This is a genomic window from Duodenibacillus massiliensis (assembly GCF_900128485.1).
Taxonomy (GTDB): Bacteria; Pseudomonadota; Gammaproteobacteria; order Burkholderiales; family Burkholderiaceae_F; genus Duodenibacillus; species Duodenibacillus massiliensis.
On sequence record NZ_LT635861.1, the window covers coordinates 130,935 to 187,173 of the forward strand.

At 58.1% G+C, this 56,239-nt stretch carries 53 protein-coding genes and 3 tRNA genes (1 of these 56 running past the window's edge); 20 read left to right on the forward strand and 36 right to left on the reverse strand.

Going from position 1 to position 56,239, the window contains the following annotated elements; translation table 11 throughout:
• Positions 1–174 precede the first annotated feature (174 nt).
• Both ychF and BQ7486_RS08040 read right to left on the reverse strand, forming a co-directional pair.
• Positions 175–1,269: a redox-regulated ATPase YchF gene (gene ychF / locus BQ7486_RS08035; RefSeq protein WP_022373505.1), complete on the reverse strand. Its 1,095-nt coding sequence runs from the start codon at positions 1,267–1,269 to the stop codon at positions 175–177.
• 131 nt (positions 1,270–1,400) lie between these two features.
• Positions 1,401–1,943 carry a GNAT family N-acetyltransferase gene (locus BQ7486_RS08040; protein WP_074009654.1) on the reverse strand — a complete coding sequence of 181 codons (543 nt, stop codon included), beginning with the start codon at positions 1,941–1,943 and terminating at the stop codon, positions 1,401–1,403.
• On the opposite strand from BQ7486_RS08040, the gene BQ7486_RS08045 reads away from it, so the two are divergent.
• The 3 genes from BQ7486_RS08045 to BQ7486_RS08055 are packed head-to-tail and all read left to right on the forward strand — an operon-like array spanning position 1,942 to position 5,401.
• Positions 1,942–2,190 (forward strand): hypothetical protein, encoded by a 249-nt coding sequence (locus BQ7486_RS08045; RefSeq protein ID WP_074009655.1) that lies wholly within the window; start codon positions 1,942–1,944, stop codon positions 2,188–2,190. The genes BQ7486_RS08040 and BQ7486_RS08045 overlap by 2 nt on opposite strands.
• Positions 2,191–2,238: 48 nt before the next feature.
• Complete coding sequence (locus BQ7486_RS08050; RefSeq protein ID WP_074009656.1) at positions 2,239–2,820, forward strand: hypothetical protein; 582 nt, start codon at positions 2,239–2,241, stop codon at positions 2,818–2,820.
• A 28-nt stretch (positions 2,821–2,848) separates the two neighbouring features.
• Positions 2,849–5,401 (forward strand): molybdopterin guanine dinucleotide-containing S/N-oxide reductase, encoded by a 2,553-nt coding sequence (locus BQ7486_RS08055; protein WP_074009657.1) that lies wholly within the window; start codon positions 2,849–2,851, stop codon positions 5,399–5,401.
• A gap of 104 nt (positions 5,402–5,505) precedes the next feature.
• Here the strand turns inward: BQ7486_RS08055 and BQ7486_RS08060 are convergent, their stop codons facing one another.
• From BQ7486_RS08060 to BQ7486_RS08115, 11 genes are all read right to left on the reverse strand, one after another.
• Positions 5,506–6,807, reverse strand: coding sequence for an RNA-binding domain-containing protein (locus BQ7486_RS08060; RefSeq protein ID WP_074009658.1), 1,302 nt, complete (start codon positions 6,805–6,807; stop codon positions 5,506–5,508).
• 225 nt (positions 6,808–7,032) lie between these two features.
• A complete protein-coding gene (locus BQ7486_RS08065) occupies positions 7,033–7,623 on the reverse strand; it encodes a TorD/DmsD family molecular chaperone (RefSeq protein ID WP_162272253.1) in 591 nt (196 codons plus the stop codon).
• Positions 7,624–7,645: 22 nt separating this feature from the next.
• Positions 7,646–8,830, reverse strand: coding sequence for a GNAT family N-acetyltransferase (locus tag BQ7486_RS12130; RefSeq protein WP_084765833.1), 1,185 nt, complete (start codon positions 8,828–8,830; stop codon positions 7,646–7,648).
• On the reverse strand, positions 8,811–9,473 hold the full coding sequence (gene pth, locus BQ7486_RS08080) for an aminoacyl-tRNA hydrolase (protein WP_074009660.1): 663 nt from the start codon (positions 9,471–9,473) through the stop codon (positions 8,811–8,813). The genes BQ7486_RS12130 and pth overlap by 20 nt, the downstream gene beginning before the upstream one ends.
• A gap of 5 nt (positions 9,474–9,478) precedes the next feature.
• A complete protein-coding gene (locus BQ7486_RS08085) occupies positions 9,479–11,239 on the reverse strand; it encodes a DEAD/DEAH box helicase (protein WP_074009661.1) in 1,761 nt (586 codons plus the stop codon).
• Positions 11,240–11,388: 149 nt separating this feature from the next.
• Complete coding sequence (locus BQ7486_RS08090; RefSeq protein WP_074009662.1) at positions 11,389–12,045, reverse strand: 50S ribosomal protein L25/general stress protein Ctc; 657 nt, start codon at positions 12,043–12,045, stop codon at positions 11,389–11,391.
• 93 nt (positions 12,046–12,138) lie between these two features.
• Entirely contained in the window at positions 12,139–13,098 is a 960-nt protein-coding gene (locus tag BQ7486_RS08095) for a ribose-phosphate pyrophosphokinase (protein ID WP_022372371.1), read from the reverse strand.
• A gap of 397 nt (positions 13,099–13,495) precedes the next feature.
• A tRNA-Gln gene (locus BQ7486_RS08100) sits at positions 13,496–13,570 on the reverse strand.
• Between the two features lie 39 nt (positions 13,571–13,609).
• Entirely contained in the window at positions 13,610–14,524 is a 915-nt protein-coding gene (gene ispE, locus BQ7486_RS08105) for a 4-(cytidine 5'-diphospho)-2-C-methyl-D-erythritol kinase (protein WP_084765836.1), read from the reverse strand.
• Positions 14,525–14,527: 3 nt separating this feature from the next.
• Positions 14,528–15,082 (reverse strand): outer membrane lipoprotein LolB, encoded by a 555-nt coding sequence (locus BQ7486_RS08110; RefSeq protein ID WP_074009663.1) that lies wholly within the window; start codon positions 15,080–15,082, stop codon positions 14,528–14,530.
• Positions 15,079–16,788: a tetratricopeptide repeat protein gene (locus BQ7486_RS08115; protein ID WP_162272254.1), complete on the reverse strand. Its 1,710-nt coding sequence runs from the start codon at positions 16,786–16,788 to the stop codon at positions 15,079–15,081. Before BQ7486_RS08115 ends, BQ7486_RS08110 begins: the two co-directional genes overlap by 4 nt.
• A gap of 265 nt (positions 16,789–17,053) precedes the next feature.
• On the opposite strand from BQ7486_RS08115, the gene BQ7486_RS08120 reads away from it, so the two are divergent.
• The 14 genes from BQ7486_RS08120 (at position 17,054) to BQ7486_RS08185 (ending at position 31,854) form a co-directional block, all read left to right on the forward strand.
• Complete coding sequence (locus BQ7486_RS08120; RefSeq protein WP_235836773.1) at positions 17,054–17,944, forward strand: lysophospholipid acyltransferase family protein; 891 nt, start codon at positions 17,054–17,056, stop codon at positions 17,942–17,944.
• A gap of 20 nt (positions 17,945–17,964) precedes the next feature.
• Complete coding sequence (gene dapF / locus BQ7486_RS08125; protein ID WP_074009666.1) at positions 17,965–18,840, forward strand: diaminopimelate epimerase; 876 nt, start codon at positions 17,965–17,967, stop codon at positions 18,838–18,840.
• A gap of 23 nt (positions 18,841–18,863) precedes the next feature.
• Positions 18,864–20,072 carry a class I SAM-dependent rRNA methyltransferase gene (locus BQ7486_RS08130; RefSeq protein ID WP_074009667.1) on the forward strand — a complete coding sequence of 403 codons (1,209 nt, stop codon included), beginning with the start codon at positions 18,864–18,866 and terminating at the stop codon, positions 20,070–20,072.
• Positions 20,073–20,218: 146 nt separating this feature from the next.
• A complete protein-coding gene (locus BQ7486_RS08135; RefSeq protein WP_074010097.1) occupies positions 20,219–21,223 on the forward strand; it encodes a CobW family GTP-binding protein in 1,005 nt (334 codons plus the stop codon).
• A 222-nt stretch (positions 21,224–21,445) separates the two neighbouring features.
• Entirely contained in the window at positions 21,446–21,865 is a 420-nt protein-coding gene (gene dksA, locus BQ7486_RS08140) for an RNA polymerase-binding protein DksA (RefSeq protein WP_022372379.1), read from the forward strand.
• Positions 21,866–22,031: 166 nt separating this feature from the next.
• Entirely contained in the window at positions 22,032–22,592 is a 561-nt protein-coding gene (gene hslV / locus BQ7486_RS08145; protein WP_022372380.1) for an ATP-dependent protease subunit HslV, read from the forward strand.
• Between the two features lie 43 nt (positions 22,593–22,635).
• Positions 22,636–23,982 carry an ATP-dependent protease ATPase subunit HslU gene (hslU, locus tag BQ7486_RS08150; RefSeq protein ID WP_074009668.1) on the forward strand — a complete coding sequence of 449 codons (1,347 nt, stop codon included), beginning with the start codon at positions 22,636–22,638 and terminating at the stop codon, positions 23,980–23,982.
• Between the two features lie 165 nt (positions 23,983–24,147).
• Positions 24,148–24,387, forward strand: coding sequence for an ATP-binding protein (locus BQ7486_RS08155; RefSeq protein WP_074009669.1), 240 nt, complete (start codon positions 24,148–24,150; stop codon positions 24,385–24,387).
• Positions 24,388–25,591: 1,204 nt separating this feature from the next.
• Positions 25,592–25,828: a zinc ribbon domain-containing protein gene (locus BQ7486_RS12575; RefSeq protein ID WP_477174922.1), complete on the forward strand. Its 237-nt coding sequence runs from the start codon at positions 25,592–25,594 to the stop codon at positions 25,826–25,828.
• Between the two features lie 325 nt (positions 25,829–26,153).
• Positions 26,154–27,068: an acetylglutamate kinase gene (gene argB, locus BQ7486_RS08165; RefSeq protein WP_022372383.1), complete on the forward strand. Its 915-nt coding sequence runs from the start codon at positions 26,154–26,156 to the stop codon at positions 27,066–27,068.
• Positions 27,068–27,829 (forward strand): pyrimidine 5'-nucleotidase, encoded by a 762-nt coding sequence (locus BQ7486_RS08170; RefSeq protein WP_074009671.1) that lies wholly within the window; start codon positions 27,068–27,070, stop codon positions 27,827–27,829. The genes argB and BQ7486_RS08170 overlap by 1 nt, the downstream gene beginning before the upstream one ends.
• Positions 27,830–28,148: 319 nt before the next feature.
• Positions 28,149–29,426 (forward strand): RNA-guided endonuclease IscB, encoded by a 1,278-nt coding sequence (iscB, locus tag BQ7486_RS08175; RefSeq protein ID WP_074009672.1) that lies wholly within the window; start codon positions 28,149–28,151, stop codon positions 29,424–29,426.
• Between the two features lie 27 nt (positions 29,427–29,453).
• Positions 29,454–31,289: a signal peptide peptidase SppA gene (sppA, locus tag BQ7486_RS08180; protein ID WP_074009673.1), complete on the forward strand. Its 1,836-nt coding sequence runs from the start codon at positions 29,454–29,456 to the stop codon at positions 31,287–31,289.
• A gap of 16 nt (positions 31,290–31,305) precedes the next feature.
• Positions 31,306–31,854: an NADPH-dependent FMN reductase gene (locus BQ7486_RS08185; protein ID WP_074009674.1), complete on the forward strand. Its 549-nt coding sequence runs from the start codon at positions 31,306–31,308 to the stop codon at positions 31,852–31,854.
• 122 nt (positions 31,855–31,976) lie between these two features.
• Here BQ7486_RS08185 and BQ7486_RS08190 read toward each other — a convergent pair whose 3' ends face one another.
• From BQ7486_RS08190 to hemA, 19 genes are all read right to left on the reverse strand, one after another.
• Positions 31,977–32,189 (reverse strand): type II toxin-antitoxin system RelB/DinJ family antitoxin, encoded by a 213-nt coding sequence (locus BQ7486_RS08190; protein ID WP_074009675.1) that lies wholly within the window; start codon positions 32,187–32,189, stop codon positions 31,977–31,979.
• 160 nt (positions 32,190–32,349) lie between these two features.
• Positions 32,350–33,363 carry a porphobilinogen synthase gene (gene hemB / locus BQ7486_RS08195; RefSeq protein WP_022372925.1) on the reverse strand — a complete coding sequence of 338 codons (1,014 nt, stop codon included), beginning with the start codon at positions 33,361–33,363 and terminating at the stop codon, positions 32,350–32,352.
• Positions 33,364–33,384: 21 nt separating this feature from the next.
• Complete coding sequence (gene yihA / locus BQ7486_RS08200; protein ID WP_022372924.1) at positions 33,385–34,032, reverse strand: ribosome biogenesis GTP-binding protein YihA/YsxC; 648 nt, start codon at positions 34,030–34,032, stop codon at positions 33,385–33,387.
• 145 nt (positions 34,033–34,177) lie between these two features.
• Positions 34,178–35,275: a tRNA 2-thiouridine(34) synthase MnmA gene (mnmA, locus tag BQ7486_RS08205; protein WP_074009676.1), complete on the reverse strand. Its 1,098-nt coding sequence runs from the start codon at positions 35,273–35,275 to the stop codon at positions 34,178–34,180.
• A gap of 150 nt (positions 35,276–35,425) precedes the next feature.
• Positions 35,426–35,857 carry a nitrate reductase cytochrome c-type subunit gene (locus BQ7486_RS08210; protein WP_022372922.1) on the reverse strand — a complete coding sequence of 144 codons (432 nt, stop codon included), beginning with the start codon at positions 35,855–35,857 and terminating at the stop codon, positions 35,426–35,428.
• A complete protein-coding gene (gene napH, locus BQ7486_RS08215; protein WP_074009678.1) occupies positions 35,857–36,780 on the reverse strand; it encodes a quinol dehydrogenase ferredoxin subunit NapH in 924 nt (307 codons plus the stop codon). The genes BQ7486_RS08210 and napH overlap by 1 nt, the downstream gene beginning before the upstream one ends.
• Positions 36,780–37,532, reverse strand: coding sequence for a ferredoxin-type protein NapG (gene napG, locus BQ7486_RS08220; RefSeq protein WP_074009679.1), 753 nt, complete (start codon positions 37,530–37,532; stop codon positions 36,780–36,782). The genes napH and napG overlap by 1 nt, the downstream gene beginning before the upstream one ends.
• 118 nt (positions 37,533–37,650) lie before the next feature.
• On the reverse strand, positions 37,651–40,377 hold the full coding sequence (gene napA, locus BQ7486_RS08225) for a nitrate reductase catalytic subunit NapA (RefSeq protein WP_022372919.1): 2,727 nt from the start codon (positions 40,375–40,377) through the stop codon (positions 37,651–37,653).
• Positions 40,378–40,437: 60 nt separating this feature from the next.
• Positions 40,438–40,725 carry a chaperone NapD gene (locus BQ7486_RS08230; RefSeq protein WP_074009680.1) on the reverse strand — a complete coding sequence of 96 codons (288 nt, stop codon included), beginning with the start codon at positions 40,723–40,725 and terminating at the stop codon, positions 40,438–40,440.
• 262 nt (positions 40,726–40,987) lie between these two features.
• Positions 40,988–42,334: an anaerobic C4-dicarboxylate transporter gene (locus BQ7486_RS08235; protein WP_074009681.1), complete on the reverse strand. Its 1,347-nt coding sequence runs from the start codon at positions 42,332–42,334 to the stop codon at positions 40,988–40,990.
• Between the two features lie 324 nt (positions 42,335–42,658).
• On the reverse strand, positions 42,659–43,066 hold the full coding sequence (locus BQ7486_RS08240) for a rhodanese-like domain-containing protein (RefSeq protein WP_074009682.1): 408 nt from the start codon (positions 43,064–43,066) through the stop codon (positions 42,659–42,661).
• A 267-nt stretch (positions 43,067–43,333) separates the two neighbouring features.
• Positions 43,334–43,409: transfer RNA gene (locus tag BQ7486_RS08245), tRNA-Thr, on the reverse strand.
• 25 nt (positions 43,410–43,434) lie between these two features.
• Positions 43,435–43,854 (reverse strand): stringent starvation protein B, encoded by a 420-nt coding sequence (locus BQ7486_RS08250; RefSeq protein ID WP_022372915.1) that lies wholly within the window; start codon positions 43,852–43,854, stop codon positions 43,435–43,437.
• Positions 43,855–43,883: 29 nt separating this feature from the next.
• A complete protein-coding gene (locus BQ7486_RS08255) occupies positions 43,884–44,489 on the reverse strand; it encodes a glutathione S-transferase N-terminal domain-containing protein (RefSeq protein ID WP_022372914.1) in 606 nt (201 codons plus the stop codon).
• 164 nt (positions 44,490–44,653) lie between these two features.
• On the reverse strand, positions 44,654–45,397 hold the full coding sequence (locus tag BQ7486_RS08260) for a Nif3-like dinuclear metal center hexameric protein (protein WP_074009683.1): 744 nt from the start codon (positions 45,395–45,397) through the stop codon (positions 44,654–44,656).
• Between the two features lie 35 nt (positions 45,398–45,432).
• Positions 45,433–46,077, reverse strand: a complete 645-nt coding sequence (locus tag BQ7486_RS08265) for a nitroreductase family protein (protein WP_074009684.1) — start codon at positions 46,075–46,077, stop codon at positions 45,433–45,435.
• Between the two features lie 85 nt (positions 46,078–46,162).
• Positions 46,163–47,008: a peptide chain release factor N(5)-glutamine methyltransferase gene (gene prmC / locus BQ7486_RS08270; protein WP_235836774.1), complete on the reverse strand. Its 846-nt coding sequence runs from the start codon at positions 47,006–47,008 to the stop codon at positions 46,163–46,165.
• Positions 46,998–48,080: a peptide chain release factor 1 gene (prfA, locus tag BQ7486_RS08275; RefSeq protein ID WP_074010099.1), complete on the reverse strand. Its 1,083-nt coding sequence runs from the start codon at positions 48,078–48,080 to the stop codon at positions 46,998–47,000. Before prfA ends, prmC begins: the two co-directional genes overlap by 11 nt.
• A gap of 84 nt (positions 48,081–48,164) precedes the next feature.
• Positions 48,165–49,454: a glutamyl-tRNA reductase gene (gene hemA, locus BQ7486_RS08280; protein WP_074009685.1), complete on the reverse strand. Its 1,290-nt coding sequence runs from the start codon at positions 49,452–49,454 to the stop codon at positions 48,165–48,167.
• Positions 49,455–49,720: 266 nt separating this feature from the next.
• Here hemA and BQ7486_RS08285 point away from each other — a divergent pair.
• The 3 genes from BQ7486_RS08285 to BQ7486_RS08295 all read left to right on the forward strand — a co-directional run bounded on the left by BQ7486_RS08285 (position 49,721) and on the right by BQ7486_RS08295 (position 52,314).
• Positions 49,721–49,796, forward strand: a tRNA-Phe gene (locus BQ7486_RS08285).
• A 100-nt stretch (positions 49,797–49,896) separates the two neighbouring features.
• Positions 49,897–51,072 (forward strand): MFS transporter, encoded by a 1,176-nt coding sequence (locus BQ7486_RS08290; RefSeq protein WP_162272255.1) that lies wholly within the window; start codon positions 49,897–49,899, stop codon positions 51,070–51,072.
• Between the two features lie 99 nt (positions 51,073–51,171).
• Complete coding sequence (locus tag BQ7486_RS08295) at positions 51,172–52,314, forward strand: 5-methyltetrahydropteroyltriglutamate--homocysteine S-methyltransferase (protein WP_235836775.1); 1,143 nt, start codon at positions 51,172–51,174, stop codon at positions 52,312–52,314.
• Between the two features lie 77 nt (positions 52,315–52,391).
• Here BQ7486_RS08295 and BQ7486_RS08300 read toward each other — a convergent pair whose 3' ends face one another.
• The 4 genes in view from BQ7486_RS08300 to BQ7486_RS08315 are tightly spaced (at most 37 nt apart) and all read right to left on the reverse strand, a layout consistent with a single transcriptional unit that may run on beyond the window.
• Entirely contained in the window at positions 52,392–53,390 is a 999-nt protein-coding gene (locus tag BQ7486_RS08300) for an asparaginase (RefSeq protein WP_074009687.1), read from the reverse strand.
• A 37-nt stretch (positions 53,391–53,427) separates the two neighbouring features.
• Positions 53,428–54,258 (reverse strand): 16S rRNA (adenine(1518)-N(6)/adenine(1519)-N(6))-dimethyltransferase RsmA, encoded by an 831-nt coding sequence (rsmA, locus tag BQ7486_RS08305; protein ID WP_074009688.1) that lies wholly within the window; start codon positions 54,256–54,258, stop codon positions 53,428–53,430.
• 22 nt (positions 54,259–54,280) lie between these two features.
• The gene (gene pdxA, locus BQ7486_RS08310) at positions 54,281–55,249 is read right to left on the reverse strand and encodes a 4-hydroxythreonine-4-phosphate dehydrogenase PdxA (RefSeq protein WP_074009689.1); all 969 of its coding nucleotides are present in this window, start codon (positions 55,247–55,249) and stop codon (positions 54,281–54,283) included.
• Between the two features lie 20 nt (positions 55,250–55,269).
• On the reverse strand, positions 55,270–56,239 hold the 3' portion of the coding sequence (locus BQ7486_RS08315; RefSeq protein WP_074009690.1) for a peptidylprolyl isomerase. 413 nt of this gene lie beyond the right edge of the window; the window shows 970 of its 1,383 coding nt (coding positions 414–1,383); the start codon falls outside the window, past its right edge — the gene reads right to left on this strand; its stop codon occupies positions 55,270–55,272.

Sequence of the window (56,239 nt, forward strand, 5' to 3'; positions counted from 1 at the left end):
AAAACCGCCGTAAAACACTGCGTGAGCAGTGCCTACCAGATCGGTACGGGCGGTGGTGTGGAAGGACGGCGGGGCCTAGCCCCGCCTCCTATCCGATAGGCTGCAGACGAACAGCAAAAAGGCCCCGTTTCTCAGCGGAAACAGAGCCTTTCGCAACAGCAGAGACGTCAGGAATTAAACGTTAAAGAGGAATTCCATTACGTCGCCGTCCTTGACGACGTAGTCCTTGCCTTCAGCGCGCATCTTGCCCGCTTCCTGAGCACCCTTTTCACCCTTAAAGGCGATGTAGTCCTCGTAGGCAATGGTCTGCGCACGGATAAAGCCGCGTTCAAAGTCGGTGTGAATGACGCCTGCGGCCTTCGGAGCCGTATCGCCCTTGTGAATTGTCCAGGCGCGCACTTCCTTGACGCCGGCGGTGAAGTAGGTCTGAAGCCCCAACAGGTCGTAGCCCGCGCGGATCACGCGGTCAAGGCCGGGTTCTTTCATCCCCATGTCTTCAAGGAACATTTCCTTGTCGGCGTCGTCCAAATCCGCAATATCGGCTTCGGTCTTGGCGCACACCGCGACAACGGGGGCGTTTTCCGTGGCAGCACGGGCCTTGACGGCTTCCAGAAGCGGATTATTTTCAAAACCGTGATCGTCAACGTTGGCGACGTACATCACCGGCTTCATCGTGAGAAGGAAAAGGGGCTTGATGACTTCTTTTTCTTCGTCGGTGAGCTTGACGGAACGGGCGGGCTTGCCTTCGTTTAAGACGGGCTGAAGCTTTTCGAGCACCATCGTGATCTTTAAGGCTTCCTTGTCGCCGCCCTGACGGCCCTGCTTGGCGTAGCGGGCGATGCCTTTTTCAACGGACGCAAGGTCCGCAAGCGCGAGTTCCGTATTGATGACGTCAATGTCTTCCACGGGGTTGATGTGGCCGGCAACGTGCACGATGTTGTCGTCCTTGAAGCAGCGCACGATATGCGCAATGGCGTCGCACTCACGGATGTTGGCAAGGAACTGGTTGCCGAGGCCTTCGCCTTTACTGGCGCCGGCAACAAGCCCTGCGATATCCACGAACTCCACCACCGCGGGCACGATGCGCTCGGGCTTAACAATGTCGGCCAGAGCCTTTAAGCGCGGGTCGGGCACTTCCACGATGCCGACGTTGGGTTCAATCGTGCAGAAGGGATAGTTTTCCGCCGCAATGCCGGCTTTGGTAAGAGCGTTGAAGATGGTCGACTTGCCGACGTTGGGAAGGCCGACGATGCCGCATTTAAGACCCATTGCTTGGTTTCCTTATGAGTTCGGGGGAGCTGTGTGATGTGTCTGAAAAACAGGAGACACCGCAGCTCGAAAAGACAATCCTTTAATTATAGAAAGGTCATGTGGCCGAAGAGCTCTGAAGCAAGCTTTTTCTATGCTCCCGGGACATCCGGAAGCGCCATAACGACGGCGCGCAGTTCGCGGTAAAACCGAAGGTAAGATTCTTCGGTCATCGTGCCTTCGGTGGTGAGTACCACCAATGGATGCGCTTTGAATTCAGGGCGGTAAGGCGGATGGCGGTGTTCGTACGGGTTTTCGGTAAGCCCACAGTGCTTATAAAACCTCAGGCGCGCCGCGGAGACATAGTCCGTGACCGGATCGATTTCAAGCAGCACGCGCTTGGCGCTTGCCGCAATGAAGTCTCTGAGAAGCCGGCTTCCGTAACCTTTGCCGCGAAGCGTCTTGTTCAGCGCCAGGTGCTCTACATAGACGCAGTCCGAAAGAGTCCATGCTGCAATAAAGCCGATCAACGTGCCGTTTTCAGCGTAAACGGTGAGGCGGTAGCGCTCATCGGCAAACGCCGCTTGCTGCTGCGGGGCTGTCCGCTGCTCAAATGCCGGAAAGCTTTCCGCATACAGCGCGGCAAAGGGCGCAAAGTACGGGTGGTCAGAGGTTCGGATGCGGAGGGTTTCCATGGCGGACGAAAAGCAGAGCAAAAGAAGTGCCTCAATTCTGCCTAACCCGGCGTGCGGCAATGTCGCCTTTTTGCGCTCGGTGTTTACCCGCAGAAAAAACGGGTTTTTGCCGCATGATGGAACGGTCCGGACTTCGAAAAAACGAAAACCGCCTGAAAACAACTCAAACGTTTTACCTGAAAAGAATAATGAAAGTCCTGCGCAATCAAAGGACTTTTTGCTGTCTCGATACAATGAAAAGCTATAAGGGCCTGGCAAAACGGCCCGGTTGTCTTCTCTTGCTGGAATTGTGAATATGAAGATCCGACATCTTTTCGCGGCGGCCCTTTCCGCCGCTCTGCTTCAGCCCGCAATGGCCGCACCCATGTGGCTTAATCTGACGGTCCCGGTCAACGGCACGACCGCAGGTGACTACCTGGGCAAGGTCACGGTGGCAACGCCCGTCGAGGTTTTGCAGAAGAAAGGCTCTCAGGCCTTGATCCGCGTTTCGGGTTGGTCGCTCAAAGAATATCCGGCGCAGATCTTTAAGGAACCGGGTGTTCGCATTGAAAACGCCTCGTTTGATGAAGAAAAGGCCGTAAAACTTAATCCCAAGGCCGGCGAAAAGACGGTGCAGGGGAACGTTTGGGTCAAGTCTTCCGCTCAGGGTTGGGTGCCCGCCAAAGCGCTTACCGGTAACCTGCAGGGGCTTTGGGCCAAAGCCAAGGCCCGTAACGCGGAAGCCTGCGCCACCTGCCACGCCGCACAGCCCGCCAACCACTTTACGGCGAACCAGTGGGCAACGCTTCTGCCGGTACGAGGCGGCCGCGCCGGGCACACCCGTAAGGGCGCCAACGAACTGATGTTTAAGTGGCTTCAGGAACACGCCAAACACTAATGTCTGAGACACTGAGGAGAAATGTGAAATGACGAATCGCCGCGATTTATTTAAGGCCGCGGGCCTTGCCGGTGCCGCAGCCCTGGTGTCCGGACAGACGCTTGCCGCGCCCAAAAAAGGCGCAGCCCGTGTGTTAAAGGGTGGGGTGGAATACGGAGAACCTTTGTCGGGCGTTCCCGAAATGGGGCTTTCCAAAACCTTTGCCACGGGTAAGTCCGTTTTAAACGACGGCGTTGTGATGAACGCCTCACACTGGGGTGTTTACAAGGTGCATGTCAAAGGCGGCAAGATCGAGCGGCTTGAGCCCTTTGCTAAAGACAAGGCTCCTTCCATGCAGCTTCAGGGGATTGCCCAGCAGCCCTACAACAACGCGCGTATCCGCTATCCGATGGTGCGCGAGTCCTATCTCAAAAAGGGCTGGAAAGCGGGCGGCAGAGGCCGCGGCTCCGAACCCTTCGTACGCGTGACCTGGGACGAAGTTTTTGACATTATCGCGAAGGAACTCAACCGCGTCCGCGACACTTACGGGCCTGCAGCCATTTACGGCGGCTCCTACGGCTGGATGAGCCCGGGGGCGCTGGGTTCAGCGCGCAACCTCATGCAGCGCGCCTTAAATCTCAACGGCGGTTTCACCGGCCACTACGGCGACTATTCGACCGGGTGCGCGCAGGTGATCCTGCCGTACGTGATTGGTTCAAACGGCGTCTATGAACAGGTCACCGGCTGGGACCTCATCTGCGACAAGACCGAACTTATCGTGCTTTGGGGCGCTGATCCCGCGGTTACAAACGATATCGACTGGTCCGCGACCTTCCACGAAAACGCCGAAGGTCTGCGGCGGGTGAAGGCCGCAGGGATTCCGGTGATTGCCGTGAACCCCTTAAAGCCTGATACCGCAGAATACTTTGGCGATAAGTGCGAATGGATTGCACCGAAACCCAACACCGACGTCGCGGTGATGCTTGCGATGATGTATGAACTCGAGACCACCAACCGTGTGGACCGTGAGTTCATCCGCAAGTACACAAAGGGCTACGACAAGTTTCTGCCGTATCTCTTGGGCAAAACGGACGGAACACCCAAGACCGCAGAATGGGCCGAGAAAATTTCGGGCGTTCCCGCGGCAACGATCCGGCGCCTGGCGCGCCTGATGCGCGAAAAGCGCTCGATGCTGATGGGCGGCTGGGGTATTCAGCGCGCGCAGTACGGCGAACAGGTGCACTGGGCGATGGTGGTGCTTGCCGCCATGTGCGGGCACATCGGTCTGCCCGGCGGAGGTTTCGGCTTTACGTACCATTATTCGAACGGCGGCGCCGCCACTTCGGAAGCACCGGCTCTGCCCGGCATTTCCGCCAACCCCAAGGGCAAAAATACCGGAATGGCCTGGGAAGGTCATTCGGTGGCAACCATTCCGCTCGCGCGCTTTACGGACTGCTTCTTAAATCCCGGCAAGACGATCGACTACAACGGCAAGAAAATCACCTATCCGGACATTCGTTTGGTCTTCTGGTCGGGCGGCAACCCCTTTGCCCAGCAGGAAGACACAAACCGCATCGTGAAGGCCTGGAAAAAGCCCGAAACGACGATCGTGTGCGACACGGTGTGGACGGCTTCGGCGCGGATGGCCGATATTGTTCTTCCGGCCTGCACGTCGCTGGAGCGCAACGACATCACTTCGATCGGCTCCTACTCCAACCTCGGGTACGTTGCCATGCAGCAGGCAATTGAACCGCAGTACGAGTCGCATTCGGATTACTGGATCTACTCGCACCTTGCGGAAAAACTCGGCCACGGCGCAGAGTTTACTGAGGGGCTCGATGAGATGGGGTGGATCAAGCGCTTCTACGAGCAGGCTGCGGGTGAAGCCAAGGCCGCGGGCTTGGCGATGCCCACGTTTGATGAGTTCTGGAAAGGCGGTTACGTTTTGTTCCCCGTGACCGGTGAAAGCCGCCGCTACAACTATATGGGCGACTTCCGCAAGAACCCGGTGGTGAATCCTCTGGGCACTGAGTCCGGTCTTATTGAGATCTACTCTGAAAAGATCGCCTCCTACCACTACGACGACTGCCCGGCGCATCCGACGTGGCTTGAGCCTACGGAATGGCTTGGCGCCGAAATGGCGAAGGACTATCCGTTTGCGCTTCTGACCTCTAAGAGCCGCTACCGTCTGCATTCGCAGCTTGACAGCACGGCTTCGAACCTCTTTGCTAACGTCGAAGAGCGTGAACCCTTGTGGATTCACCCGCAGGCCGCGGAAAAGCTGGGGCTTAAAAACGGCGACATCGCTCTTGTGGAAAGCCGCCGCGGTAAGGTCCTGGCGGGCGTGACGGTCACCGACCGCGTGCGTCCGGATACGGTCGTGGTGCACCACGGAGCCTGGTACTGCCCGGAAGAACCCGGGGAGGAAGGAAGCCTTGATGTGCACGGCTGCGACAACGTGCTGACAATTGATATTCCTTCGTCGAAACTTGCCTGCGGCAACGTGGCCAACACATCACTTGTGCGCATTGAAAAGTACGATGAGGAGGAACTGCCGCCCGTCTACGTGCATCATCAGCCCAAGACCGCTAAGCGCGATTAATCCCGCTTAACAGGGCCTGACAAACCGCCGGTACTTTTGTGTGAGTGCCGGCGGTTTATTTTTGCAGGCACTTCGTCTTGAGCCGCAGCAGCCGTTAACGGAGATCAGCGAATTAATGACCGATACTTGGTCAGTCGTCCTGTACCAATCTTCTCGACCTTGCCGTCCCTGAGCAAAGCGTTGACGGCAGAGTTGGCCGATGTTCTTGAAATGTTCAATTTCTTCGCGACGTCAGCCATTGAAAGTACGTCGTGGCTTACGAATAAAGCAAAGCAACGCTCCTGAAGCGTCAGGGGCTCTTCGTCACGGATTCTGGGTAAAACAATGCGAAATATTCTGCGAGTTGCCTCCAGCTTGGGTTCCACGCCGGAGTTGGCGTATTCTTGCCAAATCATCGGAAAACCAGAACCATAGTTTTCCATCCATCCCAAGCGCCTGAGAATGTCGGCTAAATGTTCATTGCGACATTTGCTGACGCCCCGGATCGCAATATCGTCAACGCTGAGTCGGCCGGGGATGCATCCGTAGGACAAAAATTCGAATCGATTCGGAAAGATTGAAACTTTCGTGGGTTCGGGCTGAGAGTAATCGCGATGAACCGTGCAGTTTACAAGTGCCTCGCGCAGCGCTTTGGGAGGCCAGGCGAACTGCCGTTTGTTTGAGAGTTTCTCGGTTTTTTGTATCAGTTCAGGATTCATTGCGGCAAAGAGGTCGAAACCTTGATCAATTTGCCGCAGAAGCGATCCTGAGAATTCCCGGACGGAAAGCGATGCCTCGTCTTGGGAAAAAGTTCCGATTACGAGCTTTCTCTGGTTTTGGTCCGAAAGCAATTCTCCCAGTTGAGTGTAGTATCCGGCATCGTCAACCAGGCCCAGCCGAAGGTAGTGTGCAGGCGAAAAAGCGACGTGATATTTTCTGAAAATATCGGATGTTTCTCCGAATGTCAGATCTGCCTCACGGCTTAATCTGGATTCCCACGGCTCGGGGGCACTGTCGCGGATCATGTCGCGTATTTCTTCTTCGTTCGCGGTGACTGACATAGAGCCGTCGCGGACATAAGCGCCGCCCGTATAACGTTTTCCTTTGAGTGCATAAGGGCGGTCTTCACCAGGTTCTACGGATACCCGCAACAGGTAGCTGCCGGTACCTGTGGTGATGACTTCTGTTGACACCAGGTCTGTCATGACCGGTTCTGTACCGGTTCGGCAAAATTGAAGGACCGAGCGGGAAATCATATCGACTTCTTTTTTGCTGAGTCCCTTTGCCGTTGCATCATCGGTCACACCGAAATACAGGTTTCCGCCAAGCGTGTTTGCAAACGCTATCAGCGTCTTTTTGGCTGTTTCGCTCCAGGTTTCCTTAAATTCGACCCGGACATCTTCTTGTTCCGGCAGCCTTTCTATCATTTTCTCTCCAAAAAACGATAAGTTTCTATCATACTATCAACTTTGGTGAGAGTATGACAGAAAGATGGACAGGCAGAAAGACGGACAGCGCGCGATATCGAAAGCAAACGGGCAAGACCGCCAAGAAGCGGATTTGCGTTGCAGGGCAACTGATGCGCTCTTCTGCGATGTCACCGGATTTCAGGACAGGCGTTTTTCCCCGGAAAAGCCGGTTCTTCCGTTGTGTCAGTGCTTGGCGACCATAAGGTCCGCAAGCGCTTCAAGAAGCACCATGACGTCAAGGTACGGGTCGTCCTTGCGGGCTTCGGCGCGCACGGCCTTTACGACCGCCGGGATAAAGGCGGCCGGGTGCTTGGCAAAGAAGTCCCGCACTTTCTCGGTTTTATCTTTCAAAAGAAGGACAATCGAGAAACCGAGCATCGCGCCGAGGTGGTCTTCCGGGATGTTGTTGTCACCGGTGATCGAAAGCCCTTCGGCTTCGTAGAGCGTGCGGCATTCGTCCTGCGGCTTTTGACACAGAAGCGGCGTGTCGCCCGAAGTCCAGGCGCTCTCGCACAATGGAATCGTCACTTCGCCTGTTCCCAGAAACAGCCGCGCATAGGCTTTCTGCAGTTCAACGGGTTCAACGGTCGGTTTTTCCGCAATGGATGTGAGCGCTTCCTGCGAATCTTGCGGCAGCGTGTCTTTTCCGAGGATGAGAAGAGCTTCGGCGGCAAAGGGAATAGCCTGCACGGCGTTTTCAGCCTCGGGCTGCAGAAGAAGCATCGCGAGGCAGTCAAGCGCCCCCTGAAGTTCCGGCGTGTTGAGGTTTGTCATCGAAAAAAATCCTTCTTTGTGGTCAGTGTTCCGGACGGCTTTTCTCGTCCGGGACATACGGTCTTTGGCGTTTGAGAAACGCTTCAACGCGCTTTTGTCCGGGGGTGCCGGTTACGCGCTTCTTGGGCGGAAAATCTTGGTCGTAGGCCAGCGCCTCAGCCTCTGTCACGGCATACACGCTGTCCTCGACGTAGCATCCGGTGAGGCCCTTTAACGCATCGGGGAAAAGGGGAAAGACCTGCAGCGGTTCAAACCAGGTGTTTTCAGCTGTGCGGATTCCGAAGGTTTCGGCCGGCAAAAACCCAAGCCGGCGGTAAAAGAGAGGATCGCCGCATAGAAAAACCGCGCGAAAGCCGAGATTTCCGGCGTGCGTAAGCGCCTCACGGATAAGGCGGCTTGCGATGCCCCTTTTCTGATAAGCGGGCAAAACGCCCACGGGGCCGAGGGAGAGAACTTCTACTTTATGGCCGTCATCGCAAACGATGCTGCCTTTTTGAAACGCGACGGACGCCACAATCAGTCCCCCTGTCTCCGCAACGAGGTCAAGTTTCGGCACAAAGCCCACAGACGCGCGCATGCGGTGGAGGATGAGGTGCTCGGAGGCGCCCGGCGCATAGCAGTTCCAAAACGCCTCCCGCAGAACATTTTCGGCTGCGGCGTAATCGGCCGGGGCTGTACGGCGGATGGTGACGTTGGCGGAAAAGAGTCTTTCTGAGAGCGTGTGAAGAGCGTTTTCGCTGTAAACCGCGACGCCGTTGCGGGTGAGAAGTTCGGCGGTGACGCCTTTGCCGGGTTTAAGTCGCCGGGTAAAGGTCCCGTCATAGACTTCAGCGCTTCCGCAGGAAGGACTTTTGGCTTTCAGAAGTGCCGTCTCAGCGCGGGTTTCAAGGGCCGCTTTGAGTGTGGCGTGAGCGCCCGTCACGTAAGCCGCTGTGACATCATCTACGGCTGCCGTGCGCACGCGCCCCATGCCGTCAAGAACGTCTGCCGCACTTTTTCCCGGCTCAATTTCAGCCGGAGGGCGGGGCGTGGGAAGCCCCCCGGCGCACTCCGGACACACGGGGATCAGTGCAATGTCCGCCTGCCTGCAGCGCGCAAAAAAGGTTTTCAGCGCTTCGGGTGCTGCCGGGCATTTTGCGTCGTAGCGGCAGCACTCACCCAAAAGGCAGGCGCTTACCAAAAGCGCATTACGCGGAGGCTTTGGCATCCGTTTTCGCGTCCGTTTCGGCAGCAGGCTTTTTCGGGTGATTGGCGTACTTTCTGAGCATCCGCTCCACGCGTGCTTCATCGCCCGCGGCCCAGAGTTCCACGGTTTTGAGAGCCGCTTCAAGGCACTCATGGATGGCTGCCTTGTGCTCCAGCGACGGCGTCCCCAAAACCCAGTCGTAGACCTGCTGCTGCGGGCAGAAAACACGGGGGTGCCCGATGCCGATCCTCAGGCGCCAGAAGTTGGGGGTGCCGAGTTTGGCGGTAATGTCCTTGAGACCGTTGTGGCCGGCGTTGCCGCCCCCGATCTTTTCCTTCATGCAGCCCGGCGGGATGTCGAGTTCATCGTGCACGACGAGGATCTCTTCGGGCTTAATCTTGAAGTAGGCCGCCAGGGGCTGCACCGCGGAGCCGGAACTGTTCATGTAGGTTGTGGGCTTTAAAAGCCACAGGTCACCGGCGTCGGTTGTGATGCGGGCCGTGTCGCCGTTAAAACGCGCTTCGGCGCTGAAACGCGCGCCGTACTTGGAGGCAAGTGCATCCAAAAACATAAAGCCCATGTTGTGACGCGTCGTTTTGTATTCGTCACCGGGGTTACCCAGACCGACGATGAGCCGGATGGGATTATTTGCTGTCTGAGCCATAAAAACTACCCAATGTCATCGAAACGGGACTTTAAGGGTTCACGCTTTTCGCGCTTGTGCCGGGGATTGGGCTCTCTGTAGCCCGAAGCCCGTTTGGGTTGGTCCTTGCGCACCGTCACCGTGCGGCCTTTGATGGTGGTGCCTTTGAGTGCCGCAATCACGGCCTGCGCCACGGGGGCGTCGACTTCCACCAGGCAGAAGCGGTCGGAGATGTCGATCGCACCGATGCGGCGGCTTGCAATGCCCGCTTCATTGGCAATCGCGCCCACGATGTCAGAGGGCCTCAGGCCCGCTTCGCGTCCTGCACCGATAAATAGCCGCGTCATGCCCTCTTCGGGCTTACGGTCGGAAAGCCGCTCGCGGCGGGAAGCGCCCTCAAACCCGCGTTCACTTCTGTCGCCGCGCTCACGCCGTCCCTTCTTTTCAAAGGGCGTGACCTCCGGAATTTCATCTTCGTCGTCGGGGCCGCCCGCGAGTTTATCGGCGTAGGCAATGGCGGCAGCCGCCACCTCAAAGGGATCGGCTTCTTCGCAGAGCTGCTCGGCAATCACGCGGTACTTTTCAAAGGCGCCCGAAAGGAGTTCTTCCTTCACTGCGCCGCGCGTGAGTTCCATGCGTTTGGCGCGCACGTCCGTGACCGAGGGCACGGAAAGGAGTTCAATCTTGGCCTTGGTGATGCCTTCAAGCGCGCGTAAGCGGCGGTGTTCACGGGGCTCAAGCACCGTGATCGCAAGGCCTGTGCGGCCGGCTCTGCCCGTGCGGCCGATGCGGTGCACGTAGGTTTCAAGCGAGGCAGGAATCCCGTAGTTAATGACGTGCGTGACGTTTTCGAGGTCAATGCCGCGTGCGGCAACGTCCGTGGCGACGATCACTTCAATCGCTCCCGCCTTGGCGCGCTTCATCACGCGGTCGCGGGAGTCCTGATCGAGCCCCCCGTGGAGCGCCTCAACGGCAAAGCCGCGGTTTCGCAAAGATTCCGTCACCTCATCGACTTCGTTGCGGGTGCGGGCAAAGACGATCGCCAATTCCGGGCTTTCAACGTCCAAAATGCGCCCGAGAGCCGCAAGTCTGTGGGCGCGTCCCACCATATAGGCTTTCTGCGGCACGCGCGGCGTCTCGCCCTCGGCCGTTTTTTCGCGGGCAATGACGATGTGTTCGGGGTCGTTTAAGTGCGACTCGGCAATGCGGCGGATTCTCTCCGGGAGCGTTGCTGAAAAAAGCGCTGTCTGATGCTCCGGGGGCAATTCCTCAAGAATGGCTTCAAGCTCATCGGCAAAGCCCATGTCAAGCATCTCATCGGCTTCGTCAAGCACGAGGGCCTTGATCCCCGAGAGGTCAAGCGTGCCTTTGCGGATGTGATCCAACGCTCGGCCCGGCGTCGCAACAACCGCATGTACACCGCGGTTTAAAAGCCGGATCTGCCGCCCGTATTCCTGACCGCCGTAAATGGGGGCGACGGCAATACCGGCGTTTTTCCCGAACGCAAGAAAGCTCTCCGCAACCTGCAGGCACAGTTCCCGCGTGGGTGTCAGCACAAGAATTGCGGGGAGCCCGGTCTTTTTGTTAAGAACAAAGCGCTCGATTAACGGCAGCCCGAAGGCAGCGGTCTTACCCGTGCCGGTTGCGGCCTGGCCGAGCACGTCGCGCCCGGAAATGAGCACCGGGATCGCGGCGGTCTGAATGGGGGTGGGTTCTTCAAACCCCATTTCACTTAAAGCGCTCACAAGGGCGTCGGAAAGGCCGAGTGCACTGAAGGCGTTGTCCATAAGAAAAAGTCCGGAAAATAATCAGTCATAAAAAAACGCCGCGGGCCGTACAGAATGGCAAAGCACTCTGTCTGACGGCTGTCGCGGCGTATTTTGCCCGGGCACGTACCGCAGGGGTGTCGTGCCGCGGGCACGCGGCAGGTAAAGAATTACTTCTTTTCTGCTTCGCCGGCGGCGGGAGCAGCAACCGGGGCGGCAGCCGCAGCGGGCGCAGCACCGTCGGTAGCCGGAGCAGCAGCCGCAGCAGCCGTGTCTTCGGTAATAACCGTAACCGTGGCGATCGGCAGATCCGGGGTGATGGCACGCACGCCTTCGGGGAGCTTGACGTCGGAAATACGAAGCGTCGTCTGGCTCGTCATGCCGGAGAGATCCACATCGATGAATTCCGGCAGGTTCTGCGGCATGGAGGCAACTTCCACAGCGCCCGCGAGGTGGCTGATGAAGCCCTTGTCGATCTTGACGGCCGGGCTGTTTTCGCCGCCGAAGAAGTGCAGCGGCACGCGCATCGTCACTTCGCTGTTCGGGTCAATGCGCTGGAAGTCGCAGTGCAGAACCTGGGGCTTGTAGGGGTGCATCTGGAAAGCACGCAGAACAACGAGCTCATCCTTACCGTCGAGCTGCATCGTGAGGATGGAAGCGTGGAACTTTTCCTTCTGCAGGTCGTAATAGATTTCGTTGTGATCGAGCGCGATAAGCGTAGCGTCAACGTTGTTGCCGTAGACAATGCCCGGCACTTTGTTTTCGCGACGCAGGCGGCGGCTCGCACTCGTTCCCTGCTCTTTACGCAAGACAGCGGTGAAATTCATTTGAGTTAACTCCGTTTGTAGGGGTTGAATAAAAGTGAAAAAAACAGTCTGCCGCCGCGACCAGCGGCAGACACTCGGTCATTCCGAAACGTCTTACTCGTTAAAAAGTGCGCTTACGGAATCTTCCCGTGCAATACGGGAAATGGTTTCGCCCACCAGAGGCGCGCAGCTTAACTGGCGGATCTTGGGGCACTGTTCGGCTTCGGGGCGCAGCGGAATGGTGTCGGTGACGACCACTTCGTCAAGCGCGGAATTGGTGATGCGTTCAACGGCATTGCCGGAGAAGACGGGGTGAGCGGCGTAGGCAAGAACGCGCTTGGCACCGCGCTCCTTCAGGGCCCCCGCGGCGTTGCACAGCGTCCCCGCTGTATCAACGATGTCGTCGGTGATGACGCAGGTGCGGCCCTTGACTTCGCCGATGATGTTCATGATTTCGGCGACGTTGGCGCGCGGACGGCGCTTGTCGATGATCGCGAGATCAACGCCCAGTTCCTTAGCCATTGCGCGGGCACGCACGACGCCCCCGACGTCAGGCGAGACAACCATCAGATCCGGGTACTGGTGCGAGAGGATGTCGTTCAAAAGCACCGGGGTGGAGTAGATGTTGTCCACGGGCACGTCAAAAAAGCCCTGAATCTGGTCGGCGTGCAGGTCCATCGTGAGGACGCGGTCAACGCCCACGCTCTGAAGCATGTTCGCGACAACCTTCGCGGAAATTGCAACGCGCGCGGAACGCGGACGTCTGTCCTGGCGGGCGTAGCCGTAGTAGGGCATCACGGCCGTGATGCGGCGCGCGGAGGCGCGGCGCAGCGCGTCCACCATGATCATGAGTTCCATGAGGTTGTCGTTGGTGGGGGCGCAGGTACTCTGCAGCACGAAAACGTCGCTACCGCGGACGTTTTCATTGATTTCCACCATCACTTCCCCGTCGGAGAAGCGGTTGACGGTCGCACGGCCGAGCGGAATGTTGAGGTACTGGGTTACCGCATGTGCCAGCTTGGGGTTGGCATTGCCTGAGAAAACCTTCAGGCTGTCAGGAACGACAGGAACCATGATCGTGAGCTCTTTTGGTTGATTTACCCGTCCGACGGATATGACGCGTCAGGCTTGCAAAGCGTTGTTATGGAAAAAATCGGCCGGAAAGCAGCGGTGCCGTTCTCCGGAAAACGCAAGATTTTAACACCGAAGGCGTTTTGAATCAACGCTCAACACGCCGCAAAAAAACGGGAAAAGCCGGTTTCGGAGGCGCAAAAAATCAAAAAACCCGCCAGGCGTCAATCGGCCTGCGGGTTTCACTCGCTTGCGCCCGCGTTAACGAATCGGGGCATCACCGCCTGCGTATGGGTTGTTATCCCGTCTGCGCAGGAACTCTCTTTCGATGACTTCAGCGACGACGCGAATGGTACGGAAATTTTCCGGCTTGTCAAGTCTTTTTGGAAAATTTCGAATTTGGCAGGGGGGATAGGATTCGAACCTACGATACACGGAATCAAAATCCGTTGCCTTACCACTTGGCTACCCCCCTGTCAGGAGTCGGCATTTTACAGGTTTTTTGCGGGAAACCTCAAAGCCAGTCATAAAGCGGGTGGCGCGCGAGAACCGAGGCGGTCCATCCGGCGTCGCCCGCTGCGAGGTTTTTGAGGTGCTTGAGAGCGGATTCTTCCGACATTTCCGCGGCAAAAACAGCCGACCCCGATCCCGTCATGCGGGCTCCCGCACCCATGGCAGCGATGAGACGCCTGACGTCGGGGTTGCGCTTTAAGACAACCGCTTCAAGGTCATTGTGCCCGAAAAGGCGGGGCCAGTGGGCTTGGATGTCGGAAGTGAGCGCCTCAACGGACGCAGAGGGCGTATCGCGCTTGAGTTCCGGGTCACCGAAAATCCCGGCCGTGGCCGTGGGAACCGAAGGCATCGCAAGCGCAACGCGCGCCGCGGGCGTCGTAACGGGCGTGAGAATTTCACCGATACCCCGGGCAAAGGCGGTTTGTCCGAACACAAAGAAGGGGACGTCAGCGCCGAGCGTTACGGCAATGGTTATGAGTTCATCGCGCGTGAGCCCCAGGGCAAAGAGGCGGTTAAGCGTGATAAGCGTTGAGGCCGCATCACTTGACCCCCCGCCCATTCCGGCGCCTGAGGGAATACGCTTTGTGACGTGTATTTCAACGTCAAGGTTTTTTCCGGTCTTTTTTTCGAGGGCCCGGGCCGCACGCACACAGAGGTCGGCTTCCCCGGCTTCGGCCATGTCGCCGGTGCGCACCACACCGGAGGCGGCAGCAAGCCGCGTGAAACGCAGGGTGTCCGCAAGCGTTACAAGGCAGAAAAGGGATTCAAGCAGGTGATAGCCGTCAGCGCGCCTGCCGGTGACATGTAAAAAAAGATTGAGTTTGGCAGGCGCCGGAACCGTCACGGTTTCAACGTTGCCGGCCGGAAGAGGTACGGCCGCGAGGGTTTCCGGGCAGACGACAGGGGTGACGGCCATGACTTAATTCTCTTTTTCAACGGTAAGCGCAATGAGAATCGCGCGGCCCGGATCGCTGCGGCGCATTCTTAAAACAGAGACCGCACTGCTTTCGCCCGCCGCAACGTACTGCAGGGTCCAGCCTGCCTGCGTAAAGCGCCCGAGCGTTTCTTTTTCGTGGGGCATACGGGGGCTCGCTTTCCCTTCAAGCCAGTCGGCAAGCACCGCAACCGGGAGCGAAAACCCGAAGGCTTCGCGCATGAGGATCTCTTCATTCGGGGCGGTGAGATCCTCCTGACCGTTACGTTCCACGCGGGCAGAAGTGGGCGTCACGTAAACGCGGCCCAAAACACCGGACAGAGGCGTCATGAGGTCAAGCTCATACGCATCGCCGGACTTCACGAGGCGGTATTTGCCCGCGGCCGTTTCGGTTTTTTTCTGTGTCGTGAGCTTTAAGGAAAAGCGCCCGGAATAAACGCGCGAACCCGGCATCACAAGGCCCGCGCAGCCGGAAATCAAAAGCGGTGCCGCCGCGGCAGCGGCAATCACGGTGCGGCGGGAGTAAGTAACGGCGCTCATTGACGTTCTCCCTTTGCTTTGAGGGTCTGCATCAGGCGCTGCGCCGTGACGTTTTGAGGCGAGGCTTTTAAAACCGCCTCAAGATACTTTACGGCCTCCGTGTGGTTTCCGAGGCGCGCTAAGACTTCCGCAAGGTGCAACGCCACGTCCACGTCCGGATTCATCGAGAGGGCCTGCCTCAAGTACTGTTCGGCTTCCTTGAGTTTGCCCTGGCGGTACCTCAACCACCCCATGGAGTCGACGATGTAGCTGTCTTTGCCTTTGGATAATTCCATGGCTTTTTCAATAAGGGGCGCGGCATCCTTGGTTTTCACGCCGCGCTCAAGCCACATGTAGCCGAGGGCGTTGTAGCCGTTGGCGTCGCCCGGGGCGATTTCGATGTAGTGGGTTAAAAGCGCTTCGGCGCGGGCGCCCTCACCCGCGGCTTCCGCAAGCATCGCGGTGCGGTAGATGACATTGGGTTCGTGCGGCGCCGTTTTAAGGGCCTCATCCGCCGCCTGATAGGCGTCCTTGGTGCGGCCCGCCTTCATGTAAAGGTCGGAGCAGGCGAGGCGAAACTGTGCTTTCTTTCCGTTATCGGCCCGGATTTCCCGCAGCACCCGGCAGGCCTCGTCGGTGCGGTTCATGTCGGCAAGAATTTCGGCCTGCTTCATTTTAGAGGGCAGATATTTGTCGCCTTTTTCGACCTTGGCAAACCACTCGACGGCCTTCATTTTGTCGCCCTGCTGGAGTTTCACCATCGCCAGGCGCGTGTACGCGGCGTCCGGCAGATACCGCTCACCGTTTTCGGCCTTGGCAACCGCCCGCTCACCGTTTTCGGCCTTGGCAACCGCCACCAGGTACTTGTTGTAATAGAGCTCGGCGTCGGTGAAAAGCCCCGCTTCCTCGGCAATCGTGCCCAGCGCAAACATGGTCTGCGGGCTCGTGCCGTCCTTACGGTTGATGATGTCTAATTCGCGCTTGACGTCCTCAACCGTTCCCGTGCGGATGAGGGACTTCGCAAGCGCCGTTCTTACCGTAATGTCGTCGGGGTGGCGCTTTAAGAACTCCGTGAGGCGCCGCGTCGTGGCCGACGGATTGACGCGGTACTCAAAGTCCGCGCCGCTCATCAGAATCTGACTGTCGTCGGGAGCGTAGTCACTCGCCTTGACGGCGTGCTGCGCGGCCCTGCGCTTGTAGCCTGCGGCGTCCGCAGCAGCGGCGAGAAGCAGCTCAATGCGGGCGTTTTTCTTTACGTTGGCGGCAAGCCGCTCAAGGGTGGTGTAAAGCGTTTGGCGGTCAGCCTCGGGCCCCGCGGCATCGTAGATGCGCGCAAGCATCATCGTGGGCTGCTTTGTCTTTTTGAGTTCTGCCGTAAGGCGCTTTTCGGCCGCAGCACGCACGTCCGGCTCTGTGCTTGTAAGGTCCTTGGAGGCAGTGAGAACCACCACGCGGCTGTTTTTGGGATCAAGCGTGTGCCAGAGTTCGAGCGCAATCTGCGCGTTTTCGGTGTTCCCGGTAGCACTCGCGGCGTCATAGGCGCGCCCGGCAAGTTCCGCGTTTTTGAGGCTTTGCGCCGCATTCATAAACTGCCGCCAGGCCTGGGGATAAAGCCCCCGCTGCAACGCGATTTCAGCAGTGAGAACCGAGCGCAGGGCATCAGCCTCAATGTCGCCCGGTTTGTCCGCGGCCCAGGCGGCCGATGCCGCGGCAAGGGCGGTGCTCATTAGGACGGCGGCCACCCTTTTGCGCAGCCTGCGGGCTGCACGGCCGGAAAAGTAAGTAAGAGAAGAAGACATTGTGGACTCGGCGCTTTCCGGTATCGGTTGTCGGACTCGTGTCTTTTGAGTCCGGGCGCATGAGCGCCTCAGACTGTGTGAGGCGCTAACTATACCGCGCAGAGCCTGCGCGCCACAGCGTCTGTTGCAAAACCAAACGATCTCAGCGGCTAAAATGACGGGATTCCTAAGCCACTTTTGCGGAGTCTTCGTTTTGTCGATCACCGATCTGGCGGCCCGGTTCTGGATCGGTGCCGTCAAAAGCCTTGCTCATGTGCCGCTCGGGGCCCGAAAGGTCCTGGCGCGCGTCGTGGCGGCCGTGCTTTGGGTCGGTATTCCCAAACGGCGTCACGTGGCGATGACCAATCTCAGGGTCTGCTTTCCGGATAAGACGGAAGGGGAGCTTCGCGCCATTGCCAAAGCCAATTATGTGCATCTGGCGCGCGCAGCGCTTGACCACGGGGTGCTCTGGAACGGGTCGGCGCAAGCGGTCGGTAAGCTCGTCACCTTTGAAGGGCTTGAGCGGGTGACGGACAAAACCAACCTGCCGCTTATTATCGTGGCACCGCATTTTGTGGGGCTTGATGCCGTGGGCATTGCCTTTAACCTGCATGTGAGAGGCGTGTCGCTTTACCAAAAGCAGCGTAATGCCGCCTGGGATGAGGCGGCTCTCGCAGGCCGCCGGCGCTTTTCCGATCCGGTTTTAATTGCCAAGGGTGAGCACCGCAGGGGGGATCTTTTGGCCGTTGTGCGCGCCATGCGCCAGGGGCTTCCCTTTTACTATCTTCCGGACATGGATTTCGGCGCCCGCGATGCGGTCTTTGTGCCCTTTTTCGGGGAGCCGGCGGCAACGCTTGCGATGTGCGGAAGGCTCGCGCACGCCACAAAAGCCAAAGTCCTTTTCTGCGTGGCGGAGATGACGGAAACGGGCTACACGGCACACATCAGTGAGCCCTGGGAAAACTACCCCACCGGGGACGACGTGACCGACACGCGCCGCATCAACGCCGAACTCGAGCGCTGGATTCTCAAGCTCCCGGATCAGTACCTCTGGACGCACCGGCGCTTTAAAACGCGGCCCGAGGGCGCTAAGCCCCTCTATTAAATATTTTTCGAGACACACGCATGCGTCTTTCCTTTACCAAAATGCAGGGTGCGGGCAACGATTTCATCATGATCAATGCCTGGGATAAGCCCTTTCACGCTACGCCCGCACTCGTGCGCGCGCTCTGTGACCGCCACTTCGGCATCGGCTGCGACCAGATGCTGGTGGTTGAAAAGCCCGAGACAGCTCAGGCGGACTTTAAGTACCGGATCTTTAACTGTGACGGCGGCGAAGTCGAGATGTGCGGTAACGGCGCGCGTTGCTTTGCCGTGTACGTCCGGCATCTGGGTTTGACGGATAAAACCGAAATTGCCTGTGAAACCATGAAGGGCATCATCCGGCCGCGCGTTGAGGCCGACGGCCGCGTGACGGTTGATATGGGTGAGCCCGCGTTTGGGCCCGAGGCCGTGCACTTTAAGTCTGAGGGGTACTCGCACCTCACGCGCGATAAAGACACGCTCTGGCAGGTGAAAACCCCTGAAGGCGACGTCTGGCTTTCGCTCGTTTCGATGGGTAACCCCCACGCCGTGATGGTCTGCGGGGACACTGAAACCGCCTGCGTGGAAACGATCGGAGAAGCGCTTCAGAAGGACGAGGACTTCACGCAGAAAGTCAACGTCGGTTTTTTACAGGCCCTGTCGCGCTCTGAGGCGCGGTTGAGGGTCTACGAGCGCGGCGCCGGAGAAACCCTTGCCTGCGGCACCGGGGCGTGTGCGGCGGCTGTGACGGGGATGCGCCGCGGCATGTTTGATGAGGCCGTGGAAATCACGATGCACGGAGGAAAACTCCGGATTTCCTGGGCCGGTCCCGGGCATCACGTGTATCTCACGGGCCCGGCGGAAGTCGTTTTTGAAGGTACCGTGGAAACGGATAACCTGCCGGTGATGCCGGCCTGATTTTGCGTTGCGGAAAAAAGAAAATGCTGGAAGTCTTTCTGAAAAAAGGGAAGGAAAAAAGCCTTCTGAGACGTCACCCCTGGGTCTACGACACAGCGGTGGGACGCGTGGCCGGCAAACCCGGCGTCGGTGAAACGGTGCGGGTGTTGGCCTCTGATGGCCGATTTCTGGGTTTTGGCGCCTATTCGCCGAGTTCAACCCTGCGCGTGCGCATGTGGGCGTTTGACGAAAAGGCACCGGTTGAGTCGCCCGCCTTTTTTAAGGACAAACTCGCGGCGGCCGTCAGGGCCCGTGAGCCGCTTCTTGCGCGTACCACCGCGCGGCGCCTTGTTTTCGGTGAGGCCGACGGCATTCCGGGTCTTATCGTCGATCAGTACGGCGACTGGGTGGTGACGCAGTTTCAGAGCGCCGGGGCTGAGCTGCACTTAAGGGAAATCGCTGACGACCTGATGGACATCACGGGCGCCAAGGGGGTCTTTGACCGCTCGGACGCCGCCACCCGCAGGCGCGAGGGGCTCACGGTGAGAACCGGGGTTTTGGCAGGAGACGAACCCCCCGAAGTCATTGAAGTCGTTGAAGACGGCGTGAAGTACGGCGTGGACGTGAGAGTCGGGCACAAGACCGGGTTTTACGTCGATCAGCGCGAAAGCCGGCTTGCAGCACAAAAGCTTGCGGCCGCGTTTTTAAAGGAAACCGGCCGCCCGATGCGGGCCCTTAACTGCTTTTGCTACACCGGGGGTTTTTCGCTGGCGCTTGTCAAAGGCGGGGCCGCGCACGTTGTCAGTGTTGACAGCTCCGCCGAGGCCCTGGCCCAGGCCAAACGCAACGCCGAAATGAACGGGTTTAGCGACGACAGGTTAAGCTGGGTCGAAGACGACGTCTTTGAGGCGCTCCGGAAAATGCGCGACGCCGGTGAAACGTTTGATCTTGTGATTCTTGATCCCCCGAAATTTGCCTCAAGCCACTTTCACGTGGAGCGGGCGGCCCGCGCCTATAAGGACATCAACCTTAACGGCCTGAAGCTTTTAAACGCCGGGGGCCACCTCTTTACCTTCTCCTGCTCGGGCGCGATTGACCCGGATCTCTTTCAGATGATTATTGCCGGAGCCGTCATTGATTCCGGCAAGGACGTCTGGGCGCTGGAGCGCTTTGCGGCCGGAGCCGATCACCCGCTTCTGATGACCTATCCCGAAGGGGAGTACTTAAAGGGGCTGCATCTTCTCATGAGATAGCGGTTACAAAAAGGGCGTGCCGCGGCGCTTTACCCGCGGCATAATCCCAGACAACTTTTTTTGGGGGAGAAGTTTTTCCCCCGACGATTTTGACGAAGGACGCCAGCGGGTCATCGCGGCGTCTTTCGCGTCATGAGGACACAGTCATGCAGGAAGATAACCTCGGGCTCGCACCTGAACCTGAAATTCCGGTCACCATTCTGACGGGCTTTCTCGGGGCCGGTAAAACCACGCTTTTAAACCGGATTCTGAGTGAGGATCACAAGTACAAGATCGCCGTCATCGAAAATGAATTCGGTGAAGAGGGGATCGATAACGAGCTTCTCGTGCATAACGGCAAGGAGCAGATCGTTCAGATGAATAACGGCTGCATCTGTTGCACGATCCGCGGAGACCTCTCCCGGATTCTCACGGATCTGAGAATCCGCCGCGACAAGGGCGAAATTGACTTTAATTACGTTGTGATTGAAACAACGGGGGTCGCTAATCCCGGCCCTGTGTGCCAGACATTCTTTATGGACGATGCGGTCGCGTGCTTTTACCGCCTCGACGGCGTCGTGACGATCGTTGATGCCAAGCACGGCATGCAGACCTTGGACGAGCAGCCCGAAGCCAAGGATCAGGTGGGTTTTGCCGACCGCATCTTCATCAGCAAAACCGATCTGGTAAAGCCCGAAGACGTGGAAAAACTCAAGGAGCGCCTGATTGCGATCAATCCGCGCTGCCCCATTGAGCCGGTCAATATGGGAAACCTCCCGGTGGAGAAGGTTCTCAACATCTGCGGCTTTAACATGAATGACGTTTTGGATATTGATCCGACGTTTTTAACGGGCGTGCATCACCATCACCACGATGACGTCTCCGCCTTTGTGTTTGAGTCCGACCGCCCCTTTGATGCACCGCGCTTTGATCAGTACATCCAGAGTCTGGTGGCCGTTTACGGGCAGAATATGCTCCGCTACAAGGGCGTGCTCTACTTCAAGCAGACAGACCGCCGCTGCGTGCTGCAGGGCGTTCATATGGTGTGCTCGGCGGACGTTTTGGGCACTTGGGGCGATAAAAAGCCCGCCAACAAGATCGTCATCATCGGCAAAAACCTGCCGCAGAAGGCGATTTTGGAGGGCTTTGCAACGTGTTTATCAGAGGAATAGATTAGTTTCTCTTTGATTTTTCGCTGAAAACGGCTGAAGTGTGCTATTGTCTGCACCCTTAAAGAAACGGGGAGTTTGGGTCGATTCACGAAAAGCCCTTGCGGGTACCGCGTTTCGAACCTGAAAAGGCTGTCTTCCGGCAGCCTGCAGTTCCCTTGTTTTTACTGAATGCGTCCCGCAGCCGCCGGCTGCGGGTTCCATTGTTTTTTCAAAGATACCGTCATGGCAACGAAGAAACTTTTGACCGAGCAGGAAGTCCTGGCAATGTCCGATAAGGACTACATGAACGACAAGATGCTGGAATTTTTCAAGCATCGGTTAAGCGTCATGGAAAAGGAACTTCAGCACAATGCCGACAAGACGACGGAAAATCTGCGTGCGACGACCGTTGTGCCCGATCCTGCCGACCGTGCCACGATCGAAGAGGAGCACGCGCTGGAACTCAGAACGCGTGACCGTGAACGGAAGCTGCTGAAAAAGGTACAGGCTGCCCTTAAGCGCATCGAAGACGGCGAATACGGCTGGTGCGAAGAAACCGGCGAACCCATCGGTGCGGCGCGGCTTTTGGCGCGTCCGACGGCCACTCTCTCGCTTGAAGCGCAGCAGCGGCGCGAAATCAAGCAGAAGATGTTCGGGGATTAATTGCCTGTTCGAACCGAATTCTGAGGCGCCCGTGCGGGTGCTAAGTTGCAAGGGAAGGTTGCGAGACCTTCCCTTTTTCTTTGAAGTTTCTTAATCTGCGGTGTTTAAAGCGGGCCGCACACTTTTTGACGGTGTCCGCTTCTGATTCACTGCGAACGAAAAAATAATGGAACAGTTTCACGGAACCACAATTCTGTGCGTGCGCCGCAACGGCGTCGCCGCGATGGCGGGCGACGGCCAGGTCACGCTCGGCAACATCGTCTTTAAGGGAACGGCCCGCAAGGTGCGCCGCGTCTATCATGACCGCATCATGGTGGGGTTTGCGGGCGCCACGGCCGACGCCTTTACGCTGGTGGAGCGCTTTGAGGGAAAACTTGAGAAGCACTCCGGGATTCTGATGCGCGCCGCGGTGGAACTGGCCAAGGAATGGCGCACCGACCGGGCCTTAAGGCACCTTGAAGCCATGATGATTGTCGCGGACAAGGACACGACCCTGATTTTGTCGGGTAACGGCGACGTGATTGAACCCGAGCACGGCATTGCCGCGATCGGCTCGGGCGGCGCCTACGCGCAGTCTGCGGCGCGGGCCCTTATGGAACACACCGAGATGAGCGCGGAAGCCATTGCGCGCGCGTCGCTTACGATTGCGGGCGACCTCTGTATCTACACCAATCACAACCTCACGGTGGAAACCGTAGGTGAGGCGCCTGAGGCCAAAAAGGCCTGAGTAAGACCATCCTCTGACGAACGAACAAAAAAACGAAAGATCTATGACCAATGCAATGATGACGCCGCGCGAAATCGTGAGCGAACTCGATAAGTACATCGTCGGACAAAATGATGCCAAGCGCGCTGTGGCGGTGGCCCTGAGAAACCGCTGGCGGCGTTCGCGTGTGGCCGAACCCCTGCACTCGGAAATCACGCCCAAAAACATTCTTATGATCGGGCCCACCGGTGTGGGTAAAACCGAAATTGCCCGGCGCCTTGCCAAACTCACCGATGCCCCGTTTGTAAAGACCGAAGCCACGAAATTTACGGAAGTGGGCTACGTCGGCCGCAACGTCGAATCCATCATCAAGGATCTGATGGAAGCGGGCATGAAACTCATGCGTGAGACGCAGAAGAAAAAAGTGCAGGTGCAGGCAAGAGAAGCGGCGGTTGAGCGGGTGCTTGATCTTCTCGTGCCGCCCGCAACGGCCGTGACCGATGAAAACGGCGCACCTGTGAAGCCCGCCGAGAGCGTGGCCCGCCGGCGTTTCCGCGAGCAGATCCGAAACGGTGAATTGGACGACAAGACCGTGGAAGCCGAGGTGCCTGCCGAGGGTCCCGTCTTTAACGTGCTTGCACCCGACGGAATGGACGACATGGAAAATCAGCTGCAGGGCTTTTTTGAAAAGATGCAGCAGCAAAACCGTGAAAAGCGCCGCATGAGCGTAAAGGAAGTGCTCGACATCTACACCGATGAAGAGTCGGCAAAACTGATTGACAAGGGCGAGACCACCCGCGACGCGATTGCCAATGTGGAAAATAACGGCATTGTCTTTATCGACGAAATCGACAAGATCGCCAAGGGCGCGGAAAACGTATCAGGCGCCGACGTCTCGCGCGAAGGCGTGCAGCGCGACCTCCTGCCTTTGATTGAAGGCACGACCGTGCGCACGAAGTACGGCTGGGTAAAGACTGACCATATTCTCTTTATTGCTTCGGGGGCCTTTCACCTCTCCAAGCCTTCGGATCTCGTGCCGGAACTTCAGGGGCGTCTTCCCGTCCGCGTGGAATTAAAGAGCCTGACGGCCGAAGACTTTGAAAAGATTCTCACGTCGACGGACTGCTCGCTTGTGAAGCAGTACCAGGCGCTTTTAAAGGCCGACGGCGCCGAAGTCACCTTTACCCCGGAAGCGATCCGCTCCATTGCGCGTTACGCCTATGAAGTGAACGAGCGCACCGAAAACATCGGTGCCCGCCGGCTTCACACGGTGATGGAAAAGCTTTTGGAAGACGTAAGCTACGAGGCAGGCAACACCGCCACGGTGACGCTAGAAGTCACCGAAGCCTACGTGGTGGAAAAACTCGGGGAACTCGCGGGCAACGAAGATTTGTCGCGCTACGTGCTTTAAGTTTTATTCGAAGCAGAAAAAGCGGCCGGTTGAGAAGACTCAGGTTTTCCCGGCCGCTTTTTTGTTGTCCGGACAAATCGGCAGACAATGGTCCAAAGCGGCAAAAGCTGAAATCCTTGTTTAAGGTGATTTTGCAGAATTTCTGCAAAATCAGGGGAATTTGTCATGTTGCTTTATTTTTCTGCCGCAAACGACAAGTCTTTCCGGGAGCCGTTTGTGTTTTCCATGGAACCCGCACCCAAACAGAAAGGACTTGACTACAGTGTGTTTTCGGAAAAAGCGGGAAAGGAAACGGTCCGCGGCCTGTGCTCGTCCGTGATTTACGGACCCAACGCCTCAGGTAAGACCAATATCATCGGGGCGCTTGACATTCACAGAATTTCCCGCAGGAAGCCCGGGGCTTGAGCCCCGGGAGGAATGCGGGCTTTCGAAATTTTTTAATCTTGGCCCAAACGCAGCCAAACCATGCACATAGTTTTCGCTTAAGGTATATTCAGCCGCTATGAAATCGCGCACACCGTCCTTTGTCATCGAGCTGGGCCTGAAAATCGGAGAGGATCAAGAAAGTGCACTGGAGACCTACTTCTCCGATGCACGCCAGCTTTTCAATGCTGTTCTTGGAACGGCAAAGAAACGCGTGCGTGCCATGAAAAGCACTGAAGCATGGAAGCTGACGGCCGCGATGCCCAAGGGCAAAGACCGTAACAAGCGGTTTAAGGAAATACAGAAGTCCGCTCGCCTTTCCGAGTATGCCCTGCATGATGTCGTGAAAGAGTACCGTGCCAAGGGCGGCTTTACAAAGCGCATCGGCATCAACGAAGCGCAGAAAATTGCCACACGTGTCTGGCAGGGCATTGAGCGCTGGCTGCTTCATCAGGGCGGTCAGCCGCGGTTTAAGAGTGCTAAACGGGGCTTGCACAGCGTTGAGGGAAAATCAAACAAAACAGGGTTGCGTTGGAAGGCTAAGACGTGGACGCTCGAGGTTCTGGATCTGGTGATAAAGGCTGAAGCCCCGGATGCCTGGCAGAAAGAAGCTCTTCTTTCAGCAACAGATCCGTCCGGCTTTAAGCGTGTCAAATACTGCCGTCTTGTCCGGCGGATGATCCGCGGCCGTATGCGCTACTTTGTTCAGCTCATTGTCGAAGGCGTACCGCCCGTCAAGCACGTTTATGCTCCCAAGGATCTCAAGGTGGCTGTTGACCCGGGCCCGAGGACCATGACGTTTTACAGCCCCGAGTGGCAGCAAAAGATTTTGGTGAGCGCGGGTACTGTCTCTCAGGAAAAGGAGATTGCGCGTCTTTTACGTGCCATGGACCGCTCCCGCAGAGACACGAATCGGGAGTGCTACAACGCGGACGGCACCGTTAAAGCCGCCGGAAAAAAGATTGTCTGGAAGGAATCCAAGACCTATAAGGCAACAAAGGCAAAACTTGCGGATCTGTACCGCCGCCAGGCGCAAACCCGCCGTTGCCTGCACGGCGAAGTGATTAACCAGGTGTTCGGCAGGGCCGGCACCGTCATTGTGGAGAAGAACTCATACAAAGCATTTCAGAGAGCCGGATACGGCAAGAGTTTGGGCAAAAGCGGTATTGCAGGATTGATAACCCGGATGACAAGTAAGGCTGAAAGCGCCGGCTGTTGTGTGGTGAAAGTCAGTCCCCGGAAACTGCGCCCGAGTCAGCACGATCCCGAAACGGGAACGTACCGGAAGAAAGCTCTTTGGGAGAGAAGTCATCAGTTGGGAGATACGGGCTGGTACATGGACCGCGATGTCGCGGCCGCCATGAACCTGTATTTTGCGGATCCCGCCACTGACAGCTACGNGCAAGAAACTTTCGCTTCTTGAGAAGCGAAAGATGTTTTTAACTGAACTGAGAAAGGAGGGCCGCGATTCCTCCCGCGTCTGAAGACGCGGGTTTCCTTGCGGAATTTCTATGAAAGGGCGTTACGACGCTCTGCCCGGAGCTGACTTGAGCCAGGTGCTTCAGAAAGCAGTCGCAGAAGAACCGTAATACGGTGTGATGCCGGCATTTTTGTACGCAATGTTTGCACGGGCGCGGCGGCGCTCTGCTATACAATGCGGGCAATGCAGAAGACAGAGGATTTCGAATCTCGCGCGACCTGCAGTGTCAGTTTTTCCGATCCACCTGTTTTGTGGACACATCTGCGACATGATCCCGGTTGACGCATCTGCTCCGAATACTCAGCTTGTGCCTGCCTTTTTAAAGGCTGAGGTGCTTTCCGAAGCGCTTCCTTATATTCAGCGCTTTCACGGTAAAACCATCGTCATCAAGTACGGCGGCAACGCCATGACGGATCCCAAACTGCAGAAGGCTTTTGCCCGTGACGTGGTTCTTTTGAAGCTTGTCGGCATGAATCCCGTGATCGTGCACGGCGGCGGGCCCCAGATCAACAACGCCTTAAACCGCGTGGGTAAGGTGAGTCAGTTCGTGCAGGGTATGCGCGTTACCGACCCCGAAACGATGGAAGTCGTTGAGTGGGTGCTCTGCGGTCAGGTGCAGGGCGACCTCGTTCAGATGATCAACAGTTACGGCGGTCACGCCGTGGGCTTAAACGGCAAGGACGGGGGCATGATCACCGCGCGGCGTCTGAAGCTTCAGGACACCAACGACCCCAACGTCTACCACGACATCGGTCAGGTCGGGGAAATTCAGTCTGTGAACCCGTCCGTGGTGCAGGCGCTTGAACAGGATCACTTCATTCCCGTGATCAGCCCGATCGGCATGGGTGAGGACGGTCTTGCCTACAACATCAACGCCGACGTGGTGGCAGGGCGCATTGCCGAGACTCTTAAAGCCGAAAAGCTTGTGATGCTCACCAATACCCCGGGTGTCCTAGATCGCGACGGCAATCTTCTTTCCGGCCTTACCGCCTCCGGCATTGATGCGCTCTTTAAGGACGGCACGATCTCGGGCGGGATGCTTCCGAAACTTGCCTCAGCCCTTCAGGCCGCCAAAAACGGCGTGAGAAGCGTGCACATCATCGACGGGCGGGTGAATCACTGTCTGCTTCTTGAAATTCTCACGCCGCAGGGGGTGGGTACCATGATTAACGCGGACAAGTGATGACACCGGATCTGCTGCATTTTGAGGCCCGGCCCCTGCCGCGCACGCCCAAGGTTTGGCTTTTTGACATGGACGACACGCTTTACTGCGCATCAGCCGGCATGTTTGACGCCATTCACTATGAGATGCGGCACTGGATTGCCAAAGCCCTCAGTATCCCGGTACCCGAAGCGCAGGCAAAGCAGGAAGCCTATTGGGCACAGTATGGTGCGACCTTTATCGGGCTGGCCCGTCACGAAGGCATTGATGCTGAAGCCTTTTTAAACGCCGTGCATCACTTTGACGTGGAGGCGCTTGCGAGAACCCGGGTGCCGGCGGCTTATCTGCGGCGCGTTCTTGTGCGCTTGCCCGGCAAAAAGTTTCTGCTCACCAACGGCCCGCGCGACTACGCGCACCGGGTGCTGCGGCACCTTGCGGTTGAGGATGTGTTTTCGGGCGAAATGACTTCAAGCGATATGCATGTGCTCGGACGCTGGCGCTGTAAGCCTGATAAGACATTGCTGGTGAGAGCGGCAGCCATGGCCGGGGTCAAGCCCCGCGACTGTGTGCTTGTTGAAGACAGCCTGAGAAACCTCAGGGCTGCCAAAAGCCTCGGGATGCTCACGGTATGGTGCACGGGTAACGCCGGACGCGGCAGGGCGGTTCAAAAGCCGGTGTGGGTTGACAGCGTGATTTCGACTGCCAAGGACCTGCTGCGCCTGTGTCTGCATAAGCCTGTTGCTGAAGCGCATTTTCCCGTCATCGACGGGCGGTATCATTAATTATTCCGCAACAGCCTGCGTTTTCCGGAGTTTCTGGTCAACTACCCCTGACTGAAGTCAGAGGCTTGGCAACAAGTCTTGGTTGACTAGCCTCAGTCCGTTTTCGGACGGACTCCGTTGGTTGGGAATCCGTTCCGTCGCAAGACGGGACGCAAACAGGCATCGCGGGATGTCGATCCTAGTCCCGCGCTCTGCGGTCTGCGGTTAAAAGCTCTGAGAGGTAGGAGCGGTGCTTCAGACAACAAACCCCTTCCAACATTGGCGAAGGATCACCACCGACCGCAAGGTCGAGCAGACGGAGCCCGTGAGGTATCCGTCAATGGAGAACACTTTGAAAGTTTTTGTGTTGAATATGCGCGGGCAACCGCTCATGCCGTGCTCCCCGCCCAAGGCGCGTAAGCTCCTTCGGGCCGGGAAGGCCGTGCCTGTGCGCCGAACGCCCTTTGTGATTCAACTGACGGTGCCGACGGGCGAAACCAAGCAGCCGATCACCTTGGGTGTGGATGCGGGCTACAAGCGTGTCGGCCTGAGCGCAACGACCGCCAAGGAAGAGTTGTTGGCTTCCGAGGTCGAACTGCGGCAGGACGTGACGGGCTTGCTCTCGGATCGCTTGGCACTTCGCCGCGCCCGACGCAACCGCAAGATGCGCTGCCGTGCGCCGCGTTTTGACAATCGCGTTCGATCAAAGCACAAGGGTTGGCTTGCGCCGTCCGTTGAAAACCGCATCCATGCCCATCTTTCGCGCATCGAGGCTGTTTTGCGTCTTCTGCCCGTCACCTCCGTTACCGTAGAAACGGCGGCGTTCGATATGCAGAAGATCAAAAACCCGGAGATTGAAGGCGAAGGCTATCAGCAGGGCGAGCAGCTTGGCTTTTGGAACGTGCGCGAGTACGTTCTTTTCCGCGACGGTCACGTTTGCCAAGCCTGCAAAGGCAGATCGAAAGATCTGATTCTCAACGTGCATCACATTGAGAGTCGGAAAACGGGAGGCGACGCGCCGGGCAACCTCATCACGCTCTGTGAGGCGTGCCACAAGGCGTATCACGCAGGCAAGTTGAAGCAGTTCAGTCCCCGGCGCGGCGCTTCTTTCAGGGCAGAGACTTTCATGGGCCTCATGCGTTGGACGGTGATCAACCGCCTGCGCGAGCGCCATCCCGAATTGCCTGTCACGAATACCTACGGGTATCTGACCAAACACAAGCGCAACGTCGCGGGCTTGCCGAAGACGCATTGCGCGGACGCTTTCTGCATTGCTGGCGTCCTCGACGCAAAACGTCGGGGCGAATACCTGTTTCAGAAACAGACGCGCCGCCACAATCGCCAGATCCACAAGCTGACGATTCTCAAAGGCGGTGTGCGCAAGCGCCATCAGGCTCCGTACCTAGTGCACGGCTTCGGACTCTTTGACAAGGTGCTGTGCAAAGGGGAAGTCGGCTTTATTTTTGGCAGACGCTCCTCGGGTGCATTCGATGTGCGCCGTCTGGACGGTACAAAGATTTCTGCCGGTATTTCCTACAAGAAACTTTCGCTTCTTGAGAAGCGAAAGATGTTTTTAACTGAACTGAGAAAGGAGGGCCGCGATTCCTCCCGCGTCTGAAGACGCGGGTTTCCTCGCGGAATTTCTATGATCAGTATTCTCAAAGGCATCCTTCACGGGTGCTGGACGCTTCTGGACTTTACACGCCGGGCGTTCATGAACCTTATTTTCCTCATTGTTCTGGGCGTCGTGCTCGGCTGGATTGTGCTTGCGCTGCAGACGGAAAAAGCCGCACCCGGCACGGTACTGGTGATTCCGGTTGAGGGGGCGGTAGTGGATTCGCGTCAGTCGGCTTCGCGCGAGAGCCTTCTTGCGCGCCTGACTTCCGAGAGCCCCCGCGAGACGCTGCTGCGTGACGTGGTGGAGGCGCTCGATCTCGCGGCCGCGGACCCCGCAATTTCCGGCGTTTTGATGCGGCTCGATGATCTTGCCCGCATCGGCATGGCGTCGATTCACGAAATCGGCAACGCCATGGACCGCTTTAAGGGAACCGGCAAGCGCATCACCGTCTGGTCCGGCGGCTTTTCCCAGCGCCAGTACGCCATTGCCGCGCACGCAAGCGACGTCTATCTGCACCCGATGGGGCAGGTGATGCTCACCGGCGTGGCAAGCTCGCGCCTTTACTGGGGCGAGCTTCTTAAAAAAGCGGGCGTCACGGTACATGTCTTTAAGGCCGGGGCTTATAAGACGTTTCCGGAACCCTATGTGCTCTCGGCGCCTTCCAAAGAGTCTCTGGAAGCCGACCGCTACTGGATGACGGACGCATGGGCGCAGCTCGCTGACTCCATGCAGCGGGCAAGGGGTCTTATGCCCGGAACCATTTCCGAAATGATTGATACGCTTCCTGCGACGCTTAAGGAACTTGCGGGCGACATGAGCGCCGTGGCGCTTAAGGCCAATCTCGTTGACGGTCTGAAGACCCGCGATGAGGTGAACGACCTGCTGGTCGAGCGCCAGGGCGGCAAAAAGGGAAAAGACAGCTTAAGAACCATCGACTACCGCGATTATCTGGCAGGCAGCCCCGCCTCTGCCGCCAAGGGTAAATTCATCGCGGTTGTGACGCTTGAAGGTGAGATCCGCGACGGAAATTCCGGCTTCGGGGGCGTGGGCGACAGAACGGTTGCCGATCAGATCCGCGCCGTGCGCCTTGAACCGGATGCCGCAGCACTGGTGCTGCGGGTTGACAGCCCCGGGGGGAGTGCCGTGGCAAGCGAAATGATCCGCCGCGAGCTGGAGCTTGTCCGCAAAGACGGCAAACCCGTCGTTGTGAGCATGGGGGATACGGCCGCAAGCGGCGGCTACTGGGTGTCCCTGGCCTCTGACGTGATTGTTGCCGATCCCATGACGATTACCGGCAGCATCGGCGTTTTCGGCATGATGCCCACGTTTGAAAAGACCCTGGAAAAACTATTCGTCGGTACGGGCGGCGTCTCCACGACGTGGCTTGCGGACGCGCGGGATCCCTCGCAGGCGATGGATCCGCGGTTTGAAGCGGTGATGGGCCTGACGGTTGAAAGAACCTACCGGGACTTCATTTCTTTGGTTGCCAAGGCAAGAAAATTGCCGGTTGCCAAGGTCTCGGACCTTGCACAGGGCCGTGTCTACACGGGGCGCCAGGCCGCTCAGCTCGGGCTTGTGGATAAGCTCGGGGGGCTTGAGACTGCCTTTGATGAAGCTAGACGCCTTGCTAAGCTTGATGCCGCTGTAAAGCCCCTGTGGGTGGAGCCGGAGACGTCCTTTATTGACTTCTGGATTGACAGGCTCACCGCGCAGGCCGCAGGTGTCTTTGATATCCGCGGCGCCGTGCGTGAGGCGGTCGGTATCGATCCCTCGGTCATCAAGCCCGTTGTGACGGATTTTTCAGGCCTCGTGCGCCTGCCACAGGAGCCTCTGGCGCACTGCATGTGCCAACCGAATCTGTAAGTTTTGGGAGAAAAAAGTGAAGAAGGTTCTTTTCGTTGTCGGCTCTCTGAGAAAAGATTCCTTTAACCGACAGCTCGCTCAGGAAGCCGCGGCGCATCTGGCAGGAAAAGCCCAAACCGCTTTTCTTGATATTGCGTCCGTGCCGTTTATGAATCAGGACTGTGAAAACCCGGTACTGCCGGCAGTGGCTGAGCTGCGCCGCAAAGTGACCGAGGCCGATGCGCTCTGGATCATGACGCCCGAATACAACCACAGTTATCCCGGGTTGCTCAAAAACGCAGTTGACTGGCTCTCGCGCCCGAGCGATCCCTCCGACCCCGAACGCAAAACGGCGCTTGCCGGCAAGATTGTGGCAGTAAGCGGCGCCGCAGGCGGCAGCGCGGCCTCTTTTGTGCTTGCCAAACTGAAGGAGCTTCTCATGTTTGTGCGCGCTGACGTCGTTGAACCGCAGTGCGGTGTAACGCTTGACCGTGAGGCCTTTACGACCAATAAGCTCACGCTCAAAGACAGCGAAAAGGCGACGCTTCAAGCCGAAGCCGACGCGTTGCTTGCAAAACTCGCCTGATACTCAAACGGCGGCCGTTTGCTGGCTGAGGTTGAGGCTAAGCCCGGATGTCTTCTGATGCCCGGGCTTTTTGTTGCCTTCCGTGAGCTGTGTGCTTCTGCATCGCTGTGCGGGCCTGACTGTCATTCCATCCGTTCTTTGGCTTTCAAAAGACAGGCCGGGTTTTCAGCGGAAAAGAAAGGATCGGCTTTGAGCGGAAACGGCATACCGTTAGAGCGGACGGCCTGTTTAAGAAAAATCGTGACGGCGGTTGAAAGCGGCATGCCGATTTCGGCAAAGAGCATCTCGGCCTGCACCTTGAGGTTGTCGTCAATGCGGACGGTCATCTGAGCCATGGCGGTTTTCTCCTTTGGTTATCCCGCGCATTGTGTCTGATGTGCCGGTCGTCTGCATGGTTTTGCACCAAAACCACCCGGAAAATAAAGCCCGGAAACCGTGAGGCCTCTAGGCTTTGTTGTCACAGCGGAAAGCGACAGGCTTTCCGCTTGTCAGGCATTAATAATTCCAGCCTTCCTTGAGCCAGCGGGCAACATCCAGAGCACAGTACGTGAGGATGCCGTCGGCACCGGCGCGCTTGCAGCAGATCATCGTTTCCATCGTGATGCGCTTTTCATCGATGGCACCGGCCTGAGCGGCAAACTTGATCATGGCGTATTCGCCGGAGACGTGGTAGACGAAGGTCGGGGCCATGAATTCGTCCTTGACGCGGCGAACCACATCAAGGTAGGGCATCCCGGGCTTGACCATCACCATGTCGGCGCCTTCTTCAAGGTCAAGGCCCACTTCCCAGAGGGCTTCGTTACTGTTGGCCGGATCCTGCTGGTAGACGGACTTATTGGACTTGCCGAGGTTGGAGCTTGAACCCACGGCGTCGCGGAACGGGCCGTAGAAGGCGGAGGCGTACTTGGCGGAATAGGCCATGATGCGCGTGTGAATGAGGCCTTCACGGTCAAAGGCGGCGCGGATTTTGCCGATGCGGCCGTCCATCATGTCTGAGGGCGCCACAACGTCGGTGCCGGCGCGGGCCTGCGCAAGCGACTGCTCGATGAGCATCTCAATTGTTTCGTCGTTGAGAATATAGCCCGTCTCATCGATGAGACCGTCCTGGCCGTGTGTGGTGTAGGGGTCAAGCGCAACGTCGCACATGACGCCTAAGTTCGGGCAGGCCGCCTTAATCGCGCGCACCGTGCGGGGAATCAAACCGTCGGGGTTGGCGGCTTCGCGGCCGTCAGGGGTTTTGAGGTTATCTTCAATGTGCGGGAAAAGGGCCACCATCGGAATGCCGAGGCTTTCCATTTCCTGGCACAGCGCCACCATCTCGTCGATCGTGTAGCGGTAGACGCCCGGCATCGTGGGGATGGGTTCACGGTCGTGCTCGCCTTCCTTCACAAAGACAGGAAGAATCAGGTCGTTGGGGGTGACCACGTTTTCACGCATCAGACGGCGCGAAAAATCATCGTGACGCATGCGGCGCATGCGCTTCATCGGATACTGACCCAAAGTCTGCATTTTGTTTGTCCTTCTAAAGTATCAGGCGAGGCGCCCTTCGGGATCAATCCACGAAAGAAGCGTCTCCTGAAGGGGTTCCACCCCTTCTTTTTTCAAACCGGAAAAAAGCTGTACGAAAATATGCGGTCCCGTTTCGCGGGCGCGCTTTTGCGCGGCGGCAAGAACCTTTGCGCGCTCGGCGCGGCTGATCTGGTCGCACTTGTTGATGAGCCAGAGCTGCCGCACGTGCGTCTTGTCGGAAAAAAAGTGAATGAGCCATTCATCGGCCGGCATAAAGGGGCGGCGGGCATCCATGACGATCACCACACCCACCAGACTCGGGCGTTCGGCAATGTAGCCGCCAACGAGCGACGTCCAGCTTGCCCGCATCTGGGGGCTCGCCTTGGCGTAACCGTAACCGGGCAGGTCCACGAGAAACGCGATGTCTTCGCGCCCGGCTTTTTTCCCTTCCCCGGTTTTGCGGGAGAGGTTAAAAAAGTTCACCAGCTGCGTGCGGCCCGGCGTTTTGGAGGCAAACGCAAGCCGCCCCTGCCGGGTGAGCACATTAATGGTGGTGGATTTGCCGGCGTTGCTGCGTCCGGCAAAGGCAATCTCGGGCAGTCCGGCCGGGGGCAGTTGATTGACCTGCGCGGCGGACGTCAGAAAACGGGCGGATTCAAACAGCGACACGATGAAACTATCCTAAAACACGTCAGGCACAGACAATATCCTGTGCCATTAACCCTGTATGGTATCAGGACTTTCTAACACGAAAGTTAAGTTTTTTTGCTCAAAAACCTTGTTAAAGCTGAGAAAAAGCCTGCCTTTCGGGCAATCATGCTTCAAAGGGCGCAACAGTATCGATAAAGCCCCCGCCGAGACACACATCTCCCGCGTAAAGCACGGCGCTTTGCCCCGGGGTTGCCGACCACTGCGGATCAGGAAACGTGAGGCTCATGGTGCCTTCAGCCGTATCTGCGGCGGCAATGACGCAACTGCCGTCAGGCGCCCTGTAGCGGGTTTTCACCGTTACGGGGTCTCCGGGCAAAGGCGCTTTTCCCGACACCCAGCTGCAGTGCACGGCGGTCAGCGCCCTTGTGAGAAGCCTCGGATCATCGTGCCCCTGCACGACGATGAGCGTATTGGTCTTGAGATCCTTGCCGGCAACAAACCAGGGTTCGCCGTTACCGTCGCGGCTGCCGCCGATACCGAGGCCCTTGCGCTGCCCGAGCGTGTAAAAAGCGAGGCCCATGTGCCTGCCGACGGTGCGTCCGTCAGGCGTCTTGATCGGGCCGGGTTCGGTCGGCAGGTAGCGGTTTAAAAATTCCCGGAAAGGGCGCTCGCCGATAAAGCAGATCCCGGTGGAATCCTTTTTCGCTGCTACCGGGAGCCCGATCTCGCGGGCAATGCGGCGTACGTCCTTTTTGTACATGGCGCCCACGGGGAAAACGGCCTTGGAGAGCTGCGACTGGTTGAGCCGGTGCAGAAAGTAGCTCTGATCCTTCCCCGGATCGGTGCCTCTCAGTAGTTCAAAGCCGTTTTCCGTTTCACGCACCTGAGCGTAGTGGCCGGTCGCGATATGATCCGCCCCCATGCGCATGGCTTCGTCCAAAAACGCCTTGAATTTAATCTCGGCGTTACAGAGCACATCGGGGTTGGGGGTGCGGCCCGCGGAATATTCCCGCAAAAAGTCGGAAAAGACGCGCTCCTTGTACTCCTTGGCGAAATTGACCGCCTCGAGGTCAATGCCGATCACGTCAGCAGCGCTTGCGGCATCGATAAAGTCCTGGCGGCTTGAGCAGTATTCGCTGTCGTCATCGTCTTCCCAGTTTTTCATGAAAAGCCCGGTGACGTTGTAGCCCGCTTTTTTCAGAAGGTAGGCGGACACGGCGCTGTCAACGCCGCCGCTCATCCCGATAACCACATTACGCATTGTGCAGAGTGCCTGATTTTTCAAAGAAATTTGAGTCTCAAATTATAGAGGCCGAAAGGAGGCAAAAAAACGCAAAACGGCCCAAGGCCGGAGAGAAGGCCATCCTCCCCGGCTCCGGGCCGCTGCTGTCGGTCAGAGCGCTTAAAAAAGTTAATGCAGCGTTCCGACGAGGGGTTCCACCTCAGCCTGCGGTGCGTGGCAAAGCAGGCACTCGTAGCGCGAGGGATGCATCACTTTCTTGCCGTCCACGGTCGTCCAGTGGGTTTCGGGCATTGCAACGGGCTCACCCTTTACTTTCTTTGCGCCGATTTTCGCGGTATCAGCGTGGCACATCATGCAGGGGTTGGAGTCCTTTGTGATGCGGAAGTTCTTCACATCATGCGGAATCATTGCCGGCATCCCGTACTGCGTTTCGCGATAGAGGCCCCCGTTCATCGTAAAGGGCTTGGGCGAGGGCGTGGCAAAGGGCGAAGTCTTCTCAAGGCTCATGCTGTCGATGTCGACGGGCTGAGGGCTCGAGCAGGCACCGATCAAAGCAACGGCGGCCACGGCCGCGGCAAGGGTAAGAATACGTGCTTTCATCATTGTCTCCTGTTGGTTGAATTGTTTTCCGTGTCCGGGAGAACCGCAATCACTTTGCGGCCCAACGGACGCACGCCGAACGTGAGGGCTTTTTCCGGACATACCGCGACACAGCGGCCGCAGTTGGTGCATTCCATTCCGGTGATAAAGCCGCGTCCGGCAGCTTGGTTGAAGTTGATGACACCGGGTTCGGGGCAGACTTTCAGGCAGTCCCCGCACCGGGTGCAGAGTGAATCGTTGAAAACGGGTTTGATGACGCCCACCTTCCCGGCGCACGACCAGAAGGCTCCCAAAGGACAGAGGTGTCCGCACCAGCCGCGGCGGACAACCAGCAGGTCCAGCGCGAAAACACCCAAAACGGCACTCGCGCCCCCGAGGCCGAACCCCCAGATGACTTCGCGCCAGAGCCAGGCCTGAGGACTTATCCACTCAAAGGCAGCGGACCCGGTCACGGCGCTCGCAATAAGCGCGCCCAGCGCCACCGCATAGCGGGTTTTGCTGCTTAAGCGCACCCAGTCGGTTTTGATCCCGAGCTTAACGCGCACCCAGTCGGCAAAATCCGTCACGGAGTTCATGGGACAGACCCAGGCGCAGAAACTGCGGCCTCCGAGAAGGATGTAGCCCGCAAGAGCAAGAAGGGCACCGACGATGAGCGTCACTTCCGGCATAAGCCCTGCGGCAAGCTTTTGGATGAGCGCAAAGGGGTCCGAGAGGGGAATGGTCCCCAAAACGAGACTCGCGCTTAAGTCACCCGAGAGAATCGGGCGCCCCAAAAGCGTCCACCCCAGACGCGCCGTTCCTGCAAAGAGCGCAAGAACCGCAAGCTGCGCGATGCGCCTTGCAATCTCAAAGCGGTATCGCACAAACCAGCCCGACAACGACTTCGGGGGCTCGGCGTGACGCACGGCTTTTTTCTGTGTCATCACAGGCCCTCCTCAGAGTTGAGGTAGTCAAGGCCCGCAGGGGCGACAGGCGCGGTTTGTGGTGCCGCGTCTTTGGCCGGAATATGCGGGTGATGCGGCTGGTTGGTTTTCCAGCTTAAGCGGTAATGTTCGCCGATGCGGCCCAAAAAGCTCTTACGCTCAAGAATGTTGATCGCAGAAACTTCCGTGGGGCAGCTCTTCGTGCACATGCCGCAGCCCGTGCAGTGATCCGGATCGATCGTGGGCACAAAAACGGCGTGCTTGGAGATCTGACGCGGATGCGGCACGAGCGTCAAGGCCTTGTCGCGCACGGGGCAGACGCGCCAGCAGACTTCGCAGCGAAGGCCCTGCCAGGACAGGCACGAGACGGGATCAACCGCGGCAATGCCCATTTGCGCTTTTTTGATGTCCTTCATCCGGCGGTTAAGAGCCCCTGACGGGCACACTCTCACGCAGGGGATGTCTTCGCACATCTCGCAGGGCACGTCGCGCGGTACAAAGTAGGGGGTTCCAGCCGGGGCAGGATCCCCGATACCGGCGAGTTTGAGCGTCCCGAAGGGGCATGCCTTTACGCACAGCCCGCATTTGACGCACAGGTCCGTAAAGTGCGCGGTTGCTCCCGGCGGGGGCGGAGCCCACGCCGAGGAGCGGGCCTGGCGCACAAGTGCGGTCATGCCGGCAGCGGCCGCAAGCGCCACACCTGCGGCCTCAAGCGTAACTCCCAGCGCTTCGCGTCGAGTGACTTTAAGCATTGTTACTGAACCTTAGGGGCGTAGGCGAAAGGGCGGGGCGTATTCCGCCCGAGTCCCTTTCTTTGGCGCATCCCGCAGACACTGTCCGCAGGATGCGCACGAACACCCGTTTTCCTCTTTACGCGCGCGTCACGTAAACCGCGGCCTTCTTGTAGTCGGGTTCGGCCGAGATCGGATCGGTGGCGTCGATGCAGAGCTTGTTGACCTGCACGGCTTCATCGAAGAACGCGAGCCACACCGTTCCCTTCGGGCACTTCCAGCGGCCCTGCGTTTCCACAAGCGCCTTAATCGAACCGCGGCGGCTTGTGATCTGCGCGAGGTCGTTGCGCTTTAAGTTACGGGCGGCAGCGTCAGAGGGGTTCATGTAAAGAACGGCTGAGGGCGCAGCGCGGTGCAGTTCCGGCACGCGGCGCGTCATCGAACCCGTGTGCCAGTGCTCAAGGATACGGCCCGTGCAGAGGTTGAGGTCGTACTTCGCATCGGGCACTTCCACCGGAGCCGCGTACGGACGGAAGAAGATCTTGGCGCGGCCCGGCAGCGGTTTCGGCGTCTTATCGGTGATGCCGTCGAGGTTACCCTGCGGAATTGCCTTCATGAGTTTGCCGTAGAACTCGAAGTCGCCGGTCTTCACAAACGGGTCGTACTTGGCGTTGAAGCGGTAAGCGGTTTCCTTGCCGTTAACAACAGGCCAGGTGAGACCGCGCACCTTCGGGTCCATGTAGGTGTCAAAGTCCGCGAGGTCATGGCCGTCGCCCAGGGTGAACTGACGGTATTCGGCGAAAAGCGCTTTTTCCGGGAACCAGGTGACGCCCAGGGCTTCGGCGGTGCAGTTTCTCTCATTCGGGTACTTCGGATCAGGCCACGGGCAGTTCTTCACGGTCTTCATGCCGGCGTACAGCACGTCGTAGAGCGTGGCGTCCGGGCTGTACCCCATGGCCTTGGCGCCTTCGAGAACGTTCGGAAGCGTCTTCTTGCCCGCCTTTTGTTCCTTCCAGCATTCGCTGATTTTGAAGCGCTTGGCAAGCTCCATCATCATCCAGATGTCGCTTCGGGCTTCACCCGGAGGCAGCACCATCTGATGCCACCCCTGCGTGCGGCGTTCGGCGTTGCCGTAAAGGCCCCATTTTTCAAAGATCATCGCGACCGGCAGAATCAGGTCGGCGACCTTGGCAGAGAGGGTCGGATAGGCGTCTGCGACCACCACAAAGTTTTCGGGTTTGCGCGCGGCTTTGAGCCAGTGGTTCGAGTTCGGCGTGGACTGGAAGATATTGACGACCTGCGTCCACATAAAGTTGATCGAGCCGTCTTCAAGACCGCGCAGAAGGCCCATCACGGGTTTGCCCAAAACCGGGTTCAGGGTTCCTGCGGGCAGATTCCAGAGACCTTCGGTCTTCTTTTCATGCGCTTTGTTGCCGACGAGCATATCGGCAGGGAGCCGGTGCGAGAACGCACCCACTTCACGGGCCGAGCCGCAGGCAGAAGGCTGACCGGTGAGCGAAAATGCGCCGTTACCCGGGCGGGCCTGCTTGTTGGTGAGAAGATGCAGGGCGTAGATCTGTTCGTTTACCCACACACCGCGCACGTGCTGGTTCACACCCATGCACCAGAAGGAGAGGATGTCACGCTTCTTGTCGCAGAAGGTGTCGGCCAGATGCACGAGCTTTTTCTTGAAGGATTCGAGCGACTCGTCGGGATCGCCCTTGGCGAGTTTGGCGACGAAGTCCAAGGTATAGGGTTCAAGACCGCGCTTATATTCTTCAAAGGAGATGTGCCAGTGGCCGCCCGCGGGCTGCTTCTGCTCAACGACCTGACCGGCCTTGCGGCGCTGGCCGACGGCTTCTTCCGGGGTGAGCGTAATCTTGAGCTGCTTTTCCTGCGTGTCTTTTTCGGCTTCAAAGGCAAACTTCGAGGTGGGGCGCATGCCGTAGCCGATATCAACGGTACCCGTGGCAAAGACGCAGTGCTTCGTGATGAAGTCCTGGTCATAGGCCTTGCGGCGCACGATTTCGCGGGCAACGTAATTCAAAATCGCAAGATCGGTGTTGGGCTTAAAGACGATTTCGGTGTCGGCCATGTTCGAAGACATGTTCGACGCCGTCGTCAGATTGATGATGCGGGTGTCCTTGTGCGTGAGCTTGCGGTCCGTGACGCGGCTCCAGAGGACGGGGTGGGCTTCGGCCATGTTGTTGCCCCAGAGCACCATCGTGTCGCACTTTTCAATATCGGCGTAGATGTTGCTGGGTTCGTCAACGCCGAAGGTCTGATAAAAGCCCACAACGGCGGAAGCCATACAGAGGCGCGCATTCGGGTCAATGTTGTTGGAGCGGAACCCGGCCTTCATGAGTTTACTGGCGCAGTACGATTCCGGAATCGTGTACTGGCCGGAACCGACGATGGCGATGCCTTCCGGACCCTTTGCCTGGTAGGCGCGGCGCAGCTGTTTCTCCATTTCGTCGAGAGCCTCTTCCCAGCTCACCGGCTCAAAGCGCCCGTTCTTGTCGAATTTGCCGTTCTTCTTACGCATAAGGGGCTGCGTGAGGCGGTCCTTGCCGTAGAGAATCTTGGCGTTGAAGTAACCCTTAATGCAGTTAAGACCGCGGTTCACAGGGGCTTCGGGGTCACCCTTGGTGGCCACGACGCGGCCGTTGAGGGTACCGACCTGCAGGCCGCAGCCCGTGCCGCAGAAGCGGCAGACGCCCTTTTGCCAGCGGATGCCGGCATCAGCCTCGGCCGCAGCCTGCGCGGCAACCGGCGTAATGGGAATACCGACGGTGGCGGCGGCACTGGCGGCAACACCCGCCTTCATAAGGTCTCGGCGGGATAAAGTCTGAGTATTCTCCTGCATAAGCTTCTCCTGAGGGGTAAATGGGATAAGGGCCGCCTGTTGGGGCAGACGGCCCCAGCGTTAATCGAGTTCTTTGATGACCGCGGAGACGGGGAGCGCATCCTCGGCGCTCTCTTCATCGCTGCGGTGCACGATGAGACTCACGTCCGCAACACCCTCCATGGTGCGCAGACGCTGAAATTTGTCGGCTTCACCGTGCACACTGTCGTCTTCAATCACAACAACGATGCGGCCGGTGGCTGGGTCGGTCTGGTGTACTTCCGCTGTCTTTGAAGATTTGAGCGCGGCAAGTACGGCGTCCATGGCGCCCGGGGCGCATGTGACGACTAATCCGGAGTAGTAAGCCATTAGTAAGCCATAAGTATAGGGTCCATTCGCTAATCTTAACCGTATAGCGTTGTTACCTGCGTGAATAGTGAAAGTTTTTTGGCTGATATTTCGGGAAAATTTCGAATTTTGTGAGAGGTTGTTGTTTTTTCGTCAGACAACAAAAAACGGAGCCCGCAAGCTCCGTTTTTCGCCTCTTCCTGTTTCTGGCCGGGCGTCTGTTTTAAAGAGCCCGGCCGGCGCGGAAAGTAGCGTCCTCTACCTTATTTTTTATAGTTTTCTCTTAGATGTAGCCGTAGATCATGCCCAGGACATAGCCCACAGCCGTGGCGGACAGAACGCCGATCAGGCCCGGGGCGATGAACGAGTGGTTGATCACGAACTTACCGATGTGGGTCGTACCGGAGCGGTCGAACGTCAGAGCGGCAAGGTCAGACGGATACGTCGGGAGAATGTAGTAGCCGTAGCAGGCGGAAGCCATGGCCACAATGATTCCCGGAGGCGTGCCGATGGCGATGGCAACCGGGGTCACCGTAGCAATAGCGGCAGCCTGAGAGTTCACGAGCTTGGAGACCAACAGCAGCACAGCGCCGTAAGCCCACGGATAAGCACGGACCCATTCAGTCAAACCGGCCTTCAACTGCGGCAGGTGGTTGGAGAACATCGTATCGGACATCCAGGCCACGCCGTAAACCGAGACGATGGCGACCATACCGGCATTGAAGACGGAGGTCTTGCTGATCTTCTTGGCGTTGCAGAACATGACCATGAGGATACCGGCAAGAAGCATCATCATCTGAATGACAAGCGTCATCGACAGGCGCTTCTTACCGACCATCGGACGGAGTTCAGGCACAGAACCGAGAATAGCCACGACTGCCACGATGCCAAGGAAGATCCAGAGGCTCGCCCACTGCTTGCCGGTGAACTTGACACCGATCAGAGTGGTGGTTTCGCCGTAAACGTACTTCTTCTGTTCCGGATCAGCAATCAGAGCCTGGAACTTCTCATCCTTGTCCAGATCCTTGCCGCGGAACATCGAGAACGTACCCACGAGGAAAAGACCGACGATAGCCGACGGAATCACGACGGAGAAAAGCTGCACGAAGCCGAAGGGATGGCCGCCCACGGTCTGACCGTCGAGGAGAGCGATCAGCGAGACGGCAGCCACAGCGGCCGGCGAGCAGATCACGCCCATCTGAGCAGCAATCGTGGAAGCAGCCATCGGGCGTTCCGGACGAATGTTGTTCTTAATGGCAACGTCGTAAATAATCGGGAGCATCGTGTACACGACGTGGCCCGTACCGCAAAGAACGGTCAGGAACCAGCAGATGTACGGAGCGAGGTAGCACACGGCGCGCGGATGACGGCGCAGGGCTTTTTCTGCAATCTGCAGCAGGCAGTCAAGACCGCCCGCGGCCTGCAGGCAGGAGCTCGCGCACACCACGGCCATAATCGTGAGAATCACGTCGACCGGGGGCTTACCGGGTTTCAGACCGAAGCCGAAGATGAAGATCACCAGACCGATACCGCCCATCAGGCCGAGCGTCATACCGCCCTTCGGTGCTGCGTAGAACAAGCAGGCTAACAGAACAATCAGTTGTAGCCAGAAATCTAAGCCAATTTCCATTTTATTTCCTTTCCCCTAGGTAGTGAGGACAGTGTGCATTTTCGTCCATCTATGCCACGAAAGAGGTAAAACTTCCGAATTATTTGATCTGTGTCGAATTGTTAACTTTCTGTTTTAGGCAGAAGTGCGTAATTTTTCTTATGAGAAGGCTTGGCAGGGCGCTCTGACTGTGTCAGTTAGCCTCAATAAAGAGGTTTCGGATGTTACAAACGGGGACAGGAAAACCGGCACCTGAATGTGGTGGCGGAAGGTGTAGGAGGGCTTAAAAAGGCGGAAAATCAGTGATCGGAAATGCCTCCTAAGAGGTATTCCCGAGAGTAAGGATTACCGTGTGACTTCGTACGGCCAGTCAATGATGCCGCCGAAGTCGAGGATGTCCTTGTAGCCGTAGGAGGCAAGGTCGTCAGCGGCCTTAGCGCTTCTGACGCCACTTCTGCAGTAGACGAAGTACTTCTTGTCCTTAGCGGCAAATTCAGCCGGGATTTTGCCCGCTTCAATCGCGTCAAGCGGAAGGTTTTTGGCGCCCGGAATATGGCCGCGGTCGTATTCCTCGGGCGTTCTCACGTCAAGGATTACGTAGTCTTTGGCCTCGGTCATCATCTGACGGGCGGTCTGAGCGGAAATAGTCTGAGGATTTTGAGGCATATCGGCAATACGCTGCGCGGAAGCAGGAGGCGAAATGAGCACGGAGAGCGCCAGGGCGCCCGCGGTGCAGAGTGTTTTAAGGGACATACGACTGAACCAAAAATAAGATGCCCCGCTCAAGGCGGGGCGGGACAGGCGGGCTTTCGCCCAGCACTGTAGGGCTCTCTCTTGCCGAAGGAAGAGCTCCCAAAATTACGCTCGCACGAAGCAGGGCTGTCATGCCGTCAATGTTATGGGAGACAGGTCAAAAAGAGAACGGGGAAGAACCGGTGTTTACCCGAAGCTCGGAATCCGATAGCTTTGGATCCGGAAAACAAAAAAGCACGCCGCAGAGGACGTGCTTTTTGGAATTTGTGGTGCCCCAAGTCTGACTCGAACAGACGACCTATCGCTTACAAGGCGATTGCTCTACCAACTGAGCTATTAGGGCGGGAACAGGCGATTCTACCGAAAGTTCAGAGTTTGGTAAAGGTCGGAATGTCGTCGGTTTCGTCCTTGCGGAACTTGCCGGCGTTAAAGTCCTTGAGGCTTTCCACCGGGAAGTAACTTACGAGATCCGTGTTTTCTTTCGGATAGACCGCTGCGATGCGGTTCATCGGAATGCGGATGTTCTGCACCGACTCGCCGAAGCGCGCCTGAAAGGTCATCTCGTCACAGTCAATTCTCAGATTGTGGGTGGCCTCGGAGGAGACGCAGAAAACGATGGCGCCGTCGGAATTCACGAACTCCTTCGGGCAGACCGTATCGTCGTCGACGTGCACGAGCATGTACGGGGTGTAACCCTCGTCTTCGTACCACTGCAGCAGGGCCTGAATCAGATAGCTCTTAAATTCAGAGTACTGAAGCGGGCGGATCAAAAGATCTTTGAGGTCCACGGTGCAATCTCCTCACTGAGGGCAGCCGGTTAACGGCGCATCACCTTTTCCGACGGCGTCATCGAATCGATGAAGGCCGGGCGGGCAAAAATGCTTTCGGCGTATTTCAGAAGCGGTGCCGCAGCCTTGGGCATTTCAATGCCGTAGTAGCCGAGGCGCCACAGCAGCGGAGCAAGCGTCACATCAAGCATTGTGAAGTCGTCGCCCATCAGGAACTTGTTCTTGGCGAGAACCGGAGAGAGCTGAATGAGCTGCTCCTTGATCTGGTTGCGGGCAATGCTCTTGCGTTTTTCCGTTTCATCGCGGTTTTCGAGCACTCGCACGAAGCTGAAGAGCTCGCGTTCAAACGTGTAGATGAAAAGGCGGGCGCGGGCACGCATGATCGGATCGGCGGGCATCAGCTGCGGATGCGGGAAGCGCTCGTCGATGTATTCATTAATGATGTTGGCCTGATAAAGCGTCAGGTCTCTTTCAACGAGAATCGGCACCTCACCGTACGGATTCATCGCATCGATTTCGGGCGGTTTGTTGTAGAGATCGACATCCTGGACTTCAAAGTCGCAGCCCTTTTCATAGAGAACGAAACGGCAGCGGTGAGAGAAGGGGCAGGTCGAGCCGGAAAAAAGAACCATCATCGGTGAAATACCTCGGATCGTTGAAAACTGACCGGACAAAGATTATCGGGCCGGCATGCATTGGGCCGCCCGACAGATACGGCGAACTTTAAATTTTACCGAATTTGTAAAAATTCAGCTCAGAATTTGCGCTAAATTTATGATTTTACGGGAAAATCAGTCCGTCAGACGGGGTTTTCAACGTCAATGAACCTGACGTCAAGGCCGCTTTCCTGCGCCAAAATTTCACCCAGGGCGCGGATGCCGAAGCGCTCGGTGGCGTGGTGGCCGCAGGCAAAGTAGGTGATGCCTGCTTCCCGTGCGATGTGCGTGGTGCGCTCAGAGATTTCGCCTGAGATAAAGCAGTCGCAGCCCGCGTCGGCGGCCGCTTCAATCATGTCCTGTGCGGCCCCCGTGCACCAGGCAACGCGCCGGATGGTCTTATCCTGCGGTCCCACCACAAGCGGCGTGCGGGCAAGTTCCGCCGTGATTTTGACGGTAAGTTCAGGGACCGTGATGTCAGGGGTGGTGCCGAGCCGCCCGAGGTTGTCTTCCCCGAAGGAGCCCGTGCATTCAAATCCGAGGGCTTTGCCGATTAAGGCGTTGTTGCCGAAATCGGGCTGATCGTCCAGGGGCAGATGGTAGGCAACCAGATTGATGCCGCTTTCAATGAGGCGGCGCACGCGGGCGCCTTTGACGCCCACTATGCGGGGATCTTCCCGTTTCCAGAACCACCCGTGGTGCACGAGGATAGCCTGAGCGTTAAGTTCTGCCGCCCGGTCAATGAGTTCCAGGCAGGCGGTAACCCCGGTCACAACGCGTGTTACTTCCTCACTTCCCATGACCTGCAGGCCGTTGGGGGCGTAGTCATGGTAATTTTCAGGGTGTAAAAGCGCGTCGCACTGTCTGACGAGGTCACGGATATGCATGGCGGAACTCTCACAAAACGGTCAAAAGATCGAGGTTAGAGGCGAGTGACGATGCGGTCAAGCGCAAGACGGGACTTCGGACGCTGGGCGTTACCGTCGTTGGGCGAGCGGTAGCCGAGTGTTACAACGGCAACGGAGCGCATGCCTTTTTCCCTGAGACCCAAAATTTCATCGAGCCTGGCAGTATCGAGCCCCTCAATGGGCGTGGAGTCAATGCCTTTTTCAGTAGCCGCAGCAAGCAGAAAACCCATCGCGATATAAGACTGGCGCGCGGTCCAGGCGTAGCTGCCGCCCGGGGCCTTGGCAAAAACCCCGGCAAAGTAGCGGCGGCCCTGATCCTGAACGGCCTTTGCCCCCGCGTTCGGGAATCGCCCGTCGGCTTCTTCCTTGGCAAGGACTTCCTCAAAGTCGGCATCGGTGATGGGGTCCTTTACCGCAAAGACGATCGTGTGGCTCGATTCGGTGACACGCGGACGATTGAAGTCAAGAATCGCGGGCAGAATCTTTTCCTTGGCGGCGGCATTGTCCGCGACAAAGTAGCGCGTGGCCTGGGCGTTTACCGACGTGGGTGCAAGGCGCAGGACTTCGAGCAGGTCGGCAAAGTCGGCGTCAGAAACGCGCTTTGCGGGGTCGTAGTGCTTGGTGGTGTAACGGGTGCGTGCAACATCCAATAAAGACATGGTTTTCTCCCAATAAGAAATCATTTTGTCCGGAGAGTGTAGCGGGACGGTGATGACAATGCCGTCATCTTTGTTGCAGGCGGTATCAGCAGGAAAAGAGACCTTTCGTCACACGGTCGTTGCCGCCCAAATCCCTGACGGTAACAACAGCCGTGTAGCCGAGCGAAGCGAGGAGCTTTCGTGCGGCTTTTCCCTGATCGAACCCGTGCTCAAAAGCTAAAAGACCGCCGTCGGTGAGGTGGCGGCGTGCCTGATCCGCGATGACGCGGATGTCGTCCAATCCCTCGGGGCCTGAGGTTAAGGCGCCCGTCGGCTCAAAAGACAGGGCCGGCAGGTGGCTGTCGCCATCGGCAATGTACGGGGGATTTGAGGTGATGATGTCAAAGCGGGCTTCAGGCGCCACGGCGTCAAACCAGGAGCCTTCACGAAACGCAATACGCGCGCCAAGCCTTTGGGCGTTGCTGCGGGCCACAGTGAGGGCTTGGCTGCTGACGTCCGTTGCGGTGACGGTTAAAAGGGGATTTTCCAGTGCGAGCGTCACCGCAATGCAGCCGCTGCCGGTGCCGAGTTCCAAAACGTTTTTGGCCCGGCCTTGGGCGGCATTTAAAACCGTTTCCACAAGCGTCTCGGTATCGGGCCTCGGAATCAGTACGGCGGGTGTTACCGTAAAGTCGCGTCCCCAGAAGGCCTGACGGCCCAGAATGTAGGGAATGGGTTTGCCGCGCGCAGCGTCGTCAAGCGCCGCCCTGTAACGTTCGCAGGCTTGCGCTTCGACCGTGTCGGCATTGTGCGCAATCAGGTATTCCACCGGCTTATGAAGGACGTGCGCCAATAAAAGCCGTGCCTCAGAGCGGGAGACTTTCCCGGCGGCGGCTCTTAAAAGTGCGTCAATCGTGCCCGGCATCTTGTCAACCGCGGATTTAGTGTTCACCGAGCTGCGCAAGCTGCTCGGCCTGGTGTTCGGCGGTCAAAGCCGTAATGATTTCCTCAAGGTCACCGTCCATGATCGCATCGAGCTTATAAAGCGTGAGGTTGATGCGGTGGTCGGTCACGCGCCCCTGGGGATAGTTGTAGGTGCGGATGCGTTCGCTACGGTCGCCGGACCCCACAAGACTCTTGCGGGTACTGGCCTGCTCAGCCTGCTGTTTGGCAACTTCCGCGGCGTACAGGCGCGACGCGAGCACGGCCATGGCGCGGTCTTTGTTCTGGCGCTGGCTGCGTTCGTCCTGGCATTCCACGACCATGCCGGTGGGAAGGTGCGTGATACGCACGGCCGAGTCCGTTTTCTGCACGTGCTGGCCGCCCGCGCCCGAGGCGCGGTAGACGTCAATTCGAAGGTCGGCGGGATTGATTTCCACCTGCTGGACTTCGTCGAGCTCTGGGAGCACCGCAACCGTGCAGGCCGAGGTGTGAATGCGGCCCTGGGCTTCGGTGGCGGGCACGCGCTGCACGCGGTGGCCGCCGGACTCAAACTTAAGGCGGGAATAGGCGCCTTCGCCGATCACGCGGCAGATCACTTCCTTGTAGCCGCCCAAATCGCTTTCGTTTTTACTGACAATCTCAACCTGCCAGCCCTGACGTTCGGCGTAGCGCAGGTACATGCGCAGAAGGTCCCCGGCAAAAAGCGCGGATTCGTCACCACCGGTGCCCGCACGGATTTCCAGAAAGATGTTGCGGCTGTCGTTGGGGTCCTTGGGTAAGAGCAGCACTTCGAGGTCTTTTTCGAGGGCCTCGAGTTTTGCCTTGCTGGCCTTGATTTCTTCCTGCGCGGCATCGGAAAAAGACGGATCTTCGTTTGCCATTTCCTGCGCCGCCTCAATGTCGCCTTCGGTCTGCTCATAGGCGTGCATCTTGACCGTCACCGGTTCGATTTCGGCGCGTTCCTGCGAGAGCGCACGGAAGCGGTTCATGTCATCGGCGACGTCGGGCGCAGCCAACATGGCGTCAATTTCTTCAAGGCGCCGGCACAGGCCGACGAGCTTGCTGCGCATGCTGTCTTTCATCATAGCCAAAAAATCCGATAAATCAGGGTGGAAAAAAGTGCAGCCCGCATTTTAAGTGGGCTGATCGGCAAAAGGCGGCAGCGGCTAAACCGTGCGCGGCCGGTAGAAGCGCCCGACGATGTTGGTGATGTGCTCACGCTCAACGTCCGTGAGCCCTTCGGCGTTACGGATCAGAACCGTCGGATCGTGTATGAGCTTATGAGTGAGCGAGAGGGAAAGGTCGTCCAAAACCTTCGCGGTGTCTTTGCCGGCCGCAATTTCCTTAAGCGCCCGGTCAAGCTCCTGACGGCGGATAAAGTTCGCGCGTTCACGGATGCGGCTGATGGAAGGAACCACCGCGCGCATCGCAAGCCACCGGTTAAATTCTTCAACGGCCTTATTGATGTAGCTTTCGGCCTGAATAACGGCGGCCTGACGGCTTTCTTTGCCGGACTGCACCACGGCGCCCAATTCGTCCATCGTGTAGACGTAGACGTCGTCAAGGCGTGCGACCTCGGGTTCCACGTCGCGCGGTACCGCCAGATCAATGATGCAGATCGGACGGTGATTGCGTTTTTTCACGGCGCGCTCGATCATGCCGAGCCCGATGATGGGAAGCGCCGAGGCCGTGCACGACACAATGATGTCGTAGTCGGCGATCACCTCCGGCAGATCCTGCAGGCGCATGGCGGTGCCGTTATGGCGGGCGGCAAGCGCCTGGCCGCGCTCGATCGAGCGGTTGGCAACGGTGATCGCGGCGGGCTTTTGTGCGCCGAAGTGAGCGGCGCAGAGTTCAATCATTTCGCCTGCGCCCACGTAAAGGATGCGCTCCTTTTCAAGCGATCCGAAAAGGCGCATGGAAAGCCGGACGGCCGCTGCGGCAAGGCTCACCGAATTGGAGCCGATGGCGGTGTGCGAACGGACGTTTTTGGCGGTTGTGAATGCTTCCTGAAAGAGGTGATTGAGCATGAGCCCGAGGGTTTTGTTTTCCCGGGCGGCTGCAACGGCCTTTTTAAACTGTCCCACGATCTGGGTTTCACCGAGCACCATGGAGTCAATGCCGCAGACCACGCGGAAAATGTGGCGGGCGGCATCGCACTGCGTGTAGCGGTAAAGGTGCGGCTCAAGCTGCGCAAGCGACACCGCTTTGGTTTCGGCAATAAAGTGCGTGAGCGACTGAGCGGCCTTTTCTGCGTCTTCTGCAGCGCAGTAGATTTCGGTGCGGTTGCAGGTCGAAAGAATCATCGCTTCGGACAGAGCGCCCTCACCGCTGCCGGCGAGCCTGTCGCGCAGCGCATGAAGGCTGGGCCCGATTTCATCGGGGCCGAACGCAACGCGTTCACGCACCGAAAGCGGTGCTGTGGTGTGATTCAGGCCAAGACAAAGCAGCTGCATGAGTGTTCATCCGTGTTTTGTCTCCGCCGGCTGGGGTTCCGGCAGGCAAAACTTTATCGTTTTTTCCATGGAGCAGGGATTATACGAGCGGAAACATTTGGAAAAACTTAAGAAATGCTCTGCGGATGTTAAGTTTTCGGATGCCATACGCAAAAGCCGAATCCCGAAGGCTCTCGGTCCCTGTTCAAGAGAGCGGAGGCAAAAATGTTTTCTGCGGCACTTGCAAAACAGTTTAAGTCTCTGTATAGTTCCGAACTTCCTGAGGCGGCTAGGTAGCTCAGTCGGTAGAGCAGCGGACTGAAAATCCGCGTGTCGGCGGTTCGATTCCGTCCCTAGCCACCACGGATCTCTTTTTGAGACGTTGATGAGGCCTGCTGAAAAGCGGGCTTTTTTGTTATTCGGCTTCGGTAAGTTCCCGCCACCCTCTTTTGGCCCAGCCTTTATGACCGACTCTCGCCGCTCCACAACAACATCAGCGCTCGCTCTATGCACGCTCTTTCTGATGGCCTTTGCAATGCGGGGGCCCGTAACCTCCGTGGGGCCTGCGGCTGACGTTGTTTTGCGGGACTTCGGGCTTTCCTATCAGGCTTTCGGTGTCTTAAACGCCCTGCCGGTTCTCGCGTTCGGCCTTTTTTCGTTTCCTGCCGTGACGCTTTCTGAGCGCATCGGCATGCATAAGACGATTGCGGCGGCATTGGGGCTGCTGCTTCTCGGCACGCTTTGCCGCGTAACCGAAAGCATGGCGCTTTTATTTGCGGGCACAGTGTTTGTGGGAGCCGGGATTGCCTTTTTAAACGTGCTTGTGCCGGTACTTTTAAAGGCGCAGGCGCCGGACAAGGCGGCGCGCGCGATGGGGCTTTACACCGTTGTGGTGGGGCTTTCAGGCACGATCGGCACGTGGACCTCGGCCCCTTTGGCGCACCTTGCGGATTCACACATTGCCGTGATGGCTGTGTGGCTGGCGTTCATTGTTCCGGCGCTTTGCCTGTGGCCGCGCGTCAAGACCGATGACGCCGCGAAAGCCGCGGCTGCCGACAAGGGCGGAATGGTAAGGCTCATTAAAACGGGCGCCGCCTGGGCCGTGATTCTCACGATGGGCATGCAGTCGCTTACCGTCTACACAACCTGCGCGTGGCTGCCGACGGCGCTCACCGAACGCGGTTTTACGACGTCGGCGGCGGGACTGGCGGTCGCCTTCTTTTTGTTCTGCAGTCTTCCGGGGAGCCTCTGGCTTGATGCGATTATCCGCAGGCTCGGGTCTTTAAAACGCACGGCGGTTTTAATGACCGTGATGTTTTTGGCCGGGATCGCCTGCTGGCAGGCTGGAGGCTGGTGGGTGTGGCCGGGCTGCTTTCTGGCCGGCATCCCCCAGGGCGGGATGTTTACTTTTGCGCTTATCGTGATGGCGATGAAAAGCCACGGCCCTGTGCAGATGGCGCAGATTTCTGCGGTGTCTCAGGGGGTGGGGTACCTCGCTGCCGGGCTCGGACCCTGGATTTTCAGTGTTCTTTACACGTATTCGGGCTTTTTTGCGGCCTCACTTTCGCTTGTTGCCGCGGTCCTTGTCTGGGGCATAGCGGCTCTGAGCGCTTCGGGACCGGCCCGCGTTTTCCGTTAAGCCTTTGCAGTATTACCGATGCGGCTTTGCGGGCGTGATGGCACAATCTCAGCCATCTTGTCCGGCCTTTTTCGTGCCGGACGCCCGATACACACAAAAATGGGAACCCGTAACATGAGCCGCATTAATCCTCCGTACCGTGCCGACGTGGTCGGCAGCTTCCTGCGAACCAACGCCGTCAAAAGAGCCCGCGCTGATTTTGCGGCCGGCGTCATTACCCGTGATGAACTCACGGCCGTGGAAGACCGTGAAATCGCCGATCTTGTGAGAAAAGAAAAGCAAAACGGTCTTGTGGCCGTCACCGACGGCGAGTTCCGACGCTCCTTCTGGCACCTTGACTTCATTGCGGCTTTGTCCGGCATCAAGCACATCAAGGCCGAAGCCTGGTCCGTGCATTTTGAAGGAAAGCAGCCGAAGGCCGAGACCGTGGTGATCGACGGCCGCATCGGTTTTCCGGAAAAACATCCGTTTCTCGATGCCTTTGACCGCCTGAAGAAAATCGCCGGCACAACGCCCGTGAAGTACACGATTCCGTCGCCCTCGATGCTGCACCTGATCTGCTGCGTGCGCGCGACCGACTATCAGCCGATCGATATCTACCGGGACAACGAAGAGCGCCTGTTTGACGACATTGCGCAGGCCTGGACCGACGCGATGCTCGCTCTCTACGAGCGCGGTTGCCGGTATCTGCAGTTTGACGACACGAGCTGGGGGGAATTTTGCTCGGCTGAAAAGCGTAAGGTCTATGCCGACCGCGGCATCGACGTGGACCGCATCGGGCGCCTGTACGTGGCCTGCATCAATAAGATTCTCGACAAAAAGCCCGCGGATCTCACCGTCACGATGCACATCTGCCGCGGCAACTTCCGCTCGACCTGGTTCTCTTCCGGGGGCTACGAACCGGTGGCCGACATTCTCTTCTCGCACTGCCGTGTGGACGGCTTTTTCCTTGAATACGACACGGACCGCGCGGGGAGCTTTGAGCCGCTGCGCTTCATCAAGGACCAGACGGTGGTTCTGGGGCTTATCACCTCGAAGTTCCCGGTGCTTGAGGATAAGGAAGCCGTGAAGGCCCGCATTAAGGAAGCCACGAAGTACGTGCCCTTAAATCAGCTGGCGTTGTCGCCCCAGTGCGGCTTTTCTTCCACGGAAGAAGGCAACATCCTCACCGAGGAAGCCCAGTGGGCCAAGGTCCGCCTGGTGGTGGAAATCGCCAAAGAAGTTTGGCCTGATACGCTTTAAAGCAAAAGGCAGCCGCAATGGCCACCTGCAAGCTGCAGAGCCGGGTTTGCGCCCGGCTTTTTTGTGCGGTTTTTCGCTCAGTACTCACTGAAAAGCTCCGCCGCAACTTTGGCGTCGCGGCTCTCAAGGAGAATGAGCTGCAGCAGAATGCGCGCCTTTTGGGCTGAGAGCGTTCCCGCCGGAATAAATCCGGCCTTCTGCCACTTGGCAAGGCCTTCGGTGGTCATGCCGTCGCCGGTGCGGCTTGCCCGCACAATGAGAACCCCTTTTTCCGCGGCATCAAAAAGCCAGGGTTCGGAGGCTTCATGCACCGAGCCGTTGCCGGTGCCGGCGTAAATAATGCCCTTGGCACCGGCTTCGACCGCGGCGCGGATTAAAACACCGTCGTCATCGGCGTGGCTTGTGAGGATATCCACGCGCGGCAGCGGTCCCGCAGGCACCGTAAAGTCGCTTCGCACGGTATGTTTTTTGACGGGCGTCTGCAGATATTCCACGTGGCTTCCGGCAATAAGGCCCAGGGCCCCAAAGTCGCCCCCGCCGAAGGCATCCGGATTGGTGGGGTGGCGTTTGGCGGCAAAGCGCGCGGAGTAGATGCGGTCGTTAAAGACGATTAAAACGCCTTTGCCGGCACTTTCCGGGGCTGCGGCCGCGCGCACGGCGTTATAGAGATTAAAGGGGCCGTCGGCACTCACGGCGGTGGCCGGGCGCATGGCGCCCGTAAAGACCACGGGCTTGGCGGTATGAAGCGTCAGATGCAGGAAAAACGCCGTCTCTTCCATCGTGTCCGTGCCGTGCGTGACGACAAAGCCGGCAACGTCGGGGTCAGAAGCGAGCGCCTCAATGCGTGAAGCCAGTTTGAGCCAGACGGCGGAGGTCATGGAACCCGAATCGATGTTGCTGATCTGTTCGGCTTCAATTCGGGCAATATCGGAAAGTGCCGGGACCGTTGCGAGGATATCGTCCACGCGGACTTTGTCGATACTGTAGCCCGTTACCTGTACGGCGGAGGCGCCGGAACTCACAATGGTGCCGCCGGTTGCAAGAACCACGATTTTGGGAAGTTGTCTGTCACTCACGGCACGCTCCTTTTGGGGTTTGAAGGAAAAAGTCGGGTCATTCGTCGGAGGCCTGAGCGCCCTGAATAACGGGTTTGCGCTTCAGTTCAGAAGCCTTGTTGGCAAGGTTCACAAAGTGAATGAGCGGAAGCTTTTCGGCGCGCTCCTGGGGGTCTACGCCGGCCGCGCGGATTTCCTCTTCCGTTAAAAGGACTGAGAGCGCATTTCTGAGCGTTTTTCGGCGCTGTCCGAAGGCGTTGGCAACGACCGAAGAGAGCATGTCAAAGTCCACCGGGAGCACTTCTTCGGCTCTTCGCGGAATCATGCGCACGACGGAACTCACGACTTTGGGCGCGGGCGTAAAGGCGCCGGGCGGCACGTCAAAGAGCTTATGCATTTTGTAGCGCCACTGCAGCATTACCGAGAGTCTGCCGTAGGTTTTGGTGCCGGGAGCCGCCGTCATGCGGTCCACCACTTCGCGCTGCAGCATAAAGTGCTGGTCAATGACGCAGGAAGCCGCCTTCATGAGGTGAAACAGCAGAGGCGAGGAGATGTTGTAGGGGAGGTTTCCGACAACGCGCATGCGCTTTTCGCCGGCTACGGCCGTCCAATCAAGCGTGAGCGCATCGGCCTCAATGAGCGTGAGTTCACTTTCGGCAAACTGGGTTTTAAGCCAGGCAGCAAGGTCGCGGTCGATTTCCACGGCGTTCACATGTCCGGCGCCGCCCACGAGTTCACGGGTGAGCGCTGCCTGCCCCGGGCCGATTTCCACGATGAATTCCCCGGGCTGCGCGTCAACAGCGCGCGCAATTCTTGAAATCCAGTATTCGTCGTGCAGAAAATTCTGCCCGAAACGTTTGCGGGCGCGGTGTCCTTCCAGCATCTGCATGGCGTGTAACCTTTAAAAAAAATCAAAACGAATAGTCGCCTGTGGCGTGGCGCACCATCTGACGCGCCAAATCGAGGGCCGCGGTCATGCTGCCGGTGTCGGCGATGTTTTTCCCGGCGATATCAAGGGCCGTTCCGTGATCGACTGAAGTGCGGATCCACGGCAGCCCCAGCGTCACGTTAATGCCGTGCCCGAAGCCTTCGCGTTTCAGTACAGGCAGCCCCTGATCATGGTACATACAGAGAATTGCGTCGTAGTGCCTTTCGTGCTCGCGTACGAAAATGGTGTCCGCGGGCCAGGGCCCGGTGACGGAAAAACCTTTTTGCTGCGCGCGGCCGATGGCCGGGGAGATGACGTCAATCTCTTCGCGGCCCATGTGCCCGGATTCGCCTGCGTGGGGGTTTAATCCCGTCACCGCAATTTTGGGGCCGGAAATCCCGAAGCGCTCTCTGAGGTCGCGCACGAGAATGCCGATCACGTCGTCTAAAAGTTCCCCGGTGATGGCGGCAGGAACTTTTGCGAGCGGCAGGTGCGTTGTCGCAAGCGCTACGCGCAGGGCGTCCGCCTTTTCGCTTGACGTGAGCATCATCACAACGCGCTTGACGCGGCTTCTGCCGGCAAAAAACTCGGTGTGCCCGGTAAATTCAAGACCGGAATCGGAAATGATGCTTTTTTGCACGGGGCCGGTGGTGACCGCGCTGAAGGTCCCCGCTAACGCGCCGTCGCAGGCGCATTTCAGTGTCTCCACAACGTAGGGGGCATTGCGCACATCAAGCCTGCCCGGGACCACGGGGGCGGCAAGCGGGATATTGTGAAAACGGACGTTGGCGGGAAATGCTGAGGGAAGGCCGGCTTTTTCGGCCGTTTCCCTCAGAAACCGTTCGTCGCCGATCAGGGTGACGGGAAAGTCGGCGGCAAAAGCCGCCTTTACCGACACTTCCGGCCCGATGCCGGCGGGCTCTCCGGTGGTAACCGCAACGGGTGAAACCATAGGTCAGCCCTCCTTACGGCTTAAAGGTTGTCGCGGCGGATGTCGACGTAAGCCTTGTCGTGCAGTTCGCGCTGCCAGGTGGCAACGGCTTCGGCGAGTTTCTTTTCGCGCAGGGCCTGACGGGCAGCCAGACGTGAGCGCGTTGCGTCAGCAACCTGCGTGCGGCGTTCCACCACCTGGATGAGGTGGTAGCCGAAGGGCGAGCGAACCGGATCGGAAATCTCACCGGGCTTGAGGTTTTTCATCGCCGCTTCAAATTCCGGGACGGTGTCGCCGGGCAGGAGCCACCCGAGGTCACCGCCGCGCGTGGCGGAAGCATCTGCGGAATTTAAGCGGGCAAAGGTGGCGAAGTCAGCTTCACCCTTTTGCACGCGCTGCTTGATGTCGTTTAAGCGGCGCACCACCTGAGCTTCGGGCATCAGGTCCGAAGCAAACATCAGGATGTGACGCACGTGGGTCTGCTCAACCGGAGCACCCGCCAGTTTTGCCTTCACGCCGTCGCGTTCGCCGACAAGCTTGATGATGTGAATGGAGCTGTCGCCTTCAATCAGTGTGCTGTAGCCGGTTTTTACATTATTTTTGATGGCCTGCCAGAAAACGGAGGGCAGACGGGTGGAGTCGCGCCAGCCGAGGTCCCCGCCTTCCATCGCATCGGACGCCTTGGAATAGGCGGCAGCAAGCTTTGCAAAGTCCTCACCCTTTTGCACGCGCTCAAGGATGTCTTCAGCAAGCGCCTTTACTTTGCGCCCTTCCTCGCTTTCAATGCCGTCGGCGGGCAGGGGCAGCAGGATATGCTCCACGCGGTATTCCATCGTGTCGCTGCCCGTAAAGCCCGCCTGTTCGGCGAGATACGCGTCCACTTCGCTTTCCGGAATGTTGATCTTGGAGTCAACTTCCCGCTCGCGCAGCCGCTGCTGCGTGATTTCATCGCGGATCTGGCTGCGGAAAGCAGACCAGGACACCCCTTCGTCGCGCAGGCGGCTTCTGAGT

What these genes read in the sequence shown, in the direction of transcription:
- ychF (WP_022373505.1), bottom strand. Translation starts at nt 1,269, where the DNA reads ATGGGTCTTAAATGCGGCATCGTCGGCCTTCCCAACGTCGGCAAGTCG.
- BQ7486_RS08045 (WP_074009655.1), top strand. Translation starts at nt 1,942, where the DNA reads ATGGCGGACGAAAAGCAGAGCAAAAGAAGTGCCTCAATTCTGCCTAAC.
- BQ7486_RS08040 (WP_074009654.1), bottom strand. Translation starts at nt 1,943, where the DNA reads ATGGAAACCCTCCGCATCCGAACCTCTGACCACCCGTACTTTGCGCCC.
- BQ7486_RS08050 (WP_074009656.1), top strand. Translation starts at nt 2,239, where the DNA reads ATGAAGATCCGACATCTTTTCGCGGCGGCCCTTTCCGCCGCTCTGCTT.
- BQ7486_RS08055 (WP_074009657.1), top strand. Translation starts at nt 2,849, where the DNA reads ATGACGAATCGCCGCGATTTATTTAAGGCCGCGGGCCTTGCCGGTGCC.
- BQ7486_RS08060 (WP_074009658.1), bottom strand. Translation starts at nt 6,807, where the DNA reads ATGATAGAAAGGCTGCCGGAACAAGAAGATGTCCGGGTCGAATTTAAG.
- BQ7486_RS08065 (WP_162272253.1), bottom strand. Translation starts at nt 7,623, where the DNA reads ATGACAAACCTCAACACGCCGGAACTTCAGGGGGCGCTTGACTGCCTC.
- BQ7486_RS12130 (WP_084765833.1), bottom strand. Translation starts at nt 8,830, where the DNA reads ATGCCAAAGCCTCCGCGTAATGCGCTTTTGGTAAGCGCCTGCCTTTTG.
- pth (WP_074009660.1), bottom strand. Translation starts at nt 9,473, where the DNA reads ATGGCTCAGACAGCAAATAATCCCATCCGGCTCATCGTCGGTCTGGGT.
- BQ7486_RS08085 (WP_074009661.1), bottom strand. Translation starts at nt 11,239, where the DNA reads ATGGACAACGCCTTCAGTGCACTCGGCCTTTCCGACGCCCTTGTGAGC.
- BQ7486_RS08090 (WP_074009662.1), bottom strand. Translation starts at nt 12,045, where the DNA reads ATGAATTTCACCGCTGTCTTGCGTAAAGAGCAGGGAACGAGTGCGAGC.
- BQ7486_RS08095 (WP_022372371.1), bottom strand. Translation starts at nt 13,098, where the DNA reads ATGGTTCCTGTCGTTCCTGACAGCCTGAAGGTTTTCTCAGGCAATGCC.
- ispE (WP_084765836.1), bottom strand. Translation starts at nt 14,524, where the DNA reads ATGGCCGTCACCCCTGTCGTCTGCCCGGAAACCCTCGCGGCCGTACCT.
- BQ7486_RS08110 (WP_074009663.1), bottom strand. Translation starts at nt 15,082, where the DNA reads ATGAGCGCCGTTACTTACTCCCGCCGCACCGTGATTGCCGCTGCCGCG.
- BQ7486_RS08115 (WP_162272254.1), bottom strand. Translation starts at nt 16,788, where the DNA reads ATGAGCACCGCCCTTGCCGCGGCATCGGCCGCCTGGGCCGCGGACAAA.
- dapF (WP_074009666.1), top strand. Translation starts at nt 17,965, where the DNA reads ATGCGTCTTTCCTTTACCAAAATGCAGGGTGCGGGCAACGATTTCATC.
- BQ7486_RS08130 (WP_074009667.1), top strand. Translation starts at nt 18,864, where the DNA reads ATGCTGGAAGTCTTTCTGAAAAAAGGGAAGGAAAAAAGCCTTCTGAGA.
- BQ7486_RS08135 (WP_074010097.1), top strand. Translation starts at nt 20,219, where the DNA reads ATGCAGGAAGATAACCTCGGGCTCGCACCTGAACCTGAAATTCCGGTC.
- dksA (WP_022372379.1), top strand. Translation starts at nt 21,446, where the DNA reads ATGGCAACGAAGAAACTTTTGACCGAGCAGGAAGTCCTGGCAATGTCC.
- hslV (WP_022372380.1), top strand. Translation starts at nt 22,032, where the DNA reads ATGGAACAGTTTCACGGAACCACAATTCTGTGCGTGCGCCGCAACGGC.
- hslU (WP_074009668.1), top strand. Translation starts at nt 22,636, where the DNA reads ATGACCAATGCAATGATGACGCCGCGCGAAATCGTGAGCGAACTCGAT.
- BQ7486_RS08155 (WP_074009669.1), top strand. Translation starts at nt 24,148, where the DNA reads ATGTTGCTTTATTTTTCTGCCGCAAACGACAAGTCTTTCCGGGAGCCG.
- argB (WP_022372383.1), top strand. Translation starts at nt 26,154, where the DNA reads ATGATCCCGGTTGACGCATCTGCTCCGAATACTCAGCTTGTGCCTGCC.
- BQ7486_RS08170 (WP_074009671.1), top strand. Translation starts at nt 27,068, where the DNA reads ATGACACCGGATCTGCTGCATTTTGAGGCCCGGCCCCTGCCGCGCACG.
- iscB (WP_074009672.1), top strand. Translation starts at nt 28,149, where the DNA reads ATGGAGAACACTTTGAAAGTTTTTGTGTTGAATATGCGCGGGCAACCG.
- sppA (WP_074009673.1), top strand. Translation starts at nt 29,454, where the DNA reads ATGATCAGTATTCTCAAAGGCATCCTTCACGGGTGCTGGACGCTTCTG.
- BQ7486_RS08190 (WP_074009675.1), bottom strand. Translation starts at nt 32,189, where the DNA reads ATGGCTCAGATGACCGTCCGCATTGACGACAACCTCAAGGTGCAGGCC.
- hemB (WP_022372925.1), bottom strand. Translation starts at nt 33,363, where the DNA reads ATGCAGACTTTGGGTCAGTATCCGATGAAGCGCATGCGCCGCATGCGT.
- mnmA (WP_074009676.1), bottom strand. Translation starts at nt 35,275, where the DNA reads ATGCGTAATGTGGTTATCGGGATGAGCGGCGGCGTTGACAGCGCCGTG.
- BQ7486_RS08210 (WP_022372922.1), bottom strand. Translation starts at nt 35,857, where the DNA reads ATGAAAGCACGTATTCTTACCCTTGCCGCGGCCGTGGCCGCCGTTGCT.
- napH (WP_074009678.1), bottom strand. Translation starts at nt 36,780, where the DNA reads ATGACACAGAAAAAAGCCGTGCGTCACGCCGAGCCCCCGAAGTCGTTG.
- napG (WP_074009679.1), bottom strand. Translation starts at nt 37,532, where the DNA reads ATGCTTAAAGTCACTCGACGCGAAGCGCTGGGAGTTACGCTTGAGGCC.
- napA (WP_022372919.1), bottom strand. Translation starts at nt 40,377, where the DNA reads ATGCAGGAGAATACTCAGACTTTATCCCGCCGAGACCTTATGAAGGCG.
- BQ7486_RS08230 (WP_074009680.1), bottom strand. Translation starts at nt 40,725, where the DNA reads ATGGCTTACTACTCCGGATTAGTCGTCACATGCGCCCCGGGCGCCATG.
- BQ7486_RS08235 (WP_074009681.1), bottom strand. Translation starts at nt 42,334, where the DNA reads ATGGAAATTGGCTTAGATTTCTGGCTACAACTGATTGTTCTGTTAGCC.
- BQ7486_RS08240 (WP_074009682.1), bottom strand. Translation starts at nt 43,066, where the DNA reads ATGTCCCTTAAAACACTCTGCACCGCGGGCGCCCTGGCGCTCTCCGTG.
- BQ7486_RS08255 (WP_022372914.1), bottom strand. Translation starts at nt 44,489, where the DNA reads ATGATGGTTCTTTTTTCCGGCTCGACCTGCCCCTTCTCTCACCGCTGC.
- BQ7486_RS08260 (WP_074009683.1), bottom strand. Translation starts at nt 45,397, where the DNA reads ATGCATATCCGTGACCTCGTCAGACAGTGCGACGCGCTTTTACACCCT.
- BQ7486_RS08265 (WP_074009684.1), bottom strand. Translation starts at nt 46,077, where the DNA reads ATGTCTTTATTGGATGTTGCACGCACCCGTTACACCACCAAGCACTAC.
- prfA (WP_074010099.1), bottom strand. Translation starts at nt 48,080, where the DNA reads ATGAAAGACAGCATGCGCAGCAAGCTCGTCGGCCTGTGCCGGCGCCTT.
- hemA (WP_074009685.1), bottom strand. Translation starts at nt 49,454, where the DNA reads ATGCAGCTGCTTTGTCTTGGCCTGAATCACACCACAGCACCGCTTTCG.
- BQ7486_RS08290 (WP_162272255.1), top strand. Translation starts at nt 49,897, where the DNA reads ATGACCGACTCTCGCCGCTCCACAACAACATCAGCGCTCGCTCTATGC.
- BQ7486_RS08295 (WP_235836775.1), top strand. Translation starts at nt 51,172, where the DNA reads ATGGGAACCCGTAACATGAGCCGCATTAATCCTCCGTACCGTGCCGAC.
- rsmA (WP_074009688.1), bottom strand. Translation starts at nt 54,258, where the DNA reads ATGCAGATGCTGGAAGGACACCGCGCCCGCAAACGTTTCGGGCAGAAT.
- pdxA (WP_074009689.1), bottom strand. Translation starts at nt 55,249, where the DNA reads ATGGTTTCACCCGTTGCGGTTACCACCGGAGAGCCCGCCGGCATCGGG.